Genomic DNA, 57,671 nt, shown 5'->3' with positions numbered 1-57,671 from the left:
ACGCGATCCGCAGGGCCACCAGGGCCGTCGGCCGGGCCACGGCGGGTGTGCGGATGCTGCCGGACTTCATCGTCGCCGGCGCCCAGCGCTGCGGTACGACCACCCTCTACCGGCTGCTGGTCGAGCACCCGGCGATCGTGCGGCCCCTGTTCCACAAGGGGATCGGGTACTTCGACGTCGGCTACGACAACCCCTGGTCCTGGTACCACGGGCACTTCCCGGTCGCCCCGGTCGCCGCCGCCCGGACCCGCAAGGTCGGCAAGCCGATGACGTTCGACAGCAGCGGCTACTACATGTTCCACCCGCTCGCCGCGGACCGGATCGCCAAGCACCTGCCCGACGTGAAGGTCGTGACGCTGGTCCGCGACCCGGTCGAGCGCGCGTTCTCGGCGTACAAGCACGAGCTGGCCCGGGGCTTCGAGACCGAGGACTTCGAGACCGCGCTGGCGCTGGAGGACGAGCGGCTCGCCGGCGAGGTCGAGCGGATGCACGCCGACCCGTCGTACCAGAGCTTCCACCACCGCCACCACGCGTATGTCGGCCGCGGCCAGTACGCCGAGCAGATCGTCCGGCTGCAGCAGGCGCTGTCGCCGGAGCAGGTCTTCGTGATCGACGCGAACCGTTTCTTCGACCAGCCGGTGGAGCAGTTCGCCCGGCTGCAGGAGTGGCTCGGCCTGCCGGTGCACAACCCGGCGAAGGTCGAGCAGGCGAACGCACGGCCGAGCAAGCCGATGCCGGACGCGCTGCGCGAGCGGCTGCTGGCCGGATTCGAGACCTCCGACACGGAGCTGACCAAGCTCCTCGGCATGCCCCCGAGCTGGCGCGGATGAAGCCCGGCCGTCCGGCGCGCGTCGACGCCATCGAGCTGTCCGCCTACCTGCGTGCCATTCGCAGGGGGTCGGTGGCCGTTGTCGTCTGCGCGCTGGTCGGCGCGATCGCCGGTGTCGGCTGGATGATCCGTACGCCGAAGGTGTACTCCTCTACTTCGGCAGTACTGGTCTCGGACGTGCCGCTCTACCTGGCCCGCAAGGGTGAGCGCGGCGCGAAGTGGTTCACCATCGACACCGAGGCGTCCCGGCTGGTCTCCGAGCCGGTCCTGGACGCGACCCGGAAGGCGACCGGTGAGCTGAACATCCGGGCGCACGTGCACCTGGCCGCCGTACCGACCACCAAGGTCCTTAAGGTGACGTACCAGTCCACCGACAAGGTCGCAGCCCAGCGGGGCGCGGCCACGATGACCCAGACCTACCTGCAGTTGCGTCGCGCCGACCTCGAGAAGCGCCGCGACGACCGGGTCGAACTGATCGGTCAGCAGATCGCCACCCTGAACGCGCGGCTGGACGAGACCGTGGTCAAGGGCAAGGCCAGCGCCGGCAAGATCGCCGAGCAGCGGGCCAGCCGGGCGGCGATCATCCAGCAGATCGCGGCCCGCCAGACCGAGTCCCGGCAGGTCCGGACCACCAGCGCCTACCCGGGCCAGGTGCTCCGGATCGGTGGCACCACCCAGCCCCGGCGGATCAACCCGTTCGTCCCACCGGTCGACGGCCTCGTCCTGGGTGGACTCGCGGGGCTGCTGGTGGCCTACATCCGCTCGAGCCGGCTGGGCCGTGCCTCGGACGTCTCCCGGCTGGTGCCGGGCCGGTCCGTGGTGACGCTGCCGAAGCACTGGATCGGGCCGCCCGGCGTACGGGTGCACACCTGGGACCCGATCACCATCGGCGTGCTGGGGATCGGCGCCGGCACGGTGATGGTGGCGCCGCCCGACGACCAGCCGGGCGAGGCCGAGCGGTCGGCGGCGGACCAGTTGTCCGCGGCGCTGCGCTCCCACGGCCGCGAGTCACGGGTCGTGGACCAGTCCGTCCTGCCGGCCGACGCGATCCCCGCACTCGACCCACACCAGGCCAGCACCGTGCTGGTCACCGGGGAAGGCGTCAACAGCGAGCCCGGCTCGGTGCTGGCCGCCCTGACCAAGAACGTCGTACTGATCGTCACCCCGAAAACCCGGCAGCGCGCGCTGATCAACGCCGTGCACCGGGCGGGCGAGGTCGGCGCGGAAGTCCAAGGAGTTGTCCTGCTGACCCGTTTCGCCCGGCCGGGCGGCCGGTTCATGCCTGCAGTGCTGAGAAGGAGCACCTGATGAGTACTTCACCCGTGCCGGACGGTACGGCGGTCCCGACGGTGAGCGTCGTGGTCGCGACCCGGAACCGGCCCGAGCTGCTCCGCAAGGCACTCGGCTCGATCGCCGCCCAGGACTACCCGGGCGCGGTGGAGATGGTGGTCGTCTACGACCAGAGCGAGCCCGAGACCGGCCTGGCCGAGGACCTCGCGCTGACCGGGCAAGCGGGCGAGCGGACGCTGACGGTGATCACCAACACCCGGACCCCGGGGTTGCCCGGCGGCCGCAACAGCGGGGTCAGCGGTTCGGTCGGTGAGCTGCTCGCCTTCTGCGACGACGACGACTCCTGGAAGCCGGAGAAGCTCAGTACCCAGGTGGCGATGCTGCTCGAGACCGGCGCGGGCCTGTCGGTCTGCGGGATCGAGATCGAGATCGGCGACCAGCGGCACGTCCGGGTACCGACCCCGGCCGACGTGACGGTGGCCGAACTGGCCCGCCGCCGGGTGATGGAGGCGCATCCGTCCACGGTGCTGGTACGCCGGACCGCGTTCGACCGGATCGGCTGGGTCGACGAGGATCTCCCCGGCGGCTACGCCGAGGACTACGACTGGATGCTCCGGGCGCTGGCCGCGGAGAAGGTGGCGGTGGTCAGCAAGCCGCTGGTCGAGGTGCTCTGGCACCCCGGCTCCTTCTATACCGCGCGCTGGGCGGTCATCATCGAAGCGTTGGACTATATGGTCTCCAAGCATGCCGTGATCAGGGACAGCCCGCGGGGACTGGCCCGGATCTACGGTCAGAAGGCGGTGGCGTACGCAGCGTTGCGGCGCCGCTCGGACTCATCGCGGTGGGCTCTGCGAGCTCTCCGTCTGGCACCGAGTGAGAAGCGCGGATATCTCGCGCTGGCGATCGCATCTGGGGTCGTGCCGGCGAACAGAGTTCTGCAATGGGCGAATGCGAGAGGGCGGGGAATATGAGCAGCACACAGACAGCTCCGGGGGCGGAGACGAGCCAGCAGATGCTGGCCAGCCGGTTCAGCTGGATCGGCCTGGTCCGCCGGCTGCCGATCGTCGCACTGCTGCTGGTGATCGGCGCCGGGCTGGGCTATCTCGCCTCGACCCAGCAGCCGGCCACCTACACGGCGACCGCGACCGTGCTGGTCCAGCCGGCCGCCGGTAACCCGTACGCCCCCGGCGATCGGGGCCAGAACCTGGCGAACCTCGGCACCGAGGCCCAGCTGGTCAGCTCGGACGCGGTCGCCCAGCTCGCCAAGACCGCACTGCGCAGCAACGCCTCGGTCGCCGCCCTGGTGGAGCAGCTCAGCGTGAACAATCCGCCGAACTCGCAGGTCATCGAGATCGGCTACAGCGACATCACCCCGGTGGCCGCGCGCAACGGTGCGAACGCCTTCGCCAACGCCTACCTGGTCGCCCGCGAACGGCGCGCTGCTCAGTCGGTGCAGGCCCAGATCAACAACCTGACCAACGCCCTCAAGGCGAACCAGTCGGCGCTCCAGCGCAACGTCAACGCGCTCTCCAAGACCGCCGCCGGGACGCCCGCCCGGGCGCTGGCCCAGCAGCGGGTGGACGCGGCGACCGCCGAGGCCTCCAAGCTGGAGAGCCAGATCAGCGACCTGCGGCTGTTCCAGGGTGATCCTGGCCAGGTGCTGTCGCCGGCCACGGTGCCGACCGGTGCCGCCGGTCTGCCGGGCTGGATCATGCCGGTCGCCGGTGCCGGACTCGGCCTGCTGCTCGGTCTGGTGTTCGCCATCTGGCGTTCGCTGAACGACCGCAAGCTGCGCACCCCGGACGACGTCAAGGCGATGGGGTACCCGGTGCTGAGCACGGTCACCACGACGACCGTGACGCGCCCGGAGCTGCTGCTGTCCGACGTGAACGCCGAGCTGCCCGACGGAGCCCGGTTGCTGCGCAGTGTTCTCGGCGTGACGAGTCCGGACGGTGGCGCGGTGCTGCTCGTTCCGGCGAGTGCCGTCGAGTCGCACACCACCACTCCCCTGGTGCTGGCGGCCGCGCTGGCCCGGTCCGACCAGAGCGTGACGCTGGTCGACACCGACGGCGAGCTCACCGAGGCGACCCAGCTGACCAAGCTCAAGGGGCTGGCCGAGGTGCTGATGGACGGCGCCCAGCCGTACGAGGTGGCCAAGGAGTACCAGCCGGGCCTTCGCTTCGTCGCGGCCGGCCTGCGGCACACGGGCTCGGTGGACAAGCTGTCCTCGCCGCAGATGCGGGGCTTCCTCGACATGCTGATCCCCGGTTGCCGCTGGCTGCTGGTGGCCGGGCCGCTGGCTTCGGCGCCGGAGACCCTGACGCTGGCCGACCTGTGCACCGACGTGGTGATCCTGGTCAGCCTCGGGCACACCACCACGGTCGAGCTCCAGCGCGCGGCCGAGGCGGTCACCCGGGGTGGCGCCAGGCTGGCCGGCATCGTGCTCGACACGCCGGAGAAGCAGGGCCTGCTGCACCGCTCGAAGCACGCCGAGACGGCTGAGACTTCGGTCCCGGCTCCGGTCGCCCCCAAGCCGATGCCGGACACCGCTCCGGTGGAGTCGCCGTTGGTCGCCGGGCCCGCCGAGGGCCTGGTTCCCGCGCCGAAGGCCCGGCGGGCGGTGGCCGCGGTGGACGCGCGGACCGAGGAGATCCCGAAGATCGACGCTCCGCTGAACGGCTCGGCCAAGACCGAGTCCGTGAACGGGCACAGCGCCGGTGCGGAGAAGAACGGCGCCAACGGTCATCTGACCAGCGGCACGCCGATCGGGCCGAAGCCGTTGCCGGCCGACGCCCCCGCCACGCCGGCCCCGACGCCGTGGTTCACCGAGTCCGGCGACGACGCCGGCAACGGTGACGAGACCGACTTCGCCCAGTCCCGGAGAATGATGTAGTGGCCGTTCCGCTGTCCGAGACGACCGACGCACCACCGGCCAGCCTGACCAAGATCGCCCGCGGCGGTTCGGCCAATCTGGTCGGCACCGCCGGCGGTGCGCTGCTGACCCTGCTGCTGACCTGGGTGGTCACCCGCTCCACCGAGGCGACTACGGCCGGTGGGCTGTTCGCGCTGACCTCGGTGTTCCTGATCGTGGCGGCGATCGCCGAGCTCGGCTCGGATGTCTCGCTGTCGAAGTTCCTGCCACACTTCCTGGTCGAGGACCGGCTGGCCGACGCCCGCACCACGGTCCGGTTCGCCGCCCTGGTCTCGTTCGCCGGCGGCAGCCTGATCGCCGTCGTCCTGATCGCCCTGCAGAGCCAGGTCGCGCGGATGGTGCTCGGCGAGGCCGATCCCAGCGCGAAGCGGGCGGTCGTCGTACTGGCGTTCTGTATCCCGCTGGCCGCCGTGATGAACACCGCGCTGTCGGCGACCCGTGGGTTGTCCACGATCCGGCCGACCGTTCTGGTCGACAAGATCGGCCGGGCCTTGCTGCAGGTCGGTTGCATCCTGGTCGCCGTCGCGGCCGATTCGGGCCTCGGTGGGCTCACCTTCGCCTGGGCCGCGCCGTACTTCGTGGGCGCGGTCGTCGCGGTCACCTGGTACGAGCGGATCGAGCACCGGCTGATCAGCAGGCGCGGACTCGGCCGGGCGGCGTCGAGCCGCAAGGACCTGTGGCGCGAGTACGCCGTCTACACCTGGCCGCGGGTGATCTCGCGGATCAGCCAGAGCATCCTGCAGCGCGCCGACATCGTGCTGATCGCCGCGTTCCGTTCCCCGGCCGAGGCCGCGGTCTACACGGTCGCGACCCGGTTGTTCGTGATCGGGCAGCTGGGGACGCAGGCGATCCAGCAGGTGGCCGCACCGCACACTAGCGCGTTGCTCTCGTCCGGTGACCACAAGGCGACCAAGCGGGTCTTCCAGACCATCACCGCCTGGACGATGTCGCTCACCTGGCCGTTCTTCCTTGCCTGCTTGGCACTTGCGCCGATGCTGCTGCACCTGTTCGGCGGGTCGACGTACCGCAGCGGGCACGGCGTGGTCGTCGTACTGGCCATCGCCGCACTGCTCGCGGCGGCCGGTGGACCGGTCGACCTGATCCTGCTGATGGCCGGCCGGAGCGGACTCAGCCTGGTCAACAGCCTGGTCGCGCTCGGCGTCAACCTCGGCCTGAACCTGCTGCTGATCCCGCACCTCGGCATCATCGGTGCGGCCATCGCCTGGGCCGCGGCGATTGTTGTCCGCAACGTGCTCGGCATGGTGCAGGTGATCAACAACCTGCACTGGCTACCGTTCAGCAAGCTGTCGGTGTACGTCGGTGCGCTCGCGCTGGCCTGCTTCGCAGTACCTGCCCAACTGCTCCAACTCGCCGGAGATCCTTCTGACGGGGTGCTCGTGGTGGTGCTGGCAGTGGGGGCCGTCGCTTACCTCGGGGCGTTGTACAAGTTGCGCGACCAACTCGCGCTGACGGCGTTCACCGCGATGCTGCGGCGACGCCGGACCCCAGACCTGGCCGGCACCACACCGGCCGCTGAAGTGAAGCCGGTAGAGACGTCATGACCGCTAGCTCCTCCTCGCTGTCCCCCACCCTGTCCACTGTGCTGCACTCCAGTGGGGTGCGGTCGGCGGTGGCGTTGCTGGCCTTTGCCGTCGTCGGGGTGACGGGATGTGCGCAGGCGGAGCCATTGGCCGCACCAGGGACCACCGGACCGTCCAACACGGGCGGTCTGGTGTTGTCCACGGGGTTCTCCGACGCCAGCCAGCTGGGCCGCTCGGCGCCGACCGGGATCCGGACCAGCTTCGGGCCGGTCGTCACCTCGGCCGGACAGAACCTGGTCGGCGTGGTGCGGCTGGCGGCCGGCGAGCAGCACTCGCTGGCCCTGGGCCACGACGGGCGGGTGCTGGCCTGGGGGGCCAACGACGACGGGCAACTGGGCAACGGCAGTCGTGGGCCCTCGGCCACCCCCGCGTATGTGCGGGCGCCGGACGGCGCACCCGGGCAGTTGACCGGCGTCACCGACATCGCGGCCGACTCGAACACTTCCGTTGCCCTGCGCAAGGACGGCACCGTGGTGGTCTGGGGCCGGGACAATTCCGGCCAGCGCGGCAATGCCGACATCACTCCGGATCCGCTCACCCCCAGCGTCGTGCTGAACCCTTCCGGGACCGGCCCGCTGACCGGCGTACGGGCGATCTCGGTCGATGGTGGCAGTGAGCTGGCGCTGACCGATCAGGGGACCGTGCTGGGCTGGGGAGACAACACGTACGGCCAGCTCGGGTCGTCGGCTCCGGCCGTGGCGAAGCTGCCGGTGGCCATCACCGGAGCAGGGCGAGCGCCGCTGACCGGCGTACGGGCGATCGCCATCGGTGGGCAGCATTCCGTTGCCCTGCTGGGCGATGGGCGCGTCGTCGCCTGGGGACGCAACGAGGTCAACCAGCTCGGCGACGGGACCACCACCGGGCGGAACATCCCGCGCGAGGTGCTGGTCGCGCCGGGTAAACCACTGATGGGCGCGACCGAGATCTCGTCGGCGGAGAAGCACACGCTGGCGTTGCTGAAGGACGGCACCGTGGTCGGCTGGGGCCGCAACAACGGCGGTCAGCTCGGCGACGGCACCTTGAAGACACGGGCGTTCGCGACCCAGGTCCGCGGCCGCGGCAAGGACCCGAAACTCGTCGGCGTGCAGCATGTGGTGGCCGGCGAGGGGTACAGCGTCGCGGTGCTGACGAACGGCACGATCATGACCTGGGGCGCCAACGGGCGTGGCCAGCTGGCCACCGGCGACCGGTCCGACCGGAGCAAGCCCGGGCCGGTCACCGTCGAGAACGGCGTACCGCCGCCGAGCTGGGTGACCGCGATCGGCGCCGGCCGCCGGCACCTGCTGATCGCCTTGCGGTAAAGACTCCGATCGGCTTCTGGTGAAGGCCTGATCGGCTTGTGGTGAAGGCCTGATCGGCTTGTGGTAAAGGCTATTTGGCCTTCTTCGGGACGGCCGGCGGCTTCAGCGGCAGGGAGTCCAGCACCTTGCGGAGGATCTTGACCGAGGGGTCCTCCGGCGCGAGCAGGGTCTCGCCGACGGTGCCGAACTCGGTCTCGTTCCAGTAGACGAGTGCCTTCACCTCGGGGTACGGCTTCAGCTGGGCCGGGATGGCCCCGAAGATCGCGCTCCGCTTGGTCTCGCCCAGCTTGCGGTCGACACCCCACTCGCCGAGCATGATCGGCTTGCCGGGATGCTTCGTGGTCGCCCAGGTGTAGAAGCCCGGCCACTTCGGGAAGTCCTCGGCGGTCCGGTTGACGGCCCGGCCGATGCCACTGCCCCAGACCGGGTTCTCGCTGAAGATGTACGGATCCTCGGCGATCCAGTCGACCACGTCGTCACCGGGGTACAGGTCCTCGAACCAGGGCTGCGAGCCCCAGTGCGGCGTACCCATGTAGTTCATCACGTAGATCGCGTTGGTCACGCCGTTGGACCGCATCCGCTCGACCACGTGCCGGTACATGCCGGCGAAGTCCTTGGCGGTCATCCCGGAGCCCGCCTTCGGAACAACTTCCTCCTCGGGCTCGTGGTGGATCACCAGGAAGAACTTCTCCGGGAAGGTCGACTTCAGGTAGCTGGCCTCGGCGTCGATGGCCCCGTCGACGACCTTGTCGCCGGCCGCCACCTCGGCCCAGGTCCGGCCCATCTCGGGCTTCCAGTTGAGCAGCAGCATCCGCTTCTTGCCTGGTTCGCGGGCGCGCTTGATCATGTTGGAGCTCGGGAACAGGCCCGGGCTGGAGTTGTAGTAGTGCGCGATGTCGACGGGCTGACCGATCACCTGCTCGAAGTCGGGCAGTGCCTCGTCCCAGGTCTCGTTGCCGATCGGGTTCGCCGCCGCGCCGAACCAGACGCCGCATTTGGGGACCAGGAGGTCGGTCACGCCGCAGCCGGGCGTGGGAGTCGGCGTACCAGGCGTGCCTGGGGTTCCGGGCGTTCCCGGTGTTCCTGGGGTGCCGGGTGTGCCAGGGGTTCCCGGCGTACCGGGGGTGCCTGGTGGGCCCGACGGGGTCGCGGTGGGCACGATTGCGCCACTTTCTGACTTGCCATCGTCGTCGGACACCAGGGCGGTGCTGACCAGACCGACAGCGATCGCTCCGGCGGTCACCGCGGCTGTCATCAGCCAGCGGTTCCAGCCTCGCCCCCTGCTCGGCTCGTTCATCACTGCATGCTACTGCCCGCTACGCAGAATCAGCGCGATTGACGTGGTAACCGGTGTCCCGCGGGGCGAGAGGGGGCGGGTCGCCCCGCGGGATCCGGTTCTCCACGGTGCCTGAACCCTTGGGGGAAGGGTTCTAGCACCTCCCGGACCGCCGGCCCCTCGGGGGTTGGGCCGGCTCCCGGTTCCCAGGCCTCGGCCCGGGGGTTCGTGGGGGTGCCGGAGCAGGGTCCGGCACCCCTGCGAGGGCTAGTTCAGGCGGCGGGCCAGGGGGCCGTTGTCCAGCACCTGCTGGGCGGTGGACCTGGCTGCGCTCGACGAGTCCAGCCTGGTCAGGCCGACCGGGTCGAACTTCGTCTCGTTCCAGTACACGAGCGCCTTGAGCGCCGGCAGCTTCGCCAGTCCCTCGTCGACCGTGTTCAGGATGTCCGCCTTCGTCTTGCCGAAGGTGAGCTGCTCGTTGACGCCCCACTCGCCCAGCATGATCGGCTTACCCGGGTGCTTCGTCGTCGCCCAGGTGTAGAAGCCCGGCCAGTTCGGGTAGGTGTAGGTGTCCTTGCGGTTGACCGCGTTGGCGAAGTCGGTCCACCAGTCCTTGGAGTTCCCGAAGATGTACGGGTCCTCCGCGATCCAGTCGACGACGTCGTCACCGGGGTAGAGATCGGCGAACCAGGACTGCGAGCCCCAGTGCGGCGTACCCATGTAGTTCATCACGAAGACCGCGTTGGTGACGCCGTTGGCCTTCAGCCGCAGAGCCACGTGCCGGTACATCGCCCGATAGTCCTTGGCCGTCATCCCCGACCCGGCGGCCGGCCTGACCTCGTCCTCCGGCTCGTGGTGGATCCCGAGGAAGAACTTCTCCGGGAAGGTCGTCTTCAGGTACTTGGCCTCGGCATCGATCGCCGCGTCCACTGCCGGGTCACCGGCCGCCACCTGGGCCCAGGTACGGCCCATCTCCGGCTTCCAGTTCAGCAGCAGGATCCGCTTCTTGCCGGGTTCACGGGCGCGCTTGATCATGTCCGCGCTCGGGAACACCTTCGGGCTGGAGTTGTAGTAGTGCGCGATGTCGACCGTGCGGCCGATCGTGGACTCGAACGCCGGCAGGGCGGCATCCCACGACTCGCTGCCCAGCGGGTTCGCGGCGGCCCCGAACCAGGCGCCGCAGGACGGCACCAGCAGGGCGGAGACCGAACAGCCCGGACCGGCGGTGGGGGTGGAGGTCGGCGTGGACGTCGGCGCCGTGGTGGGCTTCGTCGGAGCCGTGGTCGGCTGCGTCGGCGCGGTCGTCGGCTTCGTCGGGACACCCGTCGGGGTAGTGGTCGGTTTGGTCGGCAGCTTCGTCGGCGCGACGGTGGGCATGGACGGCGTCGGGCCGTCACTGTCGCGCAGGTAGCTGATCTCCAGCTTCGACTCGCTGCGGCCGGACTCACGCGAACCGAAGACGGCGTAGTTGCTGCCTTCGGGCTGAGCCAGGACCAGGTTCAGTACGCCGGCCTCGGTCACCGCGGCCGACACGTCGATCCGCAGCTCCGCCGACTTGCCGTCGTCGGCCACGGTCGCGATCGGCGTACCAGCGGCCTTCGGTGCGGTCGCGTAGCTGACACTCTCGGCCCAGCCACCCGGCCCGGTGGCGGCCATGATGGTGCCCGGAGTGCCGGGGGTCAGCCGGTGCAGTACCAGCGTCGCCTTGCGGTTGATCCCTGCGGCGACGGGGGGCACGGTGTACCGCAGCAGGATCGATGCCTCACTCTTCCTCGCCACCAGCCGCGACGACCAGCCATGACGCTGGGTGCTCGACTTGCTGGAGACGTAGGCGTCGGCGTTGGCCGACAACTCGACGGGGTCCGGGAGCTTGGTCGGCTTGTTGAGCGCCGCTACGCCCAGCCCGGTGGTACCCAGCAGGATCGCGATCGCTGCGACGATCGGGATCAGTGTTCTCCGGCCTGCTTTGGCGACCGGTTCATTCAGTACGTCGGAGGGAACGGCAGCACGATGTCGTGCATACCTACGGGAGATTTCATCCCGCATGGGGGCAGTCCTTCCTGCACGCCTGTGAGGTTAGCTGTCGGGCTCGGATCGGAAGTATTACCCGGCCGTTCTCACGGCTTCGCCCCAAGGACCTGTCCGGATGTTTCACGTCCGGTCGGTCCGGGAACCTGTGGGTCCCCCACTTCTGCCCTCTATTGCTGGGTGGTAGTTGATCGTCGGCCCGGAGGGCGGAACTCGGCGTTGCAGGTCGACGACTTGGCGGTACCCGGCCAACCCCAGCCGGGCCAGGCGCGTTGACCTTAGCCAGAAGTTCACGACCGGCTCAAGACCACTGGTTCCGGCCTTAACCTGCACGATCCGTGACGAAAACACGGAGCGTAGTATCACAGCTGGATAACAAGCCGAATCGTTACGTAACGTAGAAGAAGTCTGGCTATCCGGACACATTTCGCAGTAATTCGATCTGAATCTGGGGTGTGATTTGAACGAACTCTTTACTCAACGAGAGCGGCCCACCCAGAGCTGAAACGCTTGTTTTGCAGGTATTTCAAGCGAATGATTCAGCGTTTTCCGCGCCGGTGACCGGCGGCCAGCTTGTCGATGATGCTGCCGGTGGTGGCGACCGCCGCGGCTATTTGCGCTCTGTCACGGTCGTTCTCCTGCTCGGACACCGACTGGCTCTCCGGGTCCTTCAGAATGGCCGCCAAGGTGTCCAGGAAGGCCCCCCGCTCTTCGCAGAGGGTGACCAGGCCCAGCTTGCCCATCCGGCGGGAGAACTCCTGCTGATGCTGGTCCACGTGCTCGCCCAACGCAGGGTCACGGGGCACCACCAGCGGCTTGCGGCCCTGTCTGCGGACCTCGAGCATGGTGGCCGGTCCGCCGTGCGTGACGACCGCGGTCGCTCGGCGCATCAGGGCCTGCAATTCGTCGTACGGGACGATGGTGACGCCTTCGGCGCGGCGTGGGGCGGCGGTGTCACCGACCTGCGCGAGGGCTCTCAGCGACTCGTTGCCGGGCTGCTCGAGGAAGTCATCCAGCCAGCCGACCAGGCGGTCGAAATGGTGGTGGTCGGTGCCGAGGATGACCAGGACATCCAGATCGCTCACAGCAGCCTCCCGACGACAGTCGACCCGGCGTACAGGTCCTTCTGTTCTTCCCACTGGACCAGCATCCGGGTCGTGAACGGGCGGCAGAGCTTGGCGGTCAGCGTGGCGTGGTCGATCCGGTCGAAGACCTCGATGTAGACGGTCGGGACCCTTTGCAGGCGGGCCAGCACGAAGAACGGCAGCGCGACGCCGGCCCCGGTGGTGACGACGACGTCCGGACGCTCCTTGACCATCACCCGGACCGCCAGCAGCGTGTTGCGGATCAGGTTCTTGATGTTGCGGGTGGTCGGGTAGTAGGCGAAGTAGGTCCGCTCCCCCGACAGCTTCGACAGGCCGTCCTCGGTCGGGAAAGTCACCCACGCCGTGTCCCGCTGCGACCACCAGGGCTTCAGCGTCATCAGCTGTTCCAGGTGCCCGCCACTGGAACAGACCATCAGTACCCGGAGCTGGCTGTCCGGCTCGGTCGCGCTCACCGGGCCTCGTTCACCATGCCGGCCCCGACGGTGCGGTTGGTCGCCTCGTCGATCAGCACGAAGCCACCGGTCGACCGGTTCCGTTTGTACTCGTCGACGAGCAGCGGCTGGGTCGTGCGCAGCCGGACCCGGCCGATGTCGTTCAGGCCCAGGTGGTCGGCCGCCATGTCGCGGTGCAGCGAGTTGATGTCCAGCCGGTACTGCAGATCCTTCACCATCGCGCGCGCCGACCGGGTGGTGTGCTTGATCGCGAGCTTCTGGCCGGGCCGCAGCGGGGCGTCGTCCATCCAGCAGATCATCGCGTCGATGTCCTGGGTGACGGCCGGTGCGTTGTTCACCCGGCAGATCATGTCACCCCGGGAGACGTCGATCTCGTCGGTCAGCCGGATCGTCACCGACATCGACGGGAACGCCTCGTCGATCTCGCCGTCGGCGGTCTCGATCGAGCGGATCGTGCTGGTGAAACCGGACGGCAGCACCATCACTTCGTCGCCGGGCTTGAGGATGCCGCCCGCCACCTGGCCGGCGTACCCGCGGTAGTCGCGGTGCAGGTCGGACTGCGGGCGGATCACGTACTGCACCGGGAAGCGGACGTCGATCAGGTTCCGGTCGCTGGCGACGTGCACGTTCTCCAAGTGGTGCAGGAGGCTCGGCCCTTCGTACCAGCTCATGTTCGTCGAGCGGGTGACGATGTTGTCGCCGGCCAGTGCGGAGACCGGGATGATGGTCAGGTCGCCGACGTCGAGCTTGGCGGCGAACTGGGTGAACTCGGCGCGGATCTCCTCGAAGACGTCCTCGGAGTAGTCGACCAGGTCCATCTTGTTCACGCACAGCACCAGGTGCGGGACGTGCAGAAGCGTTGCCAGGAAGGCGTGCCGGCGACTTTGCTCCAGCAGGCCCTTCCGGGCGTCGACCAGGATCAGCGCGAGGTCGGCGGTGGACGCACCGGTCACCATGTTGCGGGTGTACTGGATGTGGCCGGGCGTGTCGGCGACGATGAACTTGCGCCGCGGGGTGGCGAAGTACCGGTAGGCGACGTCGATCGTGATGCCCTGCTCGCGTTCGGCCCGCAGGCCGTCGGTCAGCAGCGCCAGGTTCACGTAGTCGTCACCGCGGTCGCGGCTGGCGCGCTCGACCGACTCGATCTGGTCGGTGAAGACCGACTTGGTGTCGTAGAGCAGCCGCCCGATCAGCGTGCTCTTGCCGTCGTCGACGGATCCGGCCGTGGCCAGTCTGAGGATGTCCACGATCAGAAGTACCCTTCCCGCTTGCGGTCTTCCATCGCGGCCTCGCTGAACTTGTCGTCGCCACGAGTGGCGCCGCGCTCGGTGATCCGGGTGCTGGCGACCTCGTCGATGACCTTGGCGACGGTGTCCGCGTCCGACTTCACCGCGGCCGTCAGCGACGCGTCGCCGACCGTGCGGTAGCGGACCATCGCGGTGAAGGTCTGCTCGCCGTCCTTCGGCCGGCAGAACTCGTTCGCCGCGTAGAGCATCCCGTTGCGGTCGAAGACTGTCCGCTCGTGCGCGTAGTAGATCGACGGCAGCTCGAGCTGCTCCTGCTCGATGTACTGCCAGATGTCCAGCTCGGTCCAGTTCGACAGCGGGAAGACCCGGATGCTCTCGCCCAGGTGGATCCGGCCGTTGTAGAGGTTCCACAGCTCGGGCCGCTGATTCTTCGGGTCCCACTGGCCGAACTCGTCGCGGAACGAGTAGACCCGCTCCTTGGCCCGGGCCTTGTCCTCGTCGCGGCGGGCGCCGCCGAAGACCGCAGTGAACTGGTGCTTCTCCAGCGCCTCGAGCAGTACCGGTGTCTGGATCCGGTTCCGGGTGCCGTCCGGCGGGGCCTGCACGAAGCCGCGATCCAGTGCTTCCTGGACGCTGGCCACGACGAGCTGTACGCCGACCTCGGCGACCCGGCGGTCGCGGAACTCCAGTACTTCGGGGAAGTTGTGCCCGGTGTCGACGTGCATCACCGAGAACGGGATGCGGGCCGGGTGGAACGCCTTCTGGGCGAGCCGGAGCATCACGATCGAGTCCTTGCCGCCGGAGAACAGCAGCACCGGGCGCTCGAACTCGGCGGCGACCTCACGGAAGATGTAGATCGCTTCGGACTCCAGGGTCTCCAGTTGGGTCAACTGGTAGTTCCGGCTCACGAGGCTCTCACTTCCGCTTCTGGTTGCTGGCTGGCAATGGCAGCCAGCAGCTTGGCAGAAATCTCTGGCCGACACACAACCAGCTCAGGCAGCTTCGGGCTGGGCTGGTTGTAGAGCAGGGGTGATCCGTCGATCCGGCTGCAGAACAGTCCGGCCGCCTGAGCGACCGCGACCGGCGCAGCTGAGTCCCACTCGTATTGGCCGCCGGCGTGGACATAGGCGTCCACCTCGCCACGGAGTACGGCGGTGGCCTTGACTCCGGCTGAACCCATCGGGACCAGCTCGGCACCGAGCTCGGTCGCCAGGTACTCGACCAGGGCCGGCGGGCGGCTCCGGCTGACGGCGATCCGCAGCGGACCGTCCGGACGCGGTGGCAGCAGGCGTGGATCGACGGTGTCGTGCACGATCTGGTGGGCCGGTAGTGCGACGGCACCGGCCGCGAGCTCACCACGCTCCCAGAGCGCGACGTGGACGGCCCAGTCGGATCGGTCGCCTTCGCCGTACTCCCGGGTGCCGTCCAGTGGGTCGATGATCCAGACCCGGTCGGCCGAGAGCCGCTCGGTGGTGTCCGCCGACTCCTCACTCAGTACTGCGTCGTCCGGCCGCCGCTCGGTCAGTCCGCCGATCAGCAGGTCGTTCGCCAGTTCATCACCGCGGGCGCCCAGCTCCCGTCCCGACAGCGCTGTGACGCGCAGCTCGAGCAGCAGCTTTCCCGCGGCGGCGGCTAGTTCTACGGCGAGTTCGCCGTCTTCCCTGGTCGCCATTCGGTCCCCCTTCGTCATGTCCCCAGCGCCCGCGCAGACCTCGCCGCGGACCTTCCCCCCTGCTCCAGGCGCCCTAGTAGGCGCCGGAGCCCTTCACTACAGCCCGCACGGTCTTCCACAGGATCAGCAGATCCAGCGTCATCGACCAGTTGTCCACATACCGCAGGTCGAGCAGCACCGAGTCGTCCCAGGACAGGTCACTGCGTCCACTCACCTGCCAGAGTCCGGTCAGCCCAGGCTTGACCAACATCCGCCGGGTGTCGTCGGCGGCGTACATCGCCACCTCCTGCTCCAGCGGAGGCCGCGGGCCGACCAGGGACATCTCGCCGCGCAGCACGTTGATCAGCTGCGGCAGCTCGTCCAGGGAGTAGCGCCTCAGGTACGCGCCGACCTTGGTGACCCGGGGGTCGACCCTGAGCTTGAAGAGGACCGCGTTGCCGTCGCTGTCCGGCTCCAGAGCGGCCTGCTGCTTCTCGGCACCGGCGACCATCGTGCGGAACTTCAGCATCGTGAACATCTCGTTGCCGCGACCGACCCGAGGCTGCTTGAACAACACCGGTCCGCGGCTGCTCAGCTTGACCGACAGCGCGATCCCGGCCAGCAGCGGCAGGGCGATCGTCAGCAGGAACAGCGCCGCCACCCGGTCGAAGATGCTCTTCAGCAGGTGCGGACCCGCACTCGCCGACGGCCGCTCCAGGTGCAGCAGCGACAGCCCGGCGACCGGGCGGACCGAGATCCGCGGCCCGGCGACCTCGATGATGCCCGGCGAGACGATCAGCTCGACACCGTGCTGCTCCAGGGCCCAGGACAGCCGCCGCAGCGACTGCCCGGCGAGATCAGGGTCGGAGGCGATCGCGACCACGTCGACCGAGTGCCGGTTGACCGCGGCCATGATGTCGGCCTCGTCGAGCGCGTCGGCCGGCGTCGCGCCCGGACGGGAGTCGCCGCGCGGACGGCAGACCGCCACCACCCGGAACCCGTCGGCCGGACGCTTCTCCAGCCGCTGGCTCAGCTCGGCGGCCTCACCGTTGCGGCCGACCACCAGCACCCGGCGCATGCAGCGACCGCGGTAACGGTGCCGGCTCAGGTCGCGGCGCAGGAAGTACCGCAGCAGCAGGGCGAGCAACACCGTCGCCGGGATCGCCAGTACGACGAAGCCACGGGCGATCTCGCTCTTGGTCGCGTACGACGCGATCGCGACGACCGCGGTGAGTCCGACGCCCGACCGGAGGATGGAACGGAACTCGTCCGCGCCCGCGCCGAAGGAACGCGACTCGTACCCCCGGGACAGGGCGACCGCGGCAACCCATGCCAACGGCAACAGACTTCCGAAGATCAGATAACCCGCACCGACGGTGTAACCGAACCTGGTCAGCAACGCGACCGAGGCGCCGATCACCGCGGCGAGCAGATCGCCACCGATCGCGGCCCAGCGATAGACGGCAACCCAAGGAGGCTCCGTCACCCACGCCGAGCGCGGCACGATGGCCGGCACCGTGTCCGGGACGACCCAGACCGGTCGACGCCGATCGAGCACGTCCGTAGCGGTCGGCTCGATGGAACCCACCTCCGACATGTTCTCCCCCATGACGGCATTATCCGTCACCCGCAGTCACCCCCCGGTGAGAATCGGTCCCCGTTTCCCCCGGGCCCGATTTGCCGCATGTTCGCCACCCCGTCGGCGGCAATTCACCTGAGGGTACTACGTGTCACGGCCTTCCGACAGCAGCAACTCCCCGGTCCTGTTAACAACTGAAAGGCCGGCCCTCACGGGCCGGCCCATCACGCTGTGTGTCCCGGTGGCCGGAGCGCCCAGGACATCGTTGTCAGCCCGCGATCAGGCCGTCGCCGCTGATCAGTTCACGCATCTCCGCGAGCGTGCTGTCACCCGGCGGCAGGATCGCGTCGGAGTCGTGCAGCTCGTTGTCCGGCACCCGCTCACCGCTGCGGACGAACTCCAGCAGCGCGCCGAACGCCGTACGGAACCCGTCCTCGTCTCCCGCGGAGACGGCCTTCTCCAGATCGGTGTCGACCGCGTTCAGCTGGTCGAGCTTGTCGTCGGCCAGCTTCCACTGACCTTCACCCATGATCCGGACGATCATCGTGCGTCTCCGTCCTGCGGTCGAACCGGCTCTGCTTGCTGACTGGGCTGCTGCACAGGCTGCGCCGCACCGGGCGCGTCCTGGGCGATCTCCTTCGGTGCTGCGCTACCGCTCAGCTGGGCCTTCATCGCGGCCAGCTCGTTCTCCACGTCGGAGCCGGACGACATCCGCTCCAGCTCGAGGGTGATGCTGTCCTTGCTGCTCCCGGAGGCGTCGTCGAGCGCGCCGGAGGCGAGCAGCTCGTCGATCGCACCGGCCCGGGCCTGCATCTGCTGGGTCTTGTCCTCGGCTCGCTGGACCGCCAGGCCGACGTCGCTCATCTCCTCGGAGATGCCGGAGAAGGCCTCGTTGATCCGGGTCTGCGCCTCGGCGGCCGTGTAGGTCGCCTTGATCGTCTCCTTGCGGGTCCGGAACGACTCGACCTTGGCCTGCAGCCGCTGCGAGGCGAGGGTGAGCTTCTCCTCCTCACCCTGCAACTGGGCGTGCTGGGCGGTCAGGTCGTCGATCTGGCCCTGCAGCCCGGACTTGCGGGTCAGGGCCTCGCGGGCCAGGTCCTCACGGCCCATCGAGAGCGCCTTCTGGGCCTGGTCCTGCAGCTTCTGCGACTGCGACTGCAGCTGCGAGGCCTGCAGTTCGACCCGCTTGCGGCTGGTGGCGACGTCGGCTACGCCCCGGCGCACCTTCTGCAACAGCTCGAGCTGCTTCTGGTACGAGTAGTCAAGGGTTTCGCGAGGATCCTCAGCCTTGTCCAAAGCCGAATTGGCCTTGGCCTTGAAGATCGTCGACACCCGCCTGAAGATGCTCATCGATATCCGTACCCCTTCTGTGCCGGAGAGTGGACCCGGCGTGCGTGTCAACCACCCTATGTCCCGATGGGTCACCACACCATCAGGACCGGCCCCGATAAAGTGGTGGTCAGTTCCGGGGACCACCCCGAGTCGGGCGAGCCGCCCGGTTGAGCCAGCCAGTCCCGAATGAGGTCCAGTCCCCGTGTTCCGTCGTACCAAGTCTGAGACATCGCCCCAAACCCCGGCCACCGCCCCCGGCAAGGTCGGTGGCAAAGGCCGGCCGACGCCGACCCGGAAAGAGGCCGAGGCGGCCCGGAAGCAGGCGCTGAAGAAGCCGCGCAACCGCAAGGAGGCCGCGGCGTACCGGCGGGAGAAGGTCCGGATCGAGCGCGGCAAGATGCAGGAGGCGATGAAGACCGGCGACGACCGCTACCTGCCGGCCGCCGACAAGGGCCCGGTACGCCGGTTCGCCCGCGACTACGTCGACGCCCGCTGGTCGGTGATGGAGTTCGCCCTGCCGGTGCTGCTGGTGGTCTCGCTGCTCGGCGTCGTCTTCTCGCAGGCCTTCACCTGGCTGCCCGGCCTGGTCAACATCCTGTTCCTGCTGATGATCGTCGCGATCGCCGCCGACTGGTTCCTGATCACCAGCGGCATCAAGCGCGCGGTGGCCCGCAAGTTCCCGGACGAGTCCGCCAAGGGCATCGGCTTCTACGCGGTCCGCCGGACGATGCAGATGCGCCGCTGGCGGCTGCCGAAGCCGATGGTCGCCCGCGGCGAGAAGCCGGTGTAGGTAGGGTCTGAGGTATGGACTTTCGTTATCTCGGCAACAGTGGGTTGAAGGTCAGCGAGATCTCCTACGGGAACTGGCTCACACATGGCTCGCAGGTGGAGAACGAGCAGGCGAAGGCCTGTGTGAAGGCGGCTCTGGAGGCCGGCATCACCACGTTCGACACGGCGGACACCTATGCCAACACCGCGGCGGAGACCGTGCTCGGTGAGGCGCTGGCGGGCGTCCGCCGGGAGTCGCTGGAGATCCTCACCAAGGTGTACTGGCCGACCGGGCCGGGTGGACCGAACGACACCGGCCTGTCCCGCAAGCACATCCACGAGTCGATCAACGCTTCGCTCAAGCGCCTGCAGACGGACTACGTGGACGTCTACCAGGCCCACCGCTACGACACGGAGACGCCGCTCGAGGAGACCATGGAGGCGTTCGCCGACGTGGTCCGGCAGGGCAAGGCGCTCTACATCGGTACGTCGGAATGGACCGCCGAGCAGCTCCAGGAAGGGCACCGGCTGGCCCGCGAGCTGCACATCCCGCTGGTCTCGAACCAGCCGCAGTACAGCATGCTCTGGCGGGTCATCGAGGCCGAGGTGGTGCCGGCATCGGAGGAGCTCGGGATCGGGCAGGTGGTGTTCTCGCCGATCGCGCAGGGCGTACTGACCGGGAAGTACCTGCCGGGGCAGCAGCCGCCGGAGGGGTCGCGGGCCACCGACGAGAAGGGTGGCGCGACCTTCGTCAAGCGGTTCCTCACCGACGACGTGCTGACCCGCGTGCAGCAGCTGAAGCCGGTCGCCGACGAGGTGGGCCTGTCACTGGCCCAGCTGGCCGTCGCGTGGGTGCTGCAGAACCCGAACGTGTCGTCGGCCATCACCGGCGCGTCCCGCCCGGAGCAGGTCACCGAGAACGTCAAGGCGGCCGGCGTCAAGCTCGAGGAGGAGCAGTTGAAGCAGATCGACGAGATCCTCGGCAGTGTGGTCGAGCGTGATCCGGCGAAGACCGTGCAGAACGCCCCGCAGACCAGGCCGGGCCGATGAGCTGGACGTGGCGGTTCGAGACCGCCGACGGCGCACCGGCCGATCCGGGCGAGGTGACCGGCGACTTCTCCGCCCAGGGCGACGCGGAGAGCTGGCTGGGTGAGATCTGGCGTGAGCTCGTCGACAAGGGCGTCGGTCAGGTCTACCTGCTCGAGGACGGCCGCGAGGTCTACGGCCCGATGAGCCTCGCCGCCCAGGAGTAGAACAACAACCAGCCCGTACTGCGATCTGCCTGCCGCCGCGCGTTCGCAGTACGGGGCACTAGGTAAGCTGCGCTCGAACCAAACTCCTGTGCCGTAGGGAAGCCGGTCCGAAGCCGGCGCTGACCCGCAACCGTAGGCCATGGCGTGACAGCACGCCGTGGCGAGCCGGAACACTGTGGCACAGGCGACAGGCTCACCAACCCGCCGAGGCTCGCGGGTGGAGCCGGGCCGAGTAGCCCGACCTTCGAACCGGCAGCGGCGCGAAGTCCTCCACCGGAGTCCCGGCCTGAGCGAGGACACGAAATGACTGCACACCGGACCGTACGACTGGTCCTCAGCCTGCTGGCGGGTCTCCTGCTGGCGGGGACCGTCACCACCACCGCCGCACAGGCAGAGGACGGCTACCGCTTCTGGGGTTACTACCAGTGGAGCGGCAGCCAGTGGGCCTTCGCACAGAAGGGTTCTGACGGCGTAGTACCGAAGGACGGCTCTGTCGAGGGCTGGCGGTACGCAGTCGGCGGCGCCAAGCCTCGTGTGCCCCGTGCAGCGGGTGACTTCAACGCCATCTGCGGTACGACGCCGGCTGAGTCCGGGAAGAAGCGTGTCGCTCTGGTGATCGACCCGGGCACCCAGGCCGACTCGGCGACCGGCCAGACCCCACCTGCTCCGACCGGCACCTGCGTGGTCACCGACCCCGCGGCGACCGGCGCGAAGGTCCTCGCCGCGGTAGGGCCGGTCCGGATCGAGAAGGGCCTGACCTGCGGTATCGAGGGCTACCCGGAGACGACCTGCGGCCAGCCGGTGAGCAAGATCAACGTGCCCGCCACCGACGCTCCGGTGACGCTGCAGATCCAGCCGGCCGTCGGCTCGACCGCCATCCCCACCGCGACCCCGCAGGCCAACACGCCCGCGCCGGCCAAGCAGGACGACGACAGCAGTGCGCCCTGGGGCGGGATCGTCGGCTTGGCAGCGCTGGTGCTCCTGCTTGCCGGTGGTGGCCTCTTCCTGAGCCGTCGTCGCCGCAGTCAGCACGCGGGCCAGTAGGTGCGCGCTGTCCACCACCTCACACTCCCCCGGGCTCTGCACCCGGGGGCTTGGTGGTTGTGGGCACTGGGCCTGGCAGTGGCTGCCAGCAGGACTCGCAACCCGGTGCTGCTGGTCCTGATCCTCGCCGTAGCCGGCTTCGTAGTCGCCGCCCGTCGCAGTGACGCGCCCTGGGCGAACAGCTACGTCGCGTTCCTCAAGCTCGGCCTGGTGGTGATCGGCCTCCGTGTGGTCCTGCAGGCACTCCTGTCGACGCGTTCGCAGGGCAACACCTTGCTCTTCACGCTGCCGCAGATCCCCCTGCCGGACTGGGCCAACGGCGTGAAGCTCGGCGGCGAGGTGACCGCAGAGGCGCTGCTCACAGCCCTGTACGACGGGGGCCAGCTCGCCGTGATGCTCTGCTGCATCGGCGCAGCGAATGCCCTGGCCAGCCCGCGCAGGTTGCTCAAGTCGTTGCCTGGGGCCCTCTACGAGATGGGTGTCGCCTGCGTGGTCGCATTGACATTCGCTCCGCAGCTAGTGGTTGACGCACGCCGCATCCGGGGCGCCCGCAGACTCCGCGGCCGCACCAGAGGCTCTTTCCGTACTACGGCGATGCCAGTACTCGAAGGCGCTCTGGACCGGTCGGTCGAGCTGGCCGCAGCAATGGACTCCCGCGGCTACGGGCGCACAGCGCACGTCCCTCGTCGCCAGCGCAGGATCACCGGAGGCTCAGTGTTGCTGGGCTTGCTGGGCATCGCACTGGGCGTCTACTCGCTGCTCACCGACGCAATGGCGTTCCCGGTAGCTGCTGGAGCGTTGGTGATCGGTCTGCTGCTTGCAGTCGGCGCCATGGCTATCGGCCGGCAACGAGTGACCCGAACTCGCTACCGCCCGGACCCGTGGGCGCTGCCCGAGTGGCTGGTGACCGCGGCCGGTGCGGTTGCTGCCGTGACCATGATCATCGCGGCAGCCCGTGGTACGCACGGCCTGGTGCTGGCCGGTCCCCTAGTGGTTCCGCCGGTGCCGGTCGGACCTGTGATCGGCCTGCTGGTCGGCCTCGCCCCCGCGATCGTGGCCCCGCCTCTGACCCGACGAGCTGAGCTGGTGCCCGCATGATCGAGTTCGACCGGGTCACGGTGACGTACGCCGGCGCGAAGGAGCCGGCGCTGCGGGACGTCAACTTCGTCGTACCGGAAGGCGAACTGGCGCTGGTGATCGGCCGGACCGGTTCCGGCAAGTCCACGCTGCTGCGGACCATCAACGGGCTGGTGCCGCACTTCACCGGTGGCACCCTGGCCGGCCGGGTGCTGGTGAACGGCCGGGACACCCGCGACTACCGGCCGCGCGACCTGGCCGATGTGGTCGGCATCGTCGGCCAGGACCCGATGTCGGGGTTCGTCACCGACACGGTCGAGGACGAGCTCGCCTACAGCATGGAGTCCCTCGGCATCGCCCCGGACGTGATGCGCCGACGGGTCGAGGAGACGCTCGACCTGCTCGGGCTGGCCGACGTCCGGGATCGGCCGCTGACCTCGTTGTCCGGTGGTCAGCGGCAGCGGACTGCGATCGGCGCAGCGCTCACCTCGCACCCCGCAGTACTGGTTCTGGACGAGCCGACGTCGGCACTGGATCCGCAAGCCGCTGAAGAGGTACTGGCCGCGCTACAGCGGCTGGTGCACGATCTGGGTGTCACTGTGGTGATGGCCGAGCACAGGCTTGAGCGGGTCATCCAGTACGCCGACAGGGTGATTGAAGTGCCAGGCGGCACCAGTGCTGTGTCTACTGGACTACCAGTGGACCTGATGGTGACAGCGCCGGTCGCGCCTCCCGTGGTCGAGCTGGGCCGACTTGCCGGCTGGTCACCATTGCCGCTGTCGGTCCGCGACGCCAGGCGTGCTGCCGTGGCGCTCAGGAGTCAGCTGGCCGACCACGCTCCACTGCGACCAGTCCCTGCCCCCGGCCGTGAGCTTGCCAAGTGCAACGACCTGGTTGTGGCCTATGGCAACGTCACTGCTCTGCGAGGGGTCTCGCTGACCATCAACGCGGGCGAGATAGTTGCCCTGATGGGTCGCAACGGCGCCGGCAAATCCACGCTGCTCAATGCGTTGGTCGGACTCATCACGCCACGCTCCGGCACTGCGCTGGCGGCCGGCGCCGACCCCCGGCGTACGAGACCCAAGCAGCTCGTCAAAGCAGTCGGACTGGTACCGCAGGAGCCAGCAGACCTCCTGTACGCCGCCACTGTGGCTGACGAGTGCTCTGGAGCCGACTCGGACTTCCATGTGCCCTTGGGTAGCTGTCGAGCACTCCTGGATCGCCTGGCTCCGGACATCGACGACCAGCTCCACCCACGAGACCTCTCGGAAGGGCAGCGCCTCTGCCTCGCCCTGGCGGTCGTACTCTGCGGTGCTCCCCCACTGCTCTTGCTGGACGAACCGACCCGCGGTCTGGACTACGGAGCCAAGCACCGCCTTGTTGCGATCCTCCGGGAGCTCGCCGAGGCCGGCCACGCGGTCGTCTTGTCCACGCATGACGTCGAAATGGTTGCCGAGGTCGCCAGCCGGGTCCTGGTACTTGCCGACGGGGAGCTGGTCAGCGACGGTGAGACGGCGGCTGTCATCGCTGGCTCACCTGCCTTTGCGCCGCAAGTAGCGAAGATCCTTGCTCCACTGCCGTTCCTCACTGTCGGCGAGGTCGCTACTGCTCTGGACCGGGCGTCATGAGACTTGTCCGGCTCAAGCCACGCAGTACTGCGACTCTCTTGCTGGCGTCGTTGATCGGCCTACTGGCGTTCGGCTGGCCGCTGCTCTGGCAGAGCTCACAGGGCGGCGCCTCGGCCCTTGGGCACACCACTGACGCTCCCTGGCTGTTCGTGCTTCTCCTGCCGCTTCTGGTTGCCGTCGTACTGGCCGAGCTGGCCGAGTCGGGGATCGACGCGAAGGTGATCTCGCTGCTCGGCATGCTCGCTGCTGTCGGGGCCGCGCTGCGTGCACTTGGCCCTGGTACTGCGGGGCTCGAGCCTGGGTTCTTCCTGTTGATCCTGGCGGGGCGTGCGTTCGGTGCAGGGTTCGGGTTCGTGCTGGGCGCTGTGTCGCTGCTGGCCGGCGCGATGATCAGTGGTGGCGTCGGGCCGTGGATGCCTTTTCAGATGTTCGCGTGTGCGTGGGTGGGCTGCCTGGCTGGGCTACTGCCCCGCCTAGGTGGCCGGCTGGAACTGTTGCTGCTGGCTGCTTACTCGATGGTGGCCGGAGTGCTCTACGGCGTGGTGATGAACCTGTGGTTCTGGCCGTACGCGACATTCGGCAGCGACTTCTCCTTCATCCCCGGCGACTCCCTGGCGGAGAACCTGCATAGGTACTTCTTGTTCGTTGTGGCCACGTCGCTGGGCTGGGACATTCCTAGAGGCATCCTGTGCGCAGTACTGGTCCTGGTGCTTGGCCGGCCGATCCTCAACGCCTTCCGCCGGACCGCACGCAAGGCCGCGTTCGACGTACCGGTTGTGTTCGAAGACGGGAGCCGCAGCAATGGCTGAGCTGGTCACTGGTCCGGACGGAGCGGTTGTCGACGGCGTACTGCGTCTGGGCGCTGATGGGGTCGTCGCGGTAGACGGCTACGAGGTGTCAACAACCCGTACTTCCCGCGGTCTCCGCTACGACATCCGTACGCCGGACGGCGACCAACTCTCGTGGACCGCACCAGCTGCGCCGGGTCACCGGACCCTGGTGCTGGGCGGCGCGCGATCGGGCAAGTCCAGCACGGCCGAACAACTCATGACCTCGCCGGACACCGTGTACGTCGCGACGGGCTACTCCTCCGCCGACGACCCGGAGTGGGCCGACCGAATCGCCAAACACCGAGCCCAGCGCCCGCCGACCTGGGCCCTCGAGGAGACCATCGACCTGGTCCCGTTGCTCGAGTCACCCGGCCCGCCCTTGCTGATCGACTGCCTCACACTCTGGCTAGCGCGCGTAATGGACGAGTCCGAGGTCTGGGCAGACCACACCCGCGTGACCGAGGTAGAAGCCCGCATCGACCAACTCGCCGCCGCCTGGTCGCATACCCCCCGCACAGTAGTTGCCGTAAGCAACGAGATCGGCTCCGGCGTAGTCCCAGCCGACGCCGGAACCCGCCTCTACCGAGACCTGATGGGCCGCCTGAACGCAACCATCTCCCGCCACTCCACCACAGTCCTCTGGTGCGTAGCCGGCCGCACCATCACCCTATGACCAGCGAGGACAGCTCAATTCCCAACGCGGACGGCGGGGCGGGCGCATCGCCCAAACCTCACGGCCAGCACAGCACAGCCCGCCCTACGGGCACAGGCGCCGGGCAGGGCGCACGGCCCAACCCCGGCAGCCGGCAGCGCGCAGAGCGCTCGGATGCAGAGGCTACGGCGCGGCTGGAGAGTGCGCCGGACGATGCTGCGGGTACGGCGCCCCCAGAACACGCTGTGGCTGCAGCGCGCTCGGAGGGTGAGACACGCGGTGGGTGGGGGGACGGGGTGAAGCTGGCTCTGGGGACCTTGTCGGTTTTGCCGGTGGGGGTGCCTCGGGTGGTGGATCGGGGTGTGGCTGGGCGGGCGATGGTTCTTGGGCCTGCGATCGGGGTGGTGCTGGGTGGGGTTGCGGCTGGGGTGGTGGCTGGGGTTCAGGCGTTGCAGCCGGGTGCGGCGCTGCTGGCCGCAGTACTGGGGGTTGTGGTGCTTGCGGTGTTGTCCGGGGCGTTGCACCTGGATGGGTTGGCCGATACCGCGGACGGGCTGGGGAGCCGGCGGGATCGCGAGACGATGTTGCGGATCATGAAGCAGAGCGACATCGGCCCGTTCGGCGTCGTCTCGATCGTCGCGGTACTCCTGATCGACGTCGCCGCCCTGACCGCCTGCATCCAGGCCGGCTTCGGCTGGCAGTCGATCCTCATCGCCACCGTCGCCAGCCGCCTCACCCTGCCATGGTCCTGCCGTACGACGATCCCCTCAGCCAGACCCGACGGCCTCGGCGCCATGGTCGCCTCGACCGTCTCCCCCCTCGCCCTCACCCTCACCACCCTCCTCACCCTCGCAGCCACCACAGCCCTAGCCCTCTCACCCAGCACCCCCTCGACCGCCACCAGTAGCCCTGCGGCCGTCGCCACCAGCACCACGCCGTACGCCGGCGCCCCGATCCCCGAAGCGCTGGGCGCGCACGCCGCCCACCTCCTCGCCGCCGCCCTAGCTGTCATCCTGGCGATCACCGTCGCCCTCCTGATGACCCGCAAAGCCCGCCGAACCTTCGGCGGCATCACCGGCGACACCCTCGGCGCCACCGTAGAACTAGCCCTCCCCGCAGCCCTCCTAACCCTCGCCCTCACCACCTGAATCCAGTCCCCTCCCGCGCTACCCATCCATCCCCGCCACCCGCCACACCACCTGATCCATGACCCCGCCTGCTAGACCTCAACGCCCCGGCCCGTTGGTCGAACGCTGTTCTTTCGGTCAGTGACGGGATTATTTGGCGGTAGTGGGGGAAAGAGGTGTCAGCGGCACTGTGAGGTAGCGGCTCGGTACTGAGCGAAGTGGGTGGAGGGGTTTCGGGGTGCGCTGCCCGAGGTCGGCCGGGGAGTGCATTACTGTCCTGCCGGGGATTGTGGCGGGCAGGACTACGCGTAACGACGAGGACACATGGCGATCACTTTCCGGGTGGGTACCCATCGAGAGGCCGCGAAAGCGCCGCGATCCGTTATCTTTATGTAATGAACGCAACCCGTCCTGCGCCTGGCTCGCAGGCTTCGCTCCGCGAAGCCAACCGCGAGCGCGTTCTGGGGGTTGTCCGGCAGCACGGTCCGCTGACGCAGGTCGAGATCGCCGCCGCCTCCGGGCTCTCCGCCGCGACCGTGTCCAACATGGTCAAGGAGCTCGACCAGGCCGGCCTGGTCGGCCTGTCCCGCAGCATCCGGAACGGGCGCCGCGCAGTACTGGTGTCGCTGGCTTCCGGCGGCGGACTGCTGGCCGGAGTCGCGTTCGGCGAGCGGGACGTCCGGGTCGCGATCGCCTCCGAGAGCCGCGAGATCCTCGCCCAGCAACTGATGCCGCTGCAGGCCGATCACGTCGCCGACGACGGGATGGAACGCGCCGCCCGGCTCCTCGCCGACCTCGCCGAGACCGTCGGCTCCGGCGTCGAGGACATCAGCGCGATCGGCTTCGGCCTGCCCACGCCGGTCGACTCGGTCAGCGGCGAAGCCGGTTCCGACTCCGTCCTGCCGGGCTGGCGCGGGGTCAACGTCGCCGCCGCGATGGCGGGTCACCTGCGCGCCCCCGTCGCCCTCGACAACACCGCGAACCTGGCCGCGCTGGGCGAACTGCGGGCCGGCGCGCTGCGCGGCGTACGGCATGGCTGTTATCTGAAGTTCTCGTACAGCGTGGGCGCGGGGATCGTGCTCGGCGGCGAGGTGTTCCGTGGCTCGGCCGGTACGGCGGGCGAGATCGGGCACCTCACCATCGACGAGAACGGCCCGATCTGCCGGTGCGGTAACCGTGGCTGCCTGGACACCTTCGTCGGCTCGCGGGCCCTGCTCAGCAGCCTGGCCGCCTCGCACGGTCCGCTCCGGCTGCGCGACGTGATCACCCGGGCGCTGGCCGGCGATCTGGGCTGCCGCCGGGTGATCGAGGACGCCGGCCGCCGGGTCGGCGTCGCGGTGGCCGGGCTGGTGAACCTGTTCAACCCGGAGGTGATCGTGGTCGGCGGCAAGATGGCCGAAGCCGGTGACCTGATCCTGGTCCCGCTCCGGGAGGCCCTGGACCGGTGCGCGATCCCGAGTGCCGCCGCAACGGTTGAGTTACGGCCGGCTGAACTCGGTGACGAAGCGGATGTGCTCGGTGCCATTGAGTTGGCATCCGTGCTCAGCCACGCCCGGGCGGCCAGGTCGTCGGAGACAACCGTGTAACAACGATATGTCTACTTCTTGAATTCAAGCCTTGACGTCAAGGCCGGTTCTGCCCTTGACTCTGCTCAGGCCTACTTCGGCCCTCACGTCAAGGAGTTGCACTATGTCCGTGTCACCCACCCGTCTGCTCGGCCTCGGCATCGCCGTCACCGCCGTTGCCCTCTCGCTGGCCGCCTGTGGCTCGGACGACAAGTCCGATTCCGGCAGCAGCAGCGGCAGCAAGGGCAACAAGATCGCCCTCCTGCTGCCCGAGTCGAAGACGACCCGGTACGAGAGCCTCGACCGGCCGCTGTTCACCGCGGCCCTGAAGGCCGACTGCGCCGACTGCGAGCTGATCTACAGCAACGCCGACCAGGACGCGGCCAAGCAGCAGACCCAGGCCGAGGCCGCGCTGACCCAGGGCGCCAAGGTCCTCGTGCTCGACCCGGTCGACGGCAAGGCCGCCGCCGCGGTCGTCGCCGCCGCGAAGGCGCAGAACGTCCCGGTGATCGCCTACGACCGGTTCATCGACGGTGCGAACTACTACGTCTCGTTCGACAACGAGACGGTCGGCAAGCTGCAGGCGCAGACCCTGGTCGACACCCTGAAGGCGGCCGGCAAGACGTCCGGCAACCTGGCCGTCATCAACGGCTCGCCGACCGACCCGAACGCGGCCGACTTCAAGAAGGGCGCGCACAGCGTGCTCGACTCCTCCGGCTACAAGATCGCCGCCGAGTTCGACACCCCGGACTGGAGCCCGGACAAGGCCCAGGCGTGGATGGAAGGCCAGCTGAGCGCGATCAAGAACGGCCTCGTGGGCGTGTACGCCGCCAACGACGGCACCGCCGGTGGCGCCATCGCAGCTCTCAAGGGTGGCGGCGTGAAGCCGCTGCCGCCGGTCACCGGCCAGGACTCCGAGCTCGCCGCGATCCAGCGGATCGTCTCCGGCGACCAGGCGATGACCATCTACAAGGCCGTCAAGCCGCAGGCGGAGGCCGCCGCGAAGGCCGCGGTCGCGCTCGCCGGTGGCGGCAAGGCCGACACGACCAGCGACTTCAAGGGTGTCCCGGCGACGATTCTCGACCCGATCGCCGTCACCAAGGCCAACATCAACGACACTGTGGTGAAGGACGGGATCTACAAGGTCACCGACATCTGCACCGCGTCGTTCCAGGCCGCCTGCACCGCGGCCGGCCTGAAGTAATCCCCGTTCCGGTGTGTGCCCTGGTCCCGGGGGCACACACCGGAACTGTGTGTTCGTAAGCCCAGGAGGCTGATCAATGACTGTCACTCCCACCCCAGCAACAGTGGGCACCGGCACGGTGCTGTCACTGCGGGGTGTCTCGAAGCGTTTCGGTGCCGTTCAGGCGCTGAAGAACATCGAGCTCGATGTCCGGGCCGGCGAGGTGCTCGCCCTGGTCGGCGACAACGGCGCCGGCAAGTCGACGCTGGTGAAGACCATCGCCGGCGTCTACACCGCGGACGACGGCACGATGGTGTTCGACGGAGTGGCGGTGAGAGTTGGCAGCCCGGCCGAGGCCCAGCAGCTCGGCATCGCCACCGTCTTCCAGGACCTGGCCCTGTGCGACAACCTCGACGTGGTCGCGAACCTGTACCTCGGCCGCGAGCTGCGCAAGGGCAGCGTGCTCGACGAGGTGGAGATGGAACGCTCCTCCTGGGAGCTGCTCCGCCAGCTGTCCGCCAAGATCCCGAGCGTCCGGATCCCGGTGGCCAGCCTGTCCGGTGGGCAGCGCCAGACGGTCGCGATCGCCCGCAGCCTGCTCGGCAACCCCAAGGTCGTGATGCTCGACGAGCCGACCGCGGCGCTCGGCGTCGCGCAGACCGCCGAGGTCCTCAACCTGGTCGAGCGGCTGCGCGAGCGTGGTCTCGCGGTGATCCTGATCAGCCACAACATGGCCGACGTGATGGCGGTCGCCGATCGCGTCGCCGTACTCCGGCTCGGCCGCAACAACGGCGTCTTCACGGTCAGCGAGACCAAGTCGCAGGACATCATCGCCGCGATCACCGGCGCCACGGACAACGCAGTCTCCGAGCGCGCGGCGCGCCGGACCCAGCAGGAAGGTTCCGCATCATGAGCACCCCGGTCGACGGATCGAAGGCTCCCGTGCAGGACACCGTGCCGGAGACGTACGAAGCGGCGGCACTACCCGCCGACCTGCAGGACGAGCGGCTGATCGCGAGCAACGGCATCAGCGGCGCGATCTCCGCCTTCACCTCCCGGCTGCGCTCGGGCGACCTGGGCTCGGTCCCGGTGGTAGCCGGCCTGATCATCATCTGGGTGGTCTTCCAGATCGCCAACAGCTCCTTCCTGACCAGCCGCAACCTGGTCAACCTGACCCTGCAGACCACCTCGGTCGGAGTCCTTGCCCTCGGCATCGTTCTGGTCCTGCTGCTGGGCGAGATCGACCTGTCGATCGGCTCGGTCAGCGGCCTGGCCGCCGCGGTACTCGGCGTGACATTCGTCAACAAGGGCTGGCCGCTGGTGCTGTCCCTGGTCGTCGCCGCGGTGATCGGACTGGTGATCGGCTTGTTCTACGGAGCCCTGTACACGCGCTTCGGCGTACCGAGCTTCGTCATCACACTGGCCGGTCTGCTCGGCTTCCTCGGTCTGCAGCTGCTGGTGCTGGGCAAGGAAGGCACGCTGAACATCCCGTTCGACTCGGCGATCGTCAAGTTCGCCACCCAGAGCTTCCTCTCGCCCGCGCTCGCGTACGGGCTGGTCGTGGTGGTCGTCGCGGCGTACGCCCTGAGCCGGCTGCGCAGCCGAGGCGCCCGCGCGGCGGCCGGGCTGTCCGCGGCGCCCACCGCGATGATCGCGATCAAGGCCGGCGCGCTCGCGCTGGTGCTGCTGATCCCGGTGATCGTCCTGAACGGCGACCGCGGCGTCTCGTCGATGTTCCTGCTCTTCGTCGCGCTGGTGGTGGCCACCGACTTCATGATCCGCAAGACCCGCTGGGGCCGCTCGGTGATGGCGGTCGGCGGCAACGTCGAGGCCGCCCGGCGGGCCGGTATCAACGTCCGGTTCATCTACCTGTCGGTGTTCGCCGCCTGCTCCACCTTCGCGGCCGTCGGTGGCATCCTGGCCACCGCCCGGCTGATCGCGGTGAACCAGAGCACCGGTGGCGGGGATACCAACCTGAACGCGATCGCCGCCGCCGTCATCGGTGGCACCAGCCTCTTCGGCGGCCGCGGTTCCGCGTACTCCGCGCTGCTCGGGGCGCTGGTGATCATGTCGATCGCCAACGGCCTGGCGCTGCTCAGCCTGGACTCCAGCGTTCGCTACATGGTCACCGCCGGCGTCCTCCTGGTCGCCGTCACGATCGACTCCCTCAGCCGCCGCAGCCGTCAGGCGCACGGCCGGGCGTAACCGAGCCGGTGGGCCCTCGTCAGATCCCCTGCGTCGGCGAGGGCCCGCCGTACCAACTGAAACACCCGGTACGACGGACCGCCGCGCACCACCCCGTACGACGGACCGCCGGGCACCACCCTGTACGACGGACCGTCGCTCCCCGCCCGGAGCGACGGTCCGTTCTCGTTGCCCCAGGCAATCGAAGCACTAGCCCCGGTTGAGGGGATCGCGTGGATCGGCGGCGAGCCAGTAGCGCATTTCGTTCTGCAGCCGTTCGTCGCCTTGCTCGATCCCGAGCTGGATCAGGTCGTGTCTGAGCCGGCGACCCTTGCCGTAGGCACCGGACTCCATCGCGAGGTCGATCTCCGCGTAACCGATGCTGATCTCCAGTTGCGGGTCAGTCTGTTCGGGCAGTAGCGGCCTCACCTTGTCGAGCAGGTCTCTCCCGACGGCGAACTGCTTCCGCCGGAAGGCAACCCGGGCGAGCAGACAGATGGTCTGACCGGCGTAGTAGAGGTTCGACATCTCCTGCAGCCCGCTCAACGCTTCGGTCAGGATCTGTTCGGCCTCGTCGAGCTTGCCCTGATCCAGCAACACCTCGCTGAGGAGCTTCATCAGCATCAGCTGCCCGTAGCTGCCGGTCGGGGACAGCGCCATCGCCTGGCGGTACCACCGCTCCGACTCGACGTACTCGTACCGCTCGTCGTAGTTCTGCCCCAGATTCTTCATGATCGTGGATCTCAGCGACCTCGGCCCGTCGATCTGCTCGAGGATCGCCAGCGCTCTGAGGCACACCTCCCGATCCCGGTCCAGTTCGCCGAGATGCCGGGCGCCGGTGCTGATCTGGAACAACGCGTGCGCCTGCAGCTCCAGCGAACCCGCTTGTTCAGCCAGGGCGAGCCACTTCTCGCCGCCCTGGACCAACTCCCCCGCCGTCGGGTGGTAGGCGGGCACGACCGCGATCTTGATCCGCACGTACAGCTCGAGCGGTCCGGTTTCGGCGAGCGCGCTCGCGATCGCCTCCAGCAGGTCGATCCTGACTTCGTCGAGACCACGCATCATGAAGTAGCCGTTGAGGTGGAGGCCGAAGGCTGCTGCCTGCTCGACCCGGCCTGCCGCGATCGCTGTCCGGCTCGCGGCGGAGACCAATGGCCACGACTCGTCGAGCCAGCCGCCCGGATCCTTGAGGACGGCAGCTTCGACCTGCGGCAATTCCAGCTTCTCCGGGACCTGCAGGTACAGCGCCAGGGCCATGCCGTGATTGAGATGCTGGTCCGCGATGGCGACCGCACGATGGACCGCGTCGAGATAGCGGCCCCGCGGCTGATCCGGATCACCCGCCGCGGCGAGCTGCTCCCCGGCGTACGAGCGAACCAGGCTGTGCATCCGGTAGCGGCGACCGGAGACGAGTTCGACCAGGCCGAGTTCGACCAGCCGGTCGAAGGTGTGCTCGCCGGTCGGTTCGTCGCAGTCGAGCAAGGGTGCCGCGACCCAGGACGAGAACTCGGTGACGCCGACCAGCGACAGCCGGGCGAGCAGCTGCCTGGCCACCGGATCGGCGAGTGTCAGACTGCGGTTCAGGCTGGTCCGTACGGCGAGGTCGCCGGCCACCAGGGAGTCCAGCCGCTGGTCGTCCTCGGCCAACGCGCCCGCCAGGGTCTGCAGAGCGTCATCGCCGGACAGGGCCAGCCGTGAACCGACGATCCGGAGTGCGAGTGGCAGGCCGACGCACTCGGCAGTGATCTCCGCGAGCGTCGCCTGATCGCGCAGATGGCGGCCGATCAGGTTGGTCAGCAGATCCTGGCTGGTCGCGCTGTCGAGCGGCTGGACCTGCTCGTGGGCGGCCGCTGCCAGACCGGAGAGCTGCTTTCGCGAGGTAACGATCGCGGCCGTGGCCGGTCCGGTCGGCAGCAGCGCGGTGACGATGCCGGCGTCGATGGCGTCGTCGAGCAGCACGAGGATCGCCTTGTCCGCGGTCAGTTCCTGGAACATCGCGGCCCGCTCCGCGGTCTCGTCCGGTACCGACCGTGGTTGGACGCCGAGGGAACGCAGCATCCGGCCGAGCAAGGTCCGGGCCGGAACCGCTTCGCCGTTCACGTCCTGCAAGCGGGCGAAGAGCTGCCCGTCGGGGAACTCCGCTGCTACCTGATGCGCCAGTTTCGTTGCCGCCGCGGACTTCCCGACGCCGGCCGCACCGAAGAGACAGAAGACGGCGGCCTGGTCGCGGTCTCCCGCAGTCAGCACCTTTGCCCCGTCAGCGAGCAGGTCGTCCCGGCCCACAAGGAGCGAGATGTCCACCGGCAGTTCGCGCGGCACCGTCTCTTCGGCCGCGGGTTTGCGGTGTTGCTGCAACGCCGGGTCATCTCGCAGGATCGCGAGGTGCAAGCGCCGTAGTACCGGAGCCGGGTCGAGGCCGTGCTCGTCGGCCAGCCGTGCGGCGAGCTGGGTGTAAGCGGCAAGGGCGTCCTGCTTGCGTCCGGCGCGATAGAGCGCCGTCATCCAGGCGACCACCAAGCGCTCCCGCAAGGGATCCTCGGCGACCAGGGTCGCCAGCTCGTCAGCCACCTCGCGGCCTGCCTCGAGGTCCGCCTCGATCCGGTCCTCCAGAGCGGTCCGGCGCTCCTCCTCCAGCCCGGCGGTCAGCCTGAGCCGGTCGGCCTCCGTGGTGACGTCGGCAAGGGCAGGACCTCGCCAGCGTTCGAGTGCCTGCCGCAGCAGCTCGGACTTGGCTGCCGGGTCCTTTCCGGCCGCCCTGATATCGGCCCGGAAGAGTTCGACATCGACCGAGTCGGGCGGGACCTCGATCCCGTATCCGGCCGAGCTCCCGACGATCTGTACGCCGGGCAGCGCCTTCCGCAGGCGCGAGAAATAGACCTGCAGGGCTCCCCGCGCGTTGGCCGGCGGATGCTCCGGCCAGACCAGATCGATCAGCTCGGCGACGGTCATCGTCTCGCCGCGACGAAGGAGCAGTACGGCGAGCAGCAGCCGCTCCTGCCGCCGCGGCAGCGCGATCTTCTCCCCTTCGTCCCACACCTCGAAGGGCCCCAGCAGGCGGAAGTCCATGCGAGCAGACTAATCCCGCTGGCTGGCCGGGTCGCGCGGGTCGTTGGAGATCATCTCGCGGAGGTTCGGTACAGCGCGGTCATCCACGCGATCACGAGCCGCTACCGCAACGGATCCGCCGCCATCAACCCGGCCAGCTCAGGAACCAGCTGCTCCTGTCTGCCGGCTGCCAGATCGGCTTCGATCCGATCCTCCAGGGCCGTCCGACGTTCTTCCTCGATCCCAGCACACAACTGCGCCCGGATCTCCTCCGTCGTAAAAACTCCATACCCGCACCCTAGCCGGGAGCAATCACCGGATCCCGAGGATCAGAGTCGAGGGCCTTGCGGAAGGCAGCCACCTGGTACTTGTTGCCCTCATCCTCAGCTTTGGCGAGAGCTTCCAGCCGTATTCGTCGCGCGACACCCGGCTCTCCCTGTGCCATCGCCAGTTCCGCCTCGTAGGTGAGAGCCAGGTATAGCCCGGCCACGCCTTCCCGCCGGTCGAAAACGTCGCGAGCTCGATCGATCAGCAACCGCGCCTCGGCATATCGGCTTCGCCGGATCGCGAGACCGGCAGAGATCACCTCGGTGTGGGCAGCGCCGAGTTCATCCTTGATGGCGACGTAGATGGAATAGGCCCAACCTAGTAGCTCCTCCGCCTTGTCCAGGTCACCTAACAAGAGAGCGGCCTGAGCCCAGGGACGGAGTGTGCTTGCGAGGGCCTGAGTTCCTTCCTGCAGCAGCGCGGCTGCCTGTTCGTAGGCCCTCACCGCGGCGGCGTAGTCGCCCAGGTCAACTGCAGCCATTCCGACGATCGCCAATGCGTTGCGAGCCAACCCGATCAACGCGGGATCACCCATGATCTGCTCGTAGGCGGCCTGGGCAGCTGCCATGGTGCGTTGAGCGTCGCCGGAGCCCTTTGCTGCATAGGCGACCTGGTAGAGAGCTCTTCCGACCATCTCGGGAAGGCCACATGCGCGTGCCGAGGCCAACCCCCGCGCTGCCAGTTCCTCGGCCTCGGCCGCCCAGCCACCCTGATTCACGGCACCGAACAGGACATGGTCGACCCGCGCGAGCAACTCCAGATGCTCCGACCTTGCCAACGCGTCGCGGACTTCTCGAAGCTTGGCGATCCAAGGCTCGCGATGATCGCGGATCGTCAGGTAGCCGTTCAGGCGCACCGCGAGTCGCGCGGCGAGCTCCACCCGCGCCTGGCCGATGGCTACCGTGACTGCGGTGTGGATGAGCGGCCATTCGAGGTCGAACCAGCCCATCGGATCGGATTCAATCGCCCTTTCAACTGCCGGGACTCGCTCACCGTCAGGTACCGGGAGCTGGGCTGCAACCGTCGCGCCCGACGGTGCGGCGGCATCAGCAAGGCTGGTCAGGCGCAGGGTTGTCCGCAGGAATCGGTCGGTGCTCTGTCTGCGGTCGTCCACGCTCAGCCGGCCAAGTCGTTCGACTGCGTAGGAACGCACGATCGAGTGCATCCTCAGGCGACGGAACGGTTTCCAGGCCACCACTTCGAACAGTCCGAGATCCAGCAACCGGTCGAGAGCTTCGGTGGCTGCTTGCTCGTCTCCGCCGAGCAGCCCGGTGGCTACCCAGGGGGAGAACTCGTCGACACCGACGAGCGCGATCCGGTCGAACAGAGCCCGGGCCGTCTCGTCTGCCGTGGACAAGCTTAATTCGATGCTGATCCGGACCGCTCGATCACCCGCCACCAGCCAGTCCAGCCGTTGGCCGTCATCGGACAGGGCAGCGGCGAAATCCGCTGCCGTCTCGGAGCCCGACAAGGCCAGCCGGGAACCGACGACTCGAAGGGCGAGAGGGAGCCCGGCGCAATGCTCAAGGATCACCGCGAGAGACTCATGGTCTGTCACCTGCCGACCGATCAGCCGGTCGAGCAGATCCCGTCCATCGCCGTTTTCCAGTCGAGTGACTTCCTGGGCAACCGCGATCTGGTCCAGCGGTAACGACTTCCGCGAGGTCAGGATCACGGCACAGCGTGGACCTGTCGGCACCAGCGGGCGAATCTGGTCCGGCTCGAGCACATCATCGAGCAGGAGCAGCAGAGCGAGGTCAGTTGTCCGCTCGCGGAACAAGTCCGAACGAGCGTCCAAGGTATCCGGGATCCGGTCGGCTGCCAGGCCGAGGGACCGCAGCATCCGGCCGAGCACAACGGCTGGATCTACCGGTGTACCGTCGACGTTTTGCAACCTGGCGAAGAGTTGGCCGTCGGGGTAGCTACGGGCGACCTGGTGGGCGAGGCGGGTGGCGGCTGCGGATTTTCCTCCGCCGGCGCCGCCCCAGAGGGCGAAGACGGGTCGCTTGCCTCGTAGTACGGACTGTCCTTGGGTCAGCAGGTCGTCGCGGCCGACCAGGAGGGAGACGTCCACGGGGAGTTCGCGGGGGACGTCGGAGGTAGTCGGAGATGTTGCCTGGAGCAAGCGGTGATCGTCGCGGAGGATCGCCAGGTGTAGTCGCCGTAGCGGCGGGGCGGGGTCGAGGCCGTGCTCGTCCTGCAGGCGACGACTCAGGTAGTGATAACTGTCGAGGGCATCGGCGCGACGGCCCAGACGGTACAAGGCGAGGAGCCAGTTGGCCGCCAGCTTCTCCCGCGTCGGGTGTTGCTCGACGAGGTCGGTGAGTTCGTCGAGCAGGCGGGCCTCGTTGCCTAGGGCAAGTTCTGTTGCGAGAGCTTCTTCGAGAGTGGACCAGCGCTGCTCTTCCAGACCGGCGACCAGGTTCTCGAGACCGAGTCCGTCGAGCGCGGGCCTCGCCAGAGCGCCAGCGCCGTACGGAGTCTCGCTGCCCTGTCTTTGGGGTCCTCGCCCGCTAACGGCATCCGTAGTTCGAGGAATCTGCCCAGGTCGGTCTGAGCCCGATCGATCTGGAGGGTGTAGCTGTGGCCGTCGTGCTCGATCGTTGGACCGCCCGCCGCGGCCAATTGCTGGCGCAGTCGCGACACGTAGCTTTGGAGGGCACCTCGTGGATTGGTCGGCTGCTCGTCCTGCCACAGGTGGTCGATCAGCTCGGTCGGCGAGACGGGCTCGTTCGGCCGCAGAAGCAGGATCGCGAGCACGACCCGTTCCTGCTTGCGAATCAGCCGAACGGGCTGGTCCGCAGCCCAGATCTCCAGCGGACCGAGGAGGCGGAAGTCCATTTGCGGATGATAACCGTGCCCGACAGACGAGAGCCGCCCCGGCCGAAGTGGTCGGGGCGGCGCTCGGTGGAGTTGCTCAGGCCGTGGCGGCGGTCAGGTCGACCTTCGGCTCGGCGAAGTGGCACGCGGCCGCGTGGCCGGGGCCGGACTGCGTGTGCGGGACCAGCGGTGGCTCCTGGGTGGCGCAGATGTCCTCGGCCTTCCAGCAGCGGGTCCGGAACCGGCAACCGCTCGGCGGGTCGATCGGGGACGGGACGTCGCCGACCAGCCGGATCCGCTCCTTCGGCGGTACGCCGCGGATCGTGCCGAGGTCAGGTGCCGCCGACAGCAGCGCCTGCGTGTACGGGTGCTGCGGAGCGCCGTAGATCTGCTCCCGGGTGCCCTGCTCGACGATCTTGCCCAGGTACATCACCGCGACCCGGTCACAGAAGTGCCGGACGACGCCCAGGTCATGGGCGATGAAGACGAAGGCGATGCCCAGATCGCGGCGCAGGTCCTCCATCAGGTTCATCACCTGGGCCTGGATCGACACGTCGAGTGCCGAAACGGGCTCGTCGGCGATGATCACTTCCGGCTCCACCGCGAGCGCCCGGGCGATCCCGATCCGCTGACGCTGACCACCGGAGAACTCGTTCGGGTACCGGTTGTGGTGCTCCGGGTTCAGGCCGACCCGCTCGAGCAGTTCCTGGACCCGCTCCAGTTCCTTGCCGCGCTTCACCAGGTTGTGCACCTTCAACGGCGTACTGATGATGTTCGACACGGTCTGCCGCGGGTTCAGCGAGCTGTACGGGTCCTGGAAGACGATCTGGAGCTGGCGGCGGAACGGCCGCAGGTCCTTCTCCTTCATCTTCGCGATGTCGGTGCCCTTGAAGACGATCTCACCCGACGTCGGCGTGAGTAGCCGGGTGATCATCCGGCCGGTCGTCGACTTGCCACAACCGGACTCACCGACCAGGCCGAGGCTCTCGCCCGGGCGCAGGTCGAAGGTGACCCCGTCGACGGCCTGGACGACCTTCTTGGTCCGGCCGAGGCCGGCCGCCTCCTTGATCGGGAAGTGCATCTTCAGATCGCGGATCTGCAGCAACGGGGCGTCGGAGCCGCCGGTGGTGGAGTCCACGGGGCGCACTGTCTTGCTCATCTCTCTCCTCAGCCCAGTCTCGGTGCGACCTCGGCCTCGTAGATCGAGGCCTTGTCGTGCAGGTGGCAACGGGATGTGTGTGCACCGGCGCCGTCGACCGGCAACAGGTCCGGCAGATCGGTGATGCAGCGCTCACCCTTCACCCTGTCCACGTACGGACAGCGCGGGTTGAAGGAGCAACCGCTGGGCAATGCGAGGAGGCTCGGCGGCAGACCCTTGATCGGCCGGAGCCGCTCGCTGGCCGCCGAGACGGTCGGGATGGACTCCAGCAGACCCCAGGTGTAAGGCATCCGCGGGGTGGCCAGTACGTCGGCGGCCGTGCCGTACTCGACGCAGCGGCCGGCGTACATCACCAGGACGTCGTCTGCCATCTCGGCCACCACACCCAGGTCGTGGGTGATCAGCACGATCGCCGAACCGAACTCCTTCTGCAGGTTGTTCAGCAGATCCAGGATCTGCGCCTGCACCGTCACGTCCAGCGCGGTCGTCGGCTCGTCGGCGATCACCAGCTTCGGGTCGTTGACCAGACCCATCGCGATCATCGCGCGCTGCCGCATACCGCCGGAGAACTCGTGCGGGTACTGCTTGAACCGGCGGATCGGGTTCGGGATGCCGACCAGGTCGAGCATCTCCAGGGCGCGCTTCTTCGCGACGTCCTTGCTCACCTTGTGGTGCACCCGGTAGGCCTCGGAGATCTGGTTGCCGACCGTGAACAGCGGGTGCAGCGACGACTGCGGGTCCTGGAAGACCATCGCGACCGCGTCGCCACGGACCTTCATCAGTTCGCTCTCGGGCAGGCCGATGATCTCGTCGCCGCCCAGCCGGATCGAACCGGTGATCCGGGTCCGCTTGCGGTCGTGCAGGCCCATCACGGCCATGCTCGACACCGACTTGCCGGAACCGGACTCACCGACGATCGCCAGCGTCTTGCCCAGCGGAACGGCATAGCTCAGCCCGTTCACGGCGCTGACCAGGCCGTCGGCGGTCGGGAACTTGACGGTCAGGTCCTCGACCACCAGGTACGGCGTCTCGCCGCTCGGCGTCAGGGACACACCGCGGCGCTCACGGGTCGCGATGGACGGGTTGCGCTGCTCGGGCGCTACCTCGCCCTCGCTGGGTACGGTGCCGACCATGGTGTCCTGGATGTCCTTCCGTCCCTCGTCAGGTGTCGTCACGCGAGCCTCACCCGCGGGTCGATCAGGCTGTAGGCAATGTCGACGATGAAGTTCATGCCGACCAAGAAGACCGACGCGATCAGGACCGTGCCCATGATCACCGGCAGGTCGTAGTTGTTGAGGCTCTCGATCACCAGGTTACCGAGCCCGGGAAGATCGAAGATCCGCTCGGTGAAGATGGCGCCCGCCAGGCTGCCGGCGATGTCCAGGCCGAAGATCGTGATGACCGGGATCAGACCCGATCGCAGGGCGTGCTTGTAGGTGACGACCCGGTCCGACAGGCCCTTGGCCCGCGCCGTACGGATGAAGTCCTCGCTCAGCGTCTCGACCATCGAGCCGCGGGAGAACCGGGCGTACTGCGTGCAGTTGTAGATCCCGAGCACCAGCCACGGGGTCAACAGCCCCGCGAACCATTTGCCGGGGTTCTCCGTCAGCGGTGTGTAGCCGCTGCGCGGCAGGATCGGATAGACCACGGTGAGGTAGAGCGATATCAGCAGCGCCACGATGTAGTACGGGATCGAGCTCAGGACCAGGGTGCTGGTCATCAGCGCGCGGTCGCCCATCGTCCCGCGTCTCTTCGCCGCCATCGAGCCGACGAAAACACCGATGGTGAGAACCAGGATCGCGTACCCGAACACCAGCGATGCCGTCACCGGCAGCCTGGTCTTCAAGCTCTCGTACACCGGCCGGTCGTTCTTGAACGAGAAGCCGAGGCACGGCGCCGGGCACTCCTGCTTCGCCCCGGACGTCTCGAAGGTCCGTCCGGCGAAGATGCCCGCGGTGTACTCCGCGAACTGCTGGACCTTGGGCCGGTCCAGGTGCAGGTTGCGCTTGATCTCGTTGTACCGCTGCTGGGTGCAGTTGCGGTCGCCACAGATCGCCGCCGCCGGGTCCGACGGGGCGACGAAGAACAACGTGAAGGTCGCGATCAGCGTGACCAGCACGACACTCAGCGCGCTGACCAGGCGGCGCGCCACGAAATAGAGCACGGGGCTTTCTCCTCACCGATGAGGGTGGTGACCGGACCGAGGGCCCGGTCACCACCCTGTCATTCAGAGCCGAACGTATTGCTCAGGTGCTCGATCAGGGCTGCTTGATGTAGATCGAGGTGAACTCCGGCATACCCTGCGTCACGTCGTTGACCACGTGCCCGAGGTTCTTCCCGATCGGGAAGTTCGAGGCGCTGTAGTACAACGGCAGAGCCGGGAGGTAGTTCTCAAGGATGTTCTTGTCGATCTTGCTCCACTCCTTCAGCTGCTCGTTGGGCTCGAGCGCTGCGACGCGGTCGATCTCAGCGTCCAGCTTCGGGTCCTGCAGCTGACCGATGCTGTTGCCCAGGGCAATGGCGTCGGACTTGAACAGCACCGGGAACCAGCTGGTGCCGCTCGGCCAGTCGGAGCACCAGCCGGCCGGGGTCTTGCCCAGGTTGACCGGAGCGTTCTGGTCACCGGTGAAGGTACGGATCTTGGCCTTCGGAACACCGATACCGGTGTACTTGAAGCCGGCCGCCTGGAAGACCTGCTGACGCAGCTGGAACACCTGCGTCGAGATCTTGTCGTCGATCGAGTAGTACTGCTTGAGCTCGAAGTTCTCCTTGCCCAGTGCCTTCAGCTTCGCCTTGACATCCGCGGCGACCGCGGGGTCAGAGGCGCCGTCGCCCTGTCCGTTCAGGCCCGGCAGTTCGTACGACTCGTAGCCAGGAACGGCCGGCGGCAGGATCGTCTTGGCCGGCGGCGAGTCGTTCGAGTTCAGACCGGCAACCTTGCGCCACGCCTTGTACGGGTACGCCTGGGCGACCAGCTTACGGACCTCCAACGGAATCTTCCGGGTGTCCATCGGCAGCGTGATGGTGCACGGGCCGGGGCCCGTGACGAGCTGGCTCTTGTCCTTGACCTCAGGCAGCAGGGACGTGTCCAGGTTGGTGTAGTTCAGGGCGTTGGCGTCCGCGCCCTGGCTCAGCAGCACCTGCCGCTGCACCTTGATCGTGTCCTGGGCGAACTTGAAGTTGTAGCCGTCCACATACTGGTGCCGTACCGGGTCGGTGGCCGGGTCCCAGTTCGGGTTCTTCACCAGGTTGAGCGAAGTACCGGCGTTGTAGGACTGGACCATGTACGGACCGGTCGCCAGCGGCTTCTGCTCGTAGTTCTTCTGGGTGTCGGCCTTCTGCGGGATCGGCGTGAACATCGTGAACGCCGCGTAGAACGGAAGGTCGTCGAACTTCTTCGCCAGGTGGATCACCAGCGTGCTGTCGTCCGGCGTCTCGACACCGGAGTAGTTGGCACCGCCGGCGGCGTACGGGCCCTTGTACTTCTCGCCATCCTTGAAGAACTGGATGTGGTAAGTCGGTCCCGAGTCGTACAGGTCGTGCGCGAAGGCACGCTTGATCGAGTACGCGTAGTCCTCGGCCTTGACCGGGGATCCGTCGCTGTACTTGATGCCCTTCTTCAGCTTGAAGGTCCAGGTCAGGCCGTCGGCCGACTTGGTACCCAGGTCCTCGGCGAGGTCCGGCACCAGGGTCGGCTTACCGGTCTTCTCGTCCAGCCGGTACTGCGTCAGGGCCCGGAAGTACAACTTCTCGATCTGGAATCCGTCGACGTAGTACGTGTTCGTCGGGTCGAACGTGTCCGGTGCGACGTCGGAGAGGATCGTGACGGTGCCGCCCTTCTTGGCACCGTCGATCTCCTTCGCCGGCCCCTTGGCAGTCGGGTCGGTCGCCTTCTCCTGGGCGCCGCCCAAGTTCGAGCCGCCCCCACCTCCGGAGTTGTCGTTCGACGACGGGCTGCCGCAGGCAACCGCGGCCAGCATGACCGTTGCCGCTACCGCGGTGATCCGTTTCCACTGCATTGTCGTGTTTCTCCTTTTCTGCCGCTGGGGCAATCGCCGAATTACCGGCGAGTCTTGGGGTCGAAGGCGTCGCGGACGGCGTCGCCGAGGAGGGCCATCGCCAGCACCAGTGTGGTGATGCCGATCACGGGCAGCCACAGGAAGATCGGGTCCGCCTTGAACCAGTTCGTGGCTACCGCGATGGTCTGGCCCCAGGAAGGAATCGGCTCGACCAAACCGACCCCGAGGAAGGACAGACCTGCTTCCGCCGTCACATAGGCAGGCAGCGAGAGCGAGGCCGAGATGACGATCGGGGCCACCAGGTTGGGCAGCAGTTCCTTGAACAGGACCTGCCGGGTGGGTACGCCGATCGCCTTGGCTGCGAGGACGAACTCCCGTTCCCGCAGCGAGAGGACCTCACCGCGGATGATCCGGGCCAGGCCGGCCCAGCCGAAGAACGAGAGCACGAAGATCAGCACGTAGAACCGGGTCGAGGCTTGCTCTTCCGGGGTCAGGTTGAACGATCCGCCGCGCATCGACTCGACGATCGGCACCAGGGCGATCGCGAAGAGCAGGTAGGGCAGGCTCAGCACGAAGTCGATCACCCAGGAGATGATCCGGTCGGTCCAGCCACCGAGGAAGCCGGCCAGCAAACCCCCGACCACGCCGACGACGGTGCCGAACAGGGTCGCCGAGAACGCGACGATCAGCGACGGGCGCGCACCGTAGACCCAGCGGGCGAAGTTGTCCCGGCCGGTCTTCGGCTCGATACCGAACCAGTGCTGCCCGTTCATGCCGATGGTCGGGAAACCGAACTCGTCCACGAAGTCGGTGTTGAAGGCCTTGTAGCTCTGTCCCTCGAGCTTGGCCAGCAACGGGGCGAAGATCGCGATCAGGATGAAGAAGATGATGACGCTGACGCAGATCACCGCCAGCTTGTCCTTACGGAGCCGGTCCATCGCGATCCGGGTCGGCGACTTGCCGTGCGCGACCGACGACGGACGGGCCGGCTCGGCCGACGCCGGGTGGTCCTCGACGCCTACGGTCGAGTCAGGTAGCCCAATACTCATTCGCGCTCCGTCAGCTCTGTCAGCCAGATTCAGGTGTTGATCAAGCAACGTTCTGTAGATCGTTGCCGGACCATTTGCTCTTCCGCGAGGGCCGCGCGTCAAACTCCCTTGACACGGCGATTCCCCCTCAACCGCGCGCTAGCCTGCCTGACACTGTGACACCAAACCAGCGGTGCCCGGCACCAGTGCACAAATCGTTACCGGAACGGGTACCAGACCGGAACATTTGTCTCCGGCTGTCACCGTCAGCGATCAAACCTTCGCGAAACGCGTCGGCACAGCGCCGTCAGTGGCCATTTTGTGCCAAATTGTCACGCACGGTGTTGAATGTACAACCACCCGGAACACTGCTCCCCCTGGCCAAGATCTGCGCTTTCGGGCCACCCGGCTCACCCGCCAACACCTTGTTCCAAGCCCAGCGGGAGGATCTCTCGGTGGGTGGCGTCTTCTAGGCCGAGGATGGGTTGTCTGGAGGCGACTATGACGGCGCAGCGGCCGCCGGCCGGTAGTAGGGGCCTCAGCTGGCCTGCGTCGACGGCGTCGTCCAGTAGTAGCAGCACGGACTTGCCTGCGAGTCTGCTGCGGAGCAAGCTCGCCCGCTCCTCGACCGTCTCCGGCAGCGCGCCACCGTCGACACCCAGCGATCGCAGCAGCTGAGCGAGGACGAGGCGCGAAGGCACTGGATTACCGGCGACGTCCTGCAAGCGAGCGAACAGCTGACCGTCCGGGTACTTCTCCGCCAGCTGATGCGCCAGCCGGATCGACGTAGCGGACTTGCCCGTGCCCGCGGCGCCATACAGACAGACAACAGCCGGTACGCCGTCCGGCCGGTTCCGGCTCAGCTCGGCCGACAGCTCCTCTAGTACTGCGTCCCGTCCCACCAGCACGCCGATATCGGCCGGCAGCTCGCGAGGGACCTCACCGCCGGCATCCAGGTCGAGTGCCGCGTCCTGGCGCAGGATCGAGACCTGTAGCTCCCGAAGCTCGGTGCTGGGGTCGATGCCGAGCTCATCAGCCAACCGGCGTACCAGGTCCGTGTAGATGCTCAGAGCATCGGCCTGGCGGCCAGAACGATAGAGAGCGAGCATGTGCGCGGCCGCCAGCTGCTCCCGCAGCGGTTCGGCCGCAGTGAGTTCGGCGAGTTCCGGCAACAACTCCTGGTGACGTCCGAGCTCCAGCTCAGTTGCCAGCCGCAGCTCCTGTGCGGCCCAGCGCTCTTCGTCGAGTCCGGCCGACAACCGCCGCCGTACGTCCTCGGAAGCCACATCAGCCAGCGCAGGTCCCCGCCAAAGCTCCAAGGCCTCCAACAACGCCGTACGACGCTGCGCAGCATCACCGATGGTCTTGGCCTGCCGGGTCAGCTCCCCGAAACGCTCGATATCGGTCCGCCCCGCCGGACCGTGAATCGCGTACCCCTCCGGCCCGCTCTCCACCCGCGTCTCCGGATCGACAGCGGCCAGCACCGACCGCAACCGCGACATATAGACCTGCAGAGCCCGCTTCGGATTGCCCGGCCGCTCCTCCGGCCACAACAACTCGACCAATCGCTCGGCCGGCACCGCTTTCCCCGGCTCCAGGAGCAAAATCGCCAGCAGCAACCGCTCTTGCCGCCGCTTCAACTCGAGCTGCTGACCATCTACCCAGACCTGCACCGGCCCAAGCAACCGGTACTCGACGGTCATCGGCCACCACTGGTCCGGGCCAGGTACGCGTCATCGAGCCGCTGACGCAGCCTGGTTTCGTCGGCCTGTTCGCCGGACCTGACCGCCTCCTGCAGTCCGGTCTCGAGGGCAGGAATCGCCTCGTCGAGGTCGCCGACGTCCTGCAGCACCTCACCCAGTCTCCCGATCGTGGCCGACCGATCGGGGTCCTGGCTGAGCTCGTCGTAGACCGCGATGCTGCTGCGGAAGTTCTGGATGGCGTCGGTGAACCGGGCCTGCTGATGATCAAGCTGTCCCAGCTCGTCGAGGATATAGGCCTCCTGCCACTTGGAACCGGCTGCTCTCGCGTACCTCAGAGCGCTGTCCAGATGCTGCCTTTGCCGCTCAGGCTCTCCCAGGGCCTTGAGATTGAAGCTGATCGCAAGGTGCCCGCCGGCCTGGAGCCTGATATCCCCTTGTCGCTCAGCCAGCTCGATGGCCTGCAGCCCGTTCTCGAGACCTTCGGCATACCGCCCGGCGACGTACAAGAAGCGGGTGAGGTTGTTGCGGGAGGACATCTCGACCAGCACCAGCCCGCTGGCCGCCAGCAGCGGCAGCGCCTCCCGGTAAGCCTCCACGGCGCCATCCACATCGCCTGAGCTGCCGTGATAGGCGGCGATATCGGCCAGCAGCGAGCCTTCCGCGAGCTGGTCCGCTCGCTCCCGGGCCACATCGACTGCCACGGCCGTTCGCCGGATGGCATCCGGCCAGCACTGCCGGGAGAAGCTGTAGGCGGACGACCCGAGCGCGAGTGACACCACCGCGTCGCGCGTCGTATCCGCGAACCGCATTCCCTGGACCGGGATCGCCGTCAACTTCGCTCCGGCAGCGTCCAGCCAGTCGAAGGCAAGCTCTCCTTCCACTCCCTTCGGCAGATCGTCTGTTTTCGGTCGGCCGCTGGACCACTCGAAGTCCGAGGAGCCGGGGTAGCGACTTTCCTGGCACTGCCAAGCGACTGCGGCGTACAGCTCGAGGAGACGATCAATCGACGCCGTCTGCTCGGCCTGCGGAAGGACGGCGTCCGCCTGCTCACGGGCGAAAGCCCACAGCAGGTCGTGCAGGCGGTAGACCTCAGGCGCGGGTGTCTCCAAGAGCTGTGCGTCGACCAGGCGCTCGAGGACGGTTTCGGCCGCGAGGTCGTCGAGGCCGAGGACCCTGGCCGCCTCGACGAGCCGGTACGTCGTGCTGTCCGGTACGCCGAGCTGCCGGAACGCCTCCGCTGCCCGGCGATCCAGCGCGTCCTCCGACCGGTCCAGCTGTTCCAGCGAGCTCGCAAAGACCACCCGGATGCTCTCGCCCGCCAGACTCAGCTGGTCAAGACGCCCGTGCACGTCCGCGATCCGGTCGACCAGTTGGCTGAGCTGCCAAGCCGGCCGGGCCGCGAGTCGCGCACCGAGGATCCGGATCGCCAATGGGAGGTAGCCGCAAGCCTCCAGCAACGCCTCGGCGGCGTCCGGCTCGGCAGCCATCCGCGCCGGACCGGCAAACTTCTGAAGCAACTCCGAGGCTTCAGCGGAAGTCAGCACATCGAGCTGGACCAGAGCAGCGTCCAGGCCCGAGAGCAGCGTCCGGCTTGTCACGATCGCAGCGCTGGTGCCGGTGCCCGGCAACAGCGCCTCGACAACCGCGGGTCCGGACGCGTTGTCGAGGACAACCAGGACTTTTCGCTCGGCCAGCAGCGACCGATAGCGGGCCGACGCCTCGGCAAGCTGGGCCGGGACTTCCTGGTCCGGTACGCCGAGGCCGCGCAGCGCGGTCGCCAAAGCGTCCATCGGAAGCATCGGCTCCTCCGCGCCGTACCCACGCAAGTTGAGAAACAGCTGGCCGTCGGGGAACAGACCGGAGACGCGATGGGCCACTTCGACTGCCAAGGCGCTTTTGCCGATTCCACCCATGCCGGAGATGGCCGATACCACGATCGCCGGACCCGCCGATCCCTTGGCCCGTTCCGTCAGCAGCCCGGTCAGCGCCTCGACCTGCGCCTGCCGGCCGACGAACGTGCTCGGCGCGGGCGGCAGTTGGCGCGGTACGACGGAAGGCGGCTCGGCAAGCAGAGCCGGATCGTCCTGGAGGATCGCCAGCTCGAGTTCCTGCAGTCGAGGGCTGGCGTCGAGGCCCGTCTCTGTTCTGAGAGTCCGCTTGGCAGCTGCCAACAGCTCGAGTGCGTCCAGCCGCCGCCCGACGCGGTACAAGGCGACCAGCTGGGCAGCCAGCAGGCCCTCCCTGGTGGGATGGGCGGCGACGAGACCGGCGAGTTCAGGCACCAGCTCCGCGCTGCGGCCCGCTTCGAGATCCGCCTGGATCCGCTCCTCCAGCGTCGTCAGCCGCTCCTCCTCCAATCCCGCGCAGAGTCGGTGGCGGAGGTCCTCGGAGGCAACGTCGGCGAGGGCCGGGCCGCGCCAGAGGTCCAGCGCCTGGCGCAACAGCCCGGCCCGCTCCTCCGCCTCCGGACTCGCAGCGGCCAGCCGGCACAGCTCCCGGAACCGGTGCACGTCGACGGCGGACCGATCGATGTCGAGCTGGTAGGCCTGGTCCCGGCTCGAGATGTCGATCCCGGCGGGCAGTGCCTTCCGTAGGCGGGACAGATAGACCTGCAGGGTCCGGTTCGGCTCGGCCGGTGACTCGTCGGTCCAGAGCAGTTCGATCAGCCGATCGGCGGGGACCAACTGGTTGGCCGAGAGGCCCAGCAAGGCCAGCAGCAAGCGCTCCTGCCGGCGCCCGAGCGGTAGGGCCTTGCCGTCGGCCACGATCTGCACAGGACCAAGCAACCGGAGCTCCACGGAGGCAGCCTAGTCCGGTGGTAGGCGGTGGGTAACAGGGTTCCCACATGCTGCGACTGCGTCGGAACGCTGTCCCGTGGTCCGACGTACGCCGCCCGCTCCCCCACTGGTGGCGCCGTCTTGAACCGGAGGAACGATGCTCGCCCCGTATCTGTCCTGGAGACTGTTCGCTGCTTCTATGGTCCTGATCGGCGGAGTCCTGCCCGCCGGGGCCGCACAGGCCACTCCCGGCCGCGGCTGGTGCAACACCACTGTCGGCTCACCCAGCGCGCACTGCCGCGGTGCTGCTCCCCGACTGCGCGACAAGATCCCTACCCGGCCGTTGGCAGCCACTGGCCGGGCCCGGCAGCGTGCCCGCCGGCGCGAGCTGGAGCCGTTCGTACCGTGCCCGGCACTTCCCGGCTACAGCCCGCAGCGAACCCTGGAGATGGTCTAGCTCTCGCGGACGTTGACCGTCACGAACGGGGGCTTGACGACCTCGAAAGGCTCCTGACGGCCGCGGATGTCCACCGCCACCTGGTCGCCCTCCTTGACACCCGCGTCGAGGAGGGCGAGCGCGATGCCCTTCTTCAGCGTCGGCGAGAACGTCCCGGAGGTGACCTCGCCCAGCGCCGTACCGTTCGCGTCGTTGACGGTCATGTGCGGCCGTGGGATGCCCCGGCCGACCGCCCGCAGACCGCGGAGGATCTTCGCCGGGCCGGCCTCCTTCTCCGCGCGCAGGGCCGCGTCGCCCCAGAAGTGCTCCTTCTTCCAGCCCACCGCCCAGCCGGACCGGGCCTGGACGGGCGTGATCTCGGGCGAGATGTCCTGCCCGTGCAGCGGGTAACCCATCTCGGTCCGCAGCGTGTCGCGCGCGCCCAGCCCGGCCGGGGCGATGCCGTACTTCTCCCCCGCCGCGAGCAGCGCGTCGAAGACGGCGACGGCGGCCTCGTTCGGCACGACCAGCTCGTAACCACGCTCACCGGTGTAGCCCGTGCGGCACACGACGACCGGCGTACCGGCGTAGTCGGCGACGACGAAGGACATGTAGTCGTGCCCGGTCGGCAGGCCGATCGCCGCGACGACCTCGTCGCTGTCGTGGCCCTGGACGGCCAGGATCGCGTAGTCGTCGTGGGTGTTCGTCACCACGACACCCTCGGGCGCCTGCGCCTGCAGCAACCGGACGACCTCGGCGGTGTTCGCCGCGTTCGGGATCAGGAACACGTCGTCGTCGGCGTGCAGGTAGGCGATCAGGTCGTCGACCACGCCGCCGCTGTCGGTGCAGCACAGCGTGTACTGCGCCTGGCCCGGCGCGATCTTGCCCAGGTCGTTGGTCAGGCACGCGTTCACGTACGCCGCGGCGCCGGGACCCTTGACGGTCGCCTTGCCCAGGTGACTCACGTCGAACACACCGACGGAGGTCCGTACGGCGGTGTGCTCGGCAATGACCCCGCCGTACTCCAGCGGCATCTCCCAGCCACCGAACTCGGCGAACTTGGCTCCGAGCGCGACGTGCCGCTCGTGCAACGGGGACTTCTTCAGGACGGGAGACTCGGTCATGCAGCGGAACTTACCCGAAACCGCTGGCGCAACAGTGTGGCCCGCATCTCCGTGCCACCGATTGCCCCCCACATGCGCGCATTCGGTCGGCGCCGACGCGTAGCATGCGGAGGCAGCACGCACGTACCGTGACGACCGGTGAACCTGCCACCCGGTCAAGGAGGACTGAGGATTTCGTGAGCACCATCACCCTGAGCAAGTCCGATGCAGCCGGCGTCAAGACCGACGCCGTGGTCATCGGCGTGGTCAAACTCGACGGCGGCGTCGCACTGCCCGCCGGTACCGAGTCGCTGAACGCCGCGTACGGCGGGAAGCTGGTGGAGGTGCTGTCCGGTCTCGGCGCCACCGGCAAGACCGGCGAGGTCACCAAGGTGCCCGGCCCGAAGCCCGGCGGGTCCGCCCTGCTGATCGCGGTCGGCCTCGGCAGCGCCCCCGACGGCGCCCTGAAGACCGAAGACCTCCGTACGGCGGCCGGCGTCGGCATCCGGGCCGCCAAGGCCGGCCAGTCCGTCTCCTTCGCGTTGCCGACCCCCGACGCCGAGTGTGTCCGCGCCGTCGCCGAGGGTGCGCTGATCGGCCGGTACTCCTTCACCACCTACAAGTCCGAGGCGAACGACGATGCCCCCGGCAACCTGGTCGTGCTGACCGACCTGGCCCGCAACCGCGACGCCAAGGCCGCCCTCGAGCGTGCGCAGATCGTCGCCGACGCGGTCCACCAGGTCCGCGACTGGGTGAACATGCCGCCGTCCGACCTGCACCCGGTCGAGTTCGCCGCGCACGCGGTGAAGCTCGGCAAGGAGTACGGCGTCAAGGTCGAGGTGCTCGACGAGAAGGCCCTGGTCAAGGGCGGGTACGGCGGCATCCTCGGGGTCGGCCAGGGCTCCACCAACCCGCCCCGGCTGGTCCGGCTCACCTACACGCCGAAGAAACCGGTCACCCACCTGGCCTTCGTCGGCAAGGGCATCACCTTCGACTCCGGCGGCCTGTCGCTGAAGACCGCCAGCGGCATGATCAGCATGAAGTCCGACATGGCCGGCGCGGCGGCGGTGATCGGCGCCACCCTGGCGATCGCCCGGCTCGGCCTGCCGGTCCAGATCACCACCTACGCCGCGATGGCGGAGAACATGCCGTCCGGCTCGGCCGCCCGGCCGTCCGACGTGCTGACCATGTACGGCGGTAAGACGGTCGAGGTGCTGAACACCGACGCCGAAGGCCGCCTCGTGCTCGGCGACGCGCTGGTCCGCGCGTCCGAGGACGAGCCCGACCTGATCGTCGACGTGGCCACCCTGACCGGCGCCTGTGTCGTTGCCCTGGGCACCAAGGTGGCCGGCGCGTTCGCCAACACCGACACCGCCCGGGACCGGGTGGTGGACGCGGCGGTCGCGGCCGGCGAGGCGATGTGGCCGCTGCCGATCCCGTCGGAGATGCTCGACAAGCTCCGCTCGCACTCCAAGGTCGCCGACCTGGCGAACATCACCGGCGAGCCCTGGGGCGGTGCCCTGGCGGCGGCTGCCTTCCTCGGCGATTTCGTTGCCGAAGGCATCGACTGGGTGCACCTCGACGTGGCCGGCCCGGCCTTCAACGACGGCGGCCCGTCCGGCTACACGCACACCGGCGGCACCGGCTACGGCGTCCGCACCCTGGTCGAACTGGCCGCCGCGGCCAGCTAGTGCCCGCGGGCCGGGTCGAGTTCGCTCGACCCGGCCGCGCTAGGCCAGACCGTTCTTCTTCATCCGGGCGTTGTACTCGCGCATCCGCGGCGGGTAACCGACCACGGCGGCGTCGTACGACGGGATGCCCAGTTTGTTGGCGAAGTTGTGCGCCCAGGCGACCGAGGGGACCCGGCGGCGGGTCCACTCGCCGTCGATCGCGACCAGCAGCAGGGTGTAGTCCGTCACCGCCGTCTTCGGCTCGACGAAACCCTCGACGCCCTGCCGCGTCTGGGCGAACTCCCGCAGGTGCGCCTGGTCGGGACTGTCCGACTTGCGCATCGTTCCGGCCTTCTGCCGGCGACCGAACCACTTCATGCAGACAAGTGTCCCCTACCTCCGCAAGTCAACTGGTGCAATCCAGCGAGATCAGGGTCAGCACGAGGACCACGCCGACCACCCCGACCCGGCCACCGAGCCCGATCTTCGGCACCCCCGGCACGGAGGCCCCGAACACTCCGCTGAACACACCGAACGCGGTGGTTTCGCCGATCCCGCTCTCGATGATCGAGGCGACGGTCAGCGCGATCGAGGCGACCGTGAGACCGAGGCAGGTGAACGGGAACGGCGCCCCGAGAGTGCAGCCGAGGCCCAGTACACCGACCGCCAGGTTGAGGACGTCGAGGGTGCCGAGCGAGGGACAGTCGTAGGCGCCGCCGGTCCCGTCCCGCAGTACGGCGGTGGTCGCGCCCGTCTCCGGATCGACGACCCAGAACGCATCGCCTTCGCCGCGGGCCGGGACGAGGACGATCTTGCCCTGGTAGGCGGCGAGCACGGTGGTCCAGCCGGCCTTGCCTGCTGGCGGAACTGTCGCGAGGAAGGCGGCCGTCGCGTCGGCGTCGCCGGTCACGATCGGCGACAGCTTCTTGCCGTTGACCCGGCGGAAAGCGCTCTGCTCGAAGGTGGCGGCCTCGGCGATGCTCGCGAGTGCCGACGCCTTCACCGCGGCCTGGAACGCGGTTGCCGGATCTGGGCCAAGGGCAACGACGTGGTTCAGGTCCGGCGGCAGGTCGATGTGCCGGCCGCCCGTTCCACCGACGCCTTGCCGTTCCTGCAGGATCGCGACCCGGAACGTCGGTACGGCACCGTTCACCACCGGCAGCGGGCTGAGCAGCGAGGTGAGCAGCCCGGGCACCCGTCGTACGGTGTTGGCCGCCTTCTTCACGATGTCGTCCGCCGACGCCGTCTTCCAGGTCGGGCGGAGCGGCTCGATCGACAGGTACGACGAGAGCACGTCGTCCAGCATCGCCGCCTGGGTCGTGATGCCGGGCTCGACGGCAATCGTGGTCACGCCGTACATCGCGGCGCGCGTCTCGGCGCAAGCGGCCGCGTCGTCCAGCGCTCCGACGGCCTCACCACGCTCGTTCAGCGGCAGGCCGGCCAACCGCCGGCGTACAGACTGGCCGTTCACCTCGAAGGTCACGTACAACCCCGCGAACGAGGACGGAGCCGCCGCCTTGGCCGGCACCTCGTACTTGGCCTGGCCCTTGATCGTGGCCCGGCCGGTGAGCGCGACGGCGGCCGTCCGACTCGTCGGGCCCTTCGCCGGCGCCCGATAGGTGAGCCGGTAGGTAGCCGCCGTACGCCGGGCAGCGAGCGGCTTGATCAGCGCGGCCAGCTTCGTCGCGACTCCCTTGTCGCGGGCGTCGAGCCGGGTGCCGTGCGAGAGCGCGAGGATCTTCGCGGTCGCCTTCTCGTCCGGCTGGCCGATCGCGAGGCAGAAGACCGGGACGCCGGAGTTCGCGAGCCGGCGCTGGTACCCCGGGATGTCCGCCGGGTCCTCGAGCGAACTCACGTTGTCGCTGACCAACACGATCGCGACGAGCCCCTGATCGAGGGCCGGCCCGCCGACCGTCTCCCAGACGCTCGAGTCGCTGTTGACCCCATGCAGAGCGGTCAACAGACCGGATGCGGTCGGAGCGGCCCAGGCCTCCTTGTCCGGTGCCGATCCCAGCCCCACCACCTGTACGTCGAACGCGGTCTGCGTCGCCGCGGCCTGCAAGGTCGAGGCGAGCGACTGCTCGAACGCCGCCTGAGCCGCCGGGGTCGACCAGGAACTGGTGACGCTGCCCGAGGTGTCGTAGGCGATCAGAACCCGCGGCCGACTGGTGTCTGTGGCATTGGATCGGATCGTCACCGACGTCGGCTGCCCGGCGCTGTCGGTGATCACGAACGAACTCGCATCCAGTCCGTCGACCGCGCGACCGTCCTTGTCCTTGACGCTCACATCGAGCATCACCTCGGGGAACGTCGTCGCGTTCGCCTGGACCTGTACGGCGGCAGCGGACGCGATCGCCTGCGCGCGCTTGTCCGCGGAGACCGCCTTGATCGAGCCGTAGGGTCCCTCGATCTCACCCTGCTTCCCCGACCGGTACACCTCGCCCTGGACCGACACGATCGGACCGGCCTGGCCGGGCGGCGCCTTCGACGGGTCGTCGCTTTGCACCCGTAGTACCGGCACTCGCACCGGGAGATCGGCGGCGGACTTCGTCTGGAGCGCCGCCTGCGGCCCGGCGACGGGAACGAAGGTCAGCAGCACCTGCCGGCCGACCACGACCTCGGTGCTCCACTCTCCGTGCACCAGGTCGATCATCTCGCCCCGCGGCGTCCGGCTGCCGAAGCCAGGGTTCGCGACGCCGGAGATGGTGACCTTGATGGTTGGCAGTTGGGCGGCCGGGTCGGCGTCCTCGAGATCGCTGGGTGCGGTGGTGGTCGTCTCCAGGTCGCCGAGCGCGAAGGCGTACTTGGTGGCGCCCTTCTCGGTGAACGTCACGAGCGGCACCCGGTCCGTCAGCAGGTCTGCTCGCGGCTTCACCTGCCGCGCCGAGGCAGGCAGCGCCGCGGAGATCGCAGGGGTCGGATCCGGGGCTTCGGGCGGCATCGACGGCGGTGTCGGCGGCTTCACGCCCACTGTCGCGAGCAGGCTCATCGCCTGGTCGATGCGCTTCTGGTCGGGCTTGAAGGCCGCGAGGCGGTCGCGGTACAGGGTGGCCAGGTCGATGGCGGCCGGGCGGGCGGCGATCTTCACCTCGGCCTGGAAGCCGGCCTTGGTGAGCAGGCTCGCGAGCAGGTCGGCGCGTTCCCGCAAGGTGCCCTGGCCGCCGCGCAACGTCGCGGCACTCCCCCAGCGGCGAGCCACTGCCGCATCCTCGTTCTCGGACCACGCCGGTACGACGGCGACGTTGTCGCGCACGAAGGCGACGATCTTGCCGGCGTCCTTCGTGGCCACCGCGTCGTCGGCCCGGTGGCTCAGATGATCAGGCGATGCCCGTACTGCATCCCGGAGGAGCTCCAGTGCGTGCTGGATCGGCGGTTCGTCCGACCCTTTCGCGCCCGGGTGTTTACTACAGGACTCGAGCATCGAGATGAGCGCCAGCGCTCCTGTGCCGGCCAGGAACGTCCGGCGACTCAACCCTTCGAAGTCGTTCGTCATGTCCCCGCCCGCTTCGTCATGTCCCCGCCCGCTTCGTCGCCAAGAGTGATCAATCGTTTGCACTTCGGAGGATAGGTTCGCGGGCCGCGTCCGTTCGGGCACATCTGCGGACCTTCGGGCGGACCTCAGGGCAACGGCGCTTTTCTGGGTTCTTTCCGGGTGGTCGCCGAGCCCGGGAGCGACGGTGGTGGGCCGCGGTGACAAGATGACGCCCGGGCCGGGACTCCGCGATCCGGGGACCGCCCGCCGACTCATACGCCCACGGAGGAACCTGTGACTACTGCGGCAGACAGCGCTACGACCTACGACCTGCTGATCCTCGGCGGCGGCAGTGGCGGGTACGCCGCCGCGCTGCGGGCCGCGGTCGCTGGGATGTCGGTGGCACTGGTCGAGAAGGACAAGCTCGGCGGTACCTGTCTGCACCGCGGCTGTATCCCGACCAAGGCGCTGCTGCACGCGGCGGAGGTCGCCGACTCGGCGCGCGAGAGCGAGCAGTTCGGCGTACGGGCGACCCTCGAGGGCGTCGACATGGGTGGCGTGAACAAGTACAAGGACGGTGTCGTCGACCGGCTCTTCAAGGGCCTGCAGGGGCAGATCAAGTCCCGCGGCATCACGGTGATCGAGGGCGAGGGACGGCTCACCTCCCCGACGACGGTCGCGGTGAACGGTACGACGTACACGGGGAAGAACGTGATCATCGCGTCCGGCTCCTACTCGCGCTCGCTGCCCGGGCTGGAGATCGACGGCAACAGGGTGATCGCTTCGGAGCACGCGCTGACGCTCGATCGGGTGCCGGAGTCCGCGGTGATCCTCGGCGGCGGTGTGATCGGTGTCGAGTTCGCGAGCGCTTGGACCTCGTTCGGTACCAAGGTGACGATCGTCGAGGCGCTGCCGCGGCTGGTCCCCGCCGAGGACGCGGACTGCAGCAAGACGCTGGAGCGGGCGTTCCGCAAGCGCAAGATCGCCTTCAAGACGGGTACGCCGTTCGAGTCGGTCGACACCCACGACAACGGCGTGCGGGTCACCGTCGCCGGTGGCGAGGTGATCGAGGCCGAGGTGCTGCTGGTCGCCGTCGGGCGCGGGCCGAACACGGCCGGGCTCGGGTACGAGGAGGTCGGGATCGCGCTCGACCGGGGCTTCGTCACCGTCGACGAGAACCTGCAGACCAGCGTCCCCGGCGTGTACGCCGTCGGCGACATCGTGCCCGGGCTGCAGCTCGCGCACCGCGGGTTCCAGCAGGGCATCTTCGTCGCCGAGCACCTGGCCGGGCTCAACCCGGCGCCGATCGACGAGGCCGGCATCCCCCGCGTCACCTACTCCGAGCCCGAGGTCGCGTCCGTCGGGCTCACCGAGGAACAGGCGAAGGCGAAGTACGGCGAGGTCGAGGTCCTCAACTACAACCTCGGCGGCAACGGCAAGAGCCAGATCCTCAAGACGGCCGGCTTCGTGAAACTGGTCCGGGCCAAGGACGGCGCCGTGGTCGGCCTGCACATGGTCGGCTCCCGGGTGGGCGAACTGATCGGCGAAGCGCAGCTGATCTACAACTGGGAGGCGTTCCCGGCCGACGTCGCGCCGCTGGTGCACGCCCACCCGACCCAGAACGAGGCCCTCGGCGAAGCCCACATGGCGCTGGCCGGAAAGCCTTTGCATTTCCACGAGTAGTTTTGAGTCCGCCGGAACGGTTGGGGCGTCGTGACCCGTGTCCCGCCCGTTCCGGTGGCACCGTAGGCTGACACTCGAACCGATCAGACGAAGGAGCAACGACCGTCATGCCGACCTCTGTATCCCTGCCGGCCCTCGGGGAGAGCGTCACCGAAGGAACCGTCACCCGCTGGCTCAAGCAGGTCGGCGACACGGTTGCCGTCGACGAGCCCCTGCTGGAGGTCTCGACCGACAAGGTCGACACCGAGATCCCCTCCCCCGTCGCCGGTACCTTGCTCGAGATCAAGGCCGCCGAGGACGAAACCGTAGAGGTCGGCGCCGAACTGGCCGTCATCGGCGACGCCGGCGAAAGCTCCGGTACGCCGTCCGCCCCGGCCGAGTCTGCGCCCGCCGAGTCCGCGCCCGTCGCCGAGCAGGCGCCGGCTGCCGAGCAGGCTGACGCAGCTCCCGCCGACACCTCTGCGCAGGCACCCGCCGCGCAGGCACCGGCCGAG

At 68.4% G+C, this 57,671-nt stretch carries 47 protein-coding genes and 2 riboswitches (1 of these 49 running past the window's edge); of the genes, 23 read left to right on the top strand and 24 right to left on the bottom strand.

The annotated features are described in order from the left end of the window. The 6 genes in view from ABZ004_RS36855 to ABZ004_RS36830 are tightly spaced (each overlapping or abutting the next) and all read left to right on the top strand, a layout consistent with a single transcriptional unit that may run on beyond the window. A protein-coding gene (locus ABZ004_RS36855; protein ID WP_355686391.1) for a sulfotransferase crosses the window boundary here: on the top strand, positions 1–830 show its 3' portion. The gene continues 64 nt to the left of window position 1, outside the view; only the last 830 of its 894 coding nucleotides appear in the window; its start codon lies beyond the left edge, outside the window; its stop codon occupies positions 828–830. Continuing rightward, positions 827–2,137 carry a hypothetical protein gene (locus ABZ004_RS36850; RefSeq protein ID WP_355686390.1) on the top strand — a complete coding sequence of 437 codons (1,311 nt, stop codon included), beginning with the start codon at positions 827–829 and terminating at the stop codon, positions 2,135–2,137. Before ABZ004_RS36855 ends, ABZ004_RS36850 begins: the two co-directional genes overlap by 4 nt. Beyond that, positions 2,137–3,090 (top strand): glycosyltransferase family A protein, encoded by a 954-nt coding sequence (locus ABZ004_RS36845; protein ID WP_355686388.1) that lies wholly within the window; start codon positions 2,137–2,139, stop codon positions 3,088–3,090. Before ABZ004_RS36850 ends, ABZ004_RS36845 begins: the two co-directional genes overlap by 1 nt. After that, entirely contained in the window at positions 3,087–5,012 is a 1,926-nt protein-coding gene (locus tag ABZ004_RS36840; protein WP_355686387.1) for a hypothetical protein, read from the top strand. The genes ABZ004_RS36845 and ABZ004_RS36840 overlap by 4 nt, the downstream gene beginning before the upstream one ends. After that, positions 5,012–6,613 (top strand): lipopolysaccharide biosynthesis protein, encoded by a 1,602-nt coding sequence (locus tag ABZ004_RS36835; RefSeq protein ID WP_355686386.1) that lies wholly within the window; start codon positions 5,012–5,014, stop codon positions 6,611–6,613. The genes ABZ004_RS36840 and ABZ004_RS36835 overlap by 1 nt, the downstream gene beginning before the upstream one ends. Beyond that, positions 6,610–7,953, top strand: a complete 1,344-nt coding sequence (locus ABZ004_RS36830; RefSeq protein ID WP_355686384.1) for a hypothetical protein — start codon at positions 6,610–6,612, stop codon at positions 7,951–7,953. Before ABZ004_RS36835 ends, ABZ004_RS36830 begins: the two co-directional genes overlap by 4 nt. A 70-nt stretch (positions 7,954–8,023) precedes the next feature. Here the strand turns inward: ABZ004_RS36830 and ABZ004_RS36825 are convergent, their stop codons facing one another. The 10 genes from ABZ004_RS36825 to ABZ004_RS36780 form a co-directional block, all read right to left on the bottom strand. Next, entirely contained in the window at positions 8,024–9,250 is a 1,227-nt protein-coding gene (locus ABZ004_RS36825) for a hypothetical protein (protein WP_355686382.1), read from the bottom strand. A 246-nt stretch (positions 9,251–9,496) separates the two neighbouring features. Next, positions 9,497–11,275 (bottom strand): hypothetical protein, encoded by a 1,779-nt coding sequence (locus tag ABZ004_RS36820; protein WP_355686380.1) that lies wholly within the window; start codon positions 11,273–11,275, stop codon positions 9,497–9,499. 5 nt (positions 11,276–11,280) lie between these two features. Next, positions 11,281–11,484: riboswitch (cyclic di-AMP (ydaO/yuaA leader) on the bottom strand. Between the two features lie 312 nt (positions 11,485–11,796). After that, positions 11,797–12,342 carry a glycosyltransferase gene (locus ABZ004_RS36815; protein ID WP_355686378.1) on the bottom strand — a complete coding sequence of 182 codons (546 nt, stop codon included), beginning with the start codon at positions 12,340–12,342 and terminating at the stop codon, positions 11,797–11,799. Next, positions 12,339–12,815, bottom strand: a complete 477-nt coding sequence (gene pssD, locus ABZ004_RS36810) for a PssD/Cps14F family polysaccharide biosynthesis glycosyltransferase (protein ID WP_355686377.1) — start codon at positions 12,813–12,815, stop codon at positions 12,339–12,341. The genes ABZ004_RS36815 and pssD overlap by 4 nt, the downstream gene beginning before the upstream one ends. After that, on the bottom strand, positions 12,812–14,065 hold the full coding sequence (gene cysN / locus ABZ004_RS36805; RefSeq protein ID WP_355686399.1) for a sulfate adenylyltransferase subunit CysN: 1,254 nt from the start codon (positions 14,063–14,065) through the stop codon (positions 12,812–12,814). The genes pssD and cysN overlap by 4 nt, the downstream gene beginning before the upstream one ends. After that, a complete protein-coding gene (gene cysD, locus ABZ004_RS36800; protein WP_355686375.1) occupies positions 14,065–14,970 on the bottom strand; it encodes a sulfate adenylyltransferase subunit CysD in 906 nt (301 codons plus the stop codon). Before cysD ends, cysN begins: the two co-directional genes overlap by 1 nt. Further along, the gene (locus tag ABZ004_RS36795; protein ID WP_355686374.1) at positions 14,967–15,734 is read right to left on the bottom strand and encodes a 3'(2'),5'-bisphosphate nucleotidase CysQ; all 768 of its coding nucleotides are present in this window, start codon (positions 15,732–15,734) and stop codon (positions 14,967–14,969) included. Before ABZ004_RS36795 ends, cysD begins: the two co-directional genes overlap by 4 nt. A gap of 73 nt (positions 15,735–15,807) precedes the next feature. Next, on the bottom strand, positions 15,808–17,322 hold the full coding sequence (locus ABZ004_RS36790; protein WP_355686373.1) for a sugar transferase: 1,515 nt from the start codon (positions 17,320–17,322) through the stop codon (positions 15,808–15,810). A gap of 238 nt (positions 17,323–17,560) precedes the next feature. Then, positions 17,561–17,836 carry a hypothetical protein gene (locus ABZ004_RS36785; RefSeq protein WP_355686372.1) on the bottom strand — a complete coding sequence of 92 codons (276 nt, stop codon included), beginning with the start codon at positions 17,834–17,836 and terminating at the stop codon, positions 17,561–17,563. Then, complete coding sequence (locus ABZ004_RS36780; RefSeq protein WP_355686370.1) at positions 17,833–18,642, bottom strand: PspA/IM30 family protein; 810 nt, start codon at positions 18,640–18,642, stop codon at positions 17,833–17,835. The genes ABZ004_RS36785 and ABZ004_RS36780 overlap by 4 nt, the downstream gene beginning before the upstream one ends. 184 nt (positions 18,643–18,826) lie before the next feature. Between ABZ004_RS36780 and ABZ004_RS36775 the strand changes: the two genes are divergently transcribed. The 13 genes from ABZ004_RS36775 (at position 18,827) to ABZ004_RS36715 (ending at position 31,956) form a co-directional block, all read left to right on the top strand. After that, entirely contained in the window at positions 18,827–19,414 is a 588-nt protein-coding gene (locus tag ABZ004_RS36775) for a DUF3043 domain-containing protein (RefSeq protein ID WP_355686369.1), read from the top strand. Positions 19,415–19,428: 14 nt separating this feature from the next. Then, a complete protein-coding gene (locus ABZ004_RS36770; protein WP_355686367.1) occupies positions 19,429–20,442 on the top strand; it encodes an aldo/keto reductase family protein in 1,014 nt (337 codons plus the stop codon). Further along, positions 20,439–20,645, top strand: coding sequence for a hypothetical protein (locus ABZ004_RS36765; protein ID WP_355686365.1), 207 nt, complete (start codon positions 20,439–20,441; stop codon positions 20,643–20,645). The genes ABZ004_RS36770 and ABZ004_RS36765 overlap by 4 nt, the downstream gene beginning before the upstream one ends. Before the next feature lie 97 nt (positions 20,646–20,742). Further along, positions 20,743–20,819, top strand: a riboswitch (cobalamin riboswitch). A gap of 129 nt (positions 20,820–20,948) precedes the next feature. Continuing rightward, a complete protein-coding gene (locus ABZ004_RS36760; RefSeq protein WP_355686364.1) occupies positions 20,949–21,689 on the top strand; it encodes an SCO2322 family protein in 741 nt (246 codons plus the stop codon). Continuing rightward, positions 21,690–22,787, top strand: coding sequence for a CbiQ family ECF transporter T component (locus ABZ004_RS36755; protein WP_355686362.1), 1,098 nt, complete (start codon positions 21,690–21,692; stop codon positions 22,785–22,787). Continuing rightward, positions 22,784–24,394, top strand: coding sequence for an ATP-binding cassette domain-containing protein (locus ABZ004_RS36750; protein ID WP_355686361.1), 1,611 nt, complete (start codon positions 22,784–22,786; stop codon positions 24,392–24,394). Before ABZ004_RS36755 ends, ABZ004_RS36750 begins: the two co-directional genes overlap by 4 nt. Next, positions 24,391–25,203, top strand: coding sequence for an ECF transporter S component (locus tag ABZ004_RS36745; RefSeq protein ID WP_355686360.1), 813 nt, complete (start codon positions 24,391–24,393; stop codon positions 25,201–25,203). The genes ABZ004_RS36750 and ABZ004_RS36745 overlap by 4 nt, the downstream gene beginning before the upstream one ends. Continuing rightward, a complete protein-coding gene (locus ABZ004_RS36740) occupies positions 25,196–25,897 on the top strand; it encodes a bifunctional adenosylcobinamide kinase/adenosylcobinamide-phosphate guanylyltransferase (RefSeq protein WP_355686358.1) in 702 nt (233 codons plus the stop codon). The genes ABZ004_RS36745 and ABZ004_RS36740 overlap by 8 nt, the downstream gene beginning before the upstream one ends. A gap of 224 nt (positions 25,898–26,121) precedes the next feature. After that, on the top strand, positions 26,122–27,024 hold the full coding sequence (locus ABZ004_RS36735) for an adenosylcobinamide-GDP ribazoletransferase (RefSeq protein ID WP_355686357.1): 903 nt from the start codon (positions 26,122–26,124) through the stop codon (positions 27,022–27,024). A 374-nt stretch (positions 27,025–27,398) separates the two neighbouring features. Next, entirely contained in the window at positions 27,399–28,589 is a 1,191-nt protein-coding gene (locus tag ABZ004_RS36730) for an ROK family transcriptional regulator (protein WP_355686355.1), read from the top strand. 103 nt (positions 28,590–28,692) lie between these two features. Further along, the gene (locus ABZ004_RS36725) at positions 28,693–29,772 is read left to right on the top strand and encodes a sugar ABC transporter substrate-binding protein (RefSeq protein ID WP_355686354.1); all 1,080 of its coding nucleotides are present in this window, start codon (positions 28,693–28,695) and stop codon (positions 29,770–29,772) included. A 76-nt stretch (positions 29,773–29,848) separates the two neighbouring features. Continuing rightward, complete coding sequence (locus ABZ004_RS36720) at positions 29,849–30,664, top strand: ATP-binding cassette domain-containing protein (RefSeq protein WP_355686352.1); 816 nt, start codon at positions 29,849–29,851, stop codon at positions 30,662–30,664. After that, the gene (locus ABZ004_RS36715; RefSeq protein ID WP_355686351.1) at positions 30,661–31,956 is read left to right on the top strand and encodes a sugar ABC transporter permease; all 1,296 of its coding nucleotides are present in this window, start codon (positions 30,661–30,663) and stop codon (positions 31,954–31,956) included. Before ABZ004_RS36720 ends, ABZ004_RS36715 begins: the two co-directional genes overlap by 4 nt. Positions 31,957–32,145: 189 nt before the next feature. On the opposite strand, the gene ABZ004_RS36710 is transcribed toward ABZ004_RS36715, so the two are convergent. The 11 genes from ABZ004_RS36710 to ABZ004_RS36660 all read right to left on the bottom strand — a co-directional run bounded on the left by ABZ004_RS36710 (position 32,146) and on the right by ABZ004_RS36660 (position 48,834). Continuing rightward, positions 32,146–35,001, bottom strand: coding sequence for a BTAD domain-containing putative transcriptional regulator (locus ABZ004_RS36710; protein WP_355686349.1), 2,856 nt, complete (start codon positions 34,999–35,001; stop codon positions 32,146–32,148). A gap of 101 nt (positions 35,002–35,102) precedes the next feature. Then, positions 35,103–35,246 (bottom strand): BTAD domain-containing putative transcriptional regulator, encoded by a 144-nt coding sequence (locus ABZ004_RS36705; protein ID WP_355686398.1) that lies wholly within the window; start codon positions 35,244–35,246, stop codon positions 35,103–35,105. A 32-nt stretch (positions 35,247–35,278) separates the two neighbouring features. Beyond that, positions 35,279–37,717 (bottom strand): BTAD domain-containing putative transcriptional regulator, encoded by a 2,439-nt coding sequence (locus tag ABZ004_RS36700; RefSeq protein WP_355686396.1) that lies wholly within the window; start codon positions 37,715–37,717, stop codon positions 35,279–35,281. Next, entirely contained in the window at positions 37,660–38,148 is a 489-nt protein-coding gene (locus ABZ004_RS36695; RefSeq protein ID WP_355686347.1) for a winged helix-turn-helix domain-containing protein, read from the bottom strand. Before ABZ004_RS36695 ends, ABZ004_RS36700 begins: the two co-directional genes overlap by 58 nt. A 76-nt stretch (positions 38,149–38,224) precedes the next feature. Further along, on the bottom strand, positions 38,225–39,286 hold the full coding sequence (locus ABZ004_RS36690; RefSeq protein WP_355686345.1) for a dipeptide ABC transporter ATP-binding protein: 1,062 nt from the start codon (positions 39,284–39,286) through the stop codon (positions 38,225–38,227). An 8-nt stretch (positions 39,287–39,294) separates the two neighbouring features. After that, a complete protein-coding gene (locus tag ABZ004_RS36685) occupies positions 39,295–40,461 on the bottom strand; it encodes an ABC transporter ATP-binding protein (protein ID WP_355686343.1) in 1,167 nt (388 codons plus the stop codon). After that, the gene (locus ABZ004_RS36680) at positions 40,458–41,450 is read right to left on the bottom strand and encodes an ABC transporter permease (RefSeq protein ID WP_355686341.1); all 993 of its coding nucleotides are present in this window, start codon (positions 41,448–41,450) and stop codon (positions 40,458–40,460) included. The genes ABZ004_RS36685 and ABZ004_RS36680 overlap by 4 nt, the downstream gene beginning before the upstream one ends. 94 nt (positions 41,451–41,544) lie before the next feature. Beyond that, complete coding sequence (locus tag ABZ004_RS36675) at positions 41,545–43,305, bottom strand: ABC transporter substrate-binding protein (protein WP_355686340.1); 1,761 nt, start codon at positions 43,303–43,305, stop codon at positions 41,545–41,547. Between the two features lie 41 nt (positions 43,306–43,346). Beyond that, positions 43,347–44,354, bottom strand: coding sequence for an ABC transporter permease (locus ABZ004_RS36670; RefSeq protein ID WP_355686338.1), 1,008 nt, complete (start codon positions 44,352–44,354; stop codon positions 43,347–43,349). 389 nt (positions 44,355–44,743) lie between these two features. Next, positions 44,744–46,036, bottom strand: coding sequence for a BTAD domain-containing putative transcriptional regulator (locus ABZ004_RS36665; protein WP_355686336.1), 1,293 nt, complete (start codon positions 46,034–46,036; stop codon positions 44,744–44,746). Next, positions 46,033–48,834, bottom strand: coding sequence for a BTAD domain-containing putative transcriptional regulator (locus tag ABZ004_RS36660; RefSeq protein WP_355686334.1), 2,802 nt, complete (start codon positions 48,832–48,834; stop codon positions 46,033–46,035). The genes ABZ004_RS36665 and ABZ004_RS36660 overlap by 4 nt, the downstream gene beginning before the upstream one ends. A gap of 136 nt (positions 48,835–48,970) precedes the next feature. Here ABZ004_RS36660 and ABZ004_RS36655 point away from each other — a divergent pair, with 136 nt between their 5' ends. Then, complete coding sequence (locus ABZ004_RS36655; protein ID WP_355686332.1) at positions 48,971–49,270, top strand: hypothetical protein; 300 nt, start codon at positions 48,971–48,973, stop codon at positions 49,268–49,270. On the opposite strand, the gene gcvT is transcribed toward ABZ004_RS36655, so the two are convergent. Next, positions 49,267–50,373, bottom strand: coding sequence for a glycine cleavage system aminomethyltransferase GcvT (gene gcvT / locus ABZ004_RS36650; RefSeq protein WP_355686330.1), 1,107 nt, complete (start codon positions 50,371–50,373; stop codon positions 49,267–49,269). The genes ABZ004_RS36655 and gcvT overlap by 4 nt on opposite strands. 176 nt (positions 50,374–50,549) lie before the next feature. Here gcvT and ABZ004_RS36645 point away from each other — a divergent pair, with 176 nt between their 5' ends. Further along, the gene (locus ABZ004_RS36645) at positions 50,550–52,043 is read left to right on the top strand and encodes a leucyl aminopeptidase (protein WP_355686328.1); all 1,494 of its coding nucleotides are present in this window, start codon (positions 50,550–50,552) and stop codon (positions 52,041–52,043) included. Between the two features lie 39 nt (positions 52,044–52,082). Here ABZ004_RS36645 and ABZ004_RS36640 read toward each other — a convergent pair whose 3' ends face one another. Further along, positions 52,083–52,400: a hypothetical protein gene (locus ABZ004_RS36640; RefSeq protein ID WP_355686326.1), complete on the bottom strand. Its 318-nt coding sequence runs from the start codon at positions 52,398–52,400 to the stop codon at positions 52,083–52,085. Between the two features lie 28 nt (positions 52,401–52,428). Then, positions 52,429–55,515 carry a hypothetical protein gene (locus ABZ004_RS36635; RefSeq protein ID WP_355686325.1) on the bottom strand — a complete coding sequence of 1,029 codons (3,087 nt, stop codon included), beginning with the start codon at positions 55,513–55,515 and terminating at the stop codon, positions 52,429–52,431. Positions 55,516–55,788: 273 nt separating this feature from the next. On the opposite strand from ABZ004_RS36635, the gene lpdA reads away from it, so the two are divergent. After that, positions 55,789–57,177 (top strand): dihydrolipoyl dehydrogenase, encoded by a 1,389-nt coding sequence (gene lpdA, locus ABZ004_RS36630; protein WP_355686324.1) that lies wholly within the window; start codon positions 55,789–55,791, stop codon positions 57,175–57,177. Positions 57,178–57,284: 107 nt separating this feature from the next. Then, positions 57,285–57,671, top strand: a 387-nt coding sequence (locus ABZ004_RS36625; RefSeq protein WP_355686322.1) for a biotin/lipoyl-containing protein, incomplete at its 3' end; no start/stop codon positions are given.

This window comes from Kribbella sp. NPDC006257 (assembly GCF_040613535.1).
Lineage (GTDB): Bacteria > Actinomycetota > Actinomycetes > Propionibacteriales > Kribbellaceae > Kribbella.
This window is presented reverse-complemented; position numbering and strand designations above follow the sequence as displayed.

Coding starts and splice junctions, on each gene's coding strand:
- ABZ004_RS36740 (WP_355686358.1), top strand. CDS start 25,196: ATGGCTGAGCTGGTCACTGGTCCGGACGGAGCGGTTGTCGACGGCGTA.
- ABZ004_RS36750 (WP_355686361.1), top strand. CDS start 22,784: ATGATCGAGTTCGACCGGGTCACGGTGACGTACGCCGGCGCGAAGGAG.
- ABZ004_RS36820 (WP_355686380.1), bottom strand. CDS start 11,275: ATGCGGGATGAAATCTCCCGTAGGTATGCACGACATCGTGCTGCCGTT.
- ABZ004_RS36670 (WP_355686338.1), bottom strand. CDS start 44,354: ATGAGTATTGGGCTACCTGACTCGACCGTAGGCGTCGAGGACCACCCG.
- ABZ004_RS36690 (WP_355686345.1), bottom strand. CDS start 39,286: ATGAGCAAGACAGTGCGCCCCGTGGACTCCACCACCGGCGGCTCCGAC.
- ABZ004_RS36745 (WP_355686360.1), top strand. CDS start 24,391: ATGAGACTTGTCCGGCTCAAGCCACGCAGTACTGCGACTCTCTTGCTG.
- ABZ004_RS36795 (WP_355686374.1), bottom strand. CDS start 15,734: ATGGCGACCAGGGAAGACGGCGAACTCGCCGTAGAACTAGCCGCCGCC.
- ABZ004_RS36675 (WP_355686340.1), bottom strand. CDS start 43,305: ATGCAGTGGAAACGGATCACCGCGGTAGCGGCAACGGTCATGCTGGCC.
- ABZ004_RS36765 (WP_355686365.1), top strand. CDS start 20,439: ATGAGCTGGACGTGGCGGTTCGAGACCGCCGACGGCGCACCGGCCGAT.
- ABZ004_RS36725 (WP_355686354.1), top strand. CDS start 28,693: ATGTCCGTGTCACCCACCCGTCTGCTCGGCCTCGGCATCGCCGTCACC.
- ABZ004_RS36720 (WP_355686352.1), top strand. CDS start 29,849: ATGACTGTCACTCCCACCCCAGCAACAGTGGGCACCGGCACGGTGCTG.
- ABZ004_RS36785 (WP_355686372.1), bottom strand. CDS start 17,836: ATGATCGTCCGGATCATGGGTGAAGGTCAGTGGAAGCTGGCCGACGAC.
- ABZ004_RS36850 (WP_355686390.1), top strand. CDS start 827: ATGAAGCCCGGCCGTCCGGCGCGCGTCGACGCCATCGAGCTGTCCGCC.
- ABZ004_RS36655 (WP_355686332.1), top strand. CDS start 48,971: ATGCTCGCCCCGTATCTGTCCTGGAGACTGTTCGCTGCTTCTATGGTC.
- ABZ004_RS36770 (WP_355686367.1), top strand. CDS start 19,429: ATGGACTTTCGTTATCTCGGCAACAGTGGGTTGAAGGTCAGCGAGATC.
- ABZ004_RS36710 (WP_355686349.1), bottom strand. CDS start 35,001: ATGGACTTCCGCCTGCTGGGGCCCTTCGAGGTGTGGGACGAAGGGGAG.
- ABZ004_RS36635 (WP_355686325.1), bottom strand. CDS start 55,515: ATGACGAACGACTTCGAAGGGTTGAGTCGCCGGACGTTCCTGGCCGGC.
- ABZ004_RS36730 (WP_355686355.1), top strand. CDS start 27,399: ATGAACGCAACCCGTCCTGCGCCTGGCTCGCAGGCTTCGCTCCGCGAA.
- ABZ004_RS36845 (WP_355686388.1), top strand. CDS start 2,137: ATGAGTACTTCACCCGTGCCGGACGGTACGGCGGTCCCGACGGTGAGC.
- ABZ004_RS36695 (WP_355686347.1), bottom strand. CDS start 38,148: ATGGACTTCCGCCTCCTCGGTCCGCTGGAGATCTGGGCTGCGGACCAG.
- ABZ004_RS36715 (WP_355686351.1), top strand. CDS start 30,661: ATGAGCACCCCGGTCGACGGATCGAAGGCTCCCGTGCAGGACACCGTG.
- ABZ004_RS36665 (WP_355686336.1), bottom strand. CDS start 46,036: ATGACCGTCGAGTACCGGTTGCTTGGGCCGGTGCAGGTCTGGGTAGAT.
- ABZ004_RS36640 (WP_355686326.1), bottom strand. CDS start 52,400: ATGAAGTGGTTCGGTCGCCGGCAGAAGGCCGGAACGATGCGCAAGTCG.
- ABZ004_RS36790 (WP_355686373.1), bottom strand. CDS start 17,322: ATGGGGGAGAACATGTCGGAGGTGGGTTCCATCGAGCCGACCGCTACG.
- ABZ004_RS36760 (WP_355686364.1), top strand. CDS start 20,949: ATGACTGCACACCGGACCGTACGACTGGTCCTCAGCCTGCTGGCGGGT.
- ABZ004_RS36825 (WP_355686382.1), bottom strand. CDS start 9,250: ATGAACGAGCCGAGCAGGGGGCGAGGCTGGAACCGCTGGCTGATGACA.
- gcvT (WP_355686330.1), bottom strand. CDS start 50,373: ATGACCGAGTCTCCCGTCCTGAAGAAGTCCCCGTTGCACGAGCGGCAC.
- ABZ004_RS36840 (WP_355686387.1), top strand. CDS start 3,087: ATGAGCAGCACACAGACAGCTCCGGGGGCGGAGACGAGCCAGCAGATG.
- ABZ004_RS36830 (WP_355686384.1), top strand. CDS start 6,610: ATGACCGCTAGCTCCTCCTCGCTGTCCCCCACCCTGTCCACTGTGCTG.
- ABZ004_RS36780 (WP_355686370.1), bottom strand. CDS start 18,642: ATGAGCATCTTCAGGCGGGTGTCGACGATCTTCAAGGCCAAGGCCAAT.